Origin of the sequence: Novosphingobium sp. Chol11 (genome assembly GCF_900218065.1) — a bacterium.
GTDB lineage: Bacteria > Pseudomonadota > Alphaproteobacteria > Sphingomonadales > Sphingomonadaceae > Sphingobium > Sphingobium agri.
Genome location: NZ_OBMU01000001.1, coordinates 222,720 through 272,310 on the forward strand (window position 1 = coordinate 222,720; position 49,591 = coordinate 272,310).

59 protein-coding genes and 1 tRNA gene are annotated in these 49,591 nt (G+C 62.3%); 46 read left to right on the top strand and 14 right to left on the bottom strand.

All coding sequences use genetic code 11. The annotated features are described in order from the left end of the window. From NCHOL11_RS01050 to rpsM, 6 genes are all read right to left on the bottom strand, one after another. Positions 1 to 1,214: TCR/Tet family MFS transporter (locus tag NCHOL11_RS01050; RefSeq protein ID WP_097090685.1), on the bottom strand; the 1,214-nt coding region annotated here is incomplete at its 3' end. Positions 1,215 to 1,358: 144 nt separating this feature from the next. Further along, on the bottom strand, positions 1,359 to 1,928 hold the full coding sequence (locus NCHOL11_RS01055) for a hypothetical protein (protein ID WP_097090686.1): 570 nt from the start codon (positions 1,926 to 1,928) through the stop codon (positions 1,359 to 1,361). A 283-nt stretch (positions 1,929 to 2,211) separates the two neighbouring features. Continuing rightward, on the bottom strand, positions 2,212 to 2,637 hold the full coding sequence (gene rplQ, locus NCHOL11_RS01060) for a 50S ribosomal protein L17 (RefSeq protein ID WP_097090687.1): 426 nt from the start codon (positions 2,635 to 2,637) through the stop codon (positions 2,212 to 2,214). 197 nt (positions 2,638 to 2,834) lie between these two features. After that, positions 2,835 to 3,896, bottom strand: coding sequence for a DNA-directed RNA polymerase subunit alpha (locus NCHOL11_RS01065; protein ID WP_097090688.1), 1,062 nt, complete (start codon positions 3,894 to 3,896; stop codon positions 2,835 to 2,837). Positions 3,897 to 4,015: 119 nt separating this feature from the next. Next, entirely contained in the window at positions 4,016 to 4,405 is a 390-nt protein-coding gene (rpsK, locus tag NCHOL11_RS01070; RefSeq protein ID WP_004208752.1) for a 30S ribosomal protein S11, read from the bottom strand. A 74-nt stretch (positions 4,406 to 4,479) separates the two neighbouring features. Further along, positions 4,480 to 4,848, bottom strand: a complete 369-nt coding sequence (gene rpsM / locus NCHOL11_RS01075) for a 30S ribosomal protein S13 (RefSeq protein WP_097090689.1) — start codon at positions 4,846 to 4,848, stop codon at positions 4,480 to 4,482. A 454-nt stretch (positions 4,849 to 5,302) separates the two neighbouring features. Between rpsM and NCHOL11_RS01080 the strand changes: the two genes are divergently transcribed. Next, positions 5,303 to 5,833, top strand: a complete 531-nt coding sequence (locus NCHOL11_RS01080; protein ID WP_097090690.1) for a hypothetical protein — start codon at positions 5,303 to 5,305, stop codon at positions 5,831 to 5,833. 523 nt (positions 5,834 to 6,356) lie between these two features. On the opposite strand, the gene NCHOL11_RS01085 is transcribed toward NCHOL11_RS01080, so the two are convergent. The 3 genes from NCHOL11_RS01085 to NCHOL11_RS01095 form a co-directional block, all read right to left on the bottom strand. Continuing rightward, on the bottom strand, positions 6,357 to 6,626 hold the full coding sequence (locus NCHOL11_RS01085) for a 3TM-type holin (protein ID WP_097090691.1): 270 nt from the start codon (positions 6,624 to 6,626) through the stop codon (positions 6,357 to 6,359). Beyond that, positions 6,619 to 7,158 carry a glycoside hydrolase family 108 protein gene (locus tag NCHOL11_RS01090; protein ID WP_097090692.1) on the bottom strand — a complete coding sequence of 180 codons (540 nt, stop codon included), beginning with the start codon at positions 7,156 to 7,158 and terminating at the stop codon, positions 6,619 to 6,621. The genes NCHOL11_RS01085 and NCHOL11_RS01090 overlap by 8 nt, the downstream gene beginning before the upstream one ends. Positions 7,159 to 7,324: 166 nt before the next feature. Further along, a tRNA-Pro gene (locus tag NCHOL11_RS01095) sits at positions 7,325 to 7,401 on the bottom strand. A gap of 186 nt (positions 7,402 to 7,587) precedes the next feature. Between NCHOL11_RS01095 and yajC the strand changes: the two genes are divergently transcribed. The 7 genes from yajC to NCHOL11_RS01130 all read left to right on the top strand — a co-directional run bounded on the left by yajC (position 7,588) and on the right by NCHOL11_RS01130 (position 14,502). Further along, positions 7,588 to 7,923 (top strand): preprotein translocase subunit YajC, encoded by a 336-nt coding sequence (gene yajC, locus NCHOL11_RS01100; RefSeq protein ID WP_097090693.1) that lies wholly within the window; start codon positions 7,588 to 7,590, stop codon positions 7,921 to 7,923. A 7-nt stretch (positions 7,924 to 7,930) separates the two neighbouring features. Then, the gene (gene secD / locus NCHOL11_RS01105; protein WP_097090694.1) at positions 7,931 to 9,529 is read left to right on the top strand and encodes a protein translocase subunit SecD; all 1,599 of its coding nucleotides are present in this window, start codon (positions 7,931 to 7,933) and stop codon (positions 9,527 to 9,529) included. An 18-nt stretch (positions 9,530 to 9,547) separates the two neighbouring features. Next, a complete protein-coding gene (secF, locus tag NCHOL11_RS01110) occupies positions 9,548 to 10,534 on the top strand; it encodes a protein translocase subunit SecF (protein ID WP_097090695.1) in 987 nt (328 codons plus the stop codon). A gap of 53 nt (positions 10,535 to 10,587) precedes the next feature. Beyond that, on the top strand, positions 10,588 to 10,929 hold the full coding sequence (locus tag NCHOL11_RS01115) for an MTH938/NDUFAF3 family protein (RefSeq protein ID WP_097090696.1): 342 nt from the start codon (positions 10,588 to 10,590) through the stop codon (positions 10,927 to 10,929). Positions 10,930 to 11,061: 132 nt separating this feature from the next. Beyond that, entirely contained in the window at positions 11,062 to 12,180 is a 1,119-nt protein-coding gene (locus NCHOL11_RS01120; protein WP_097092639.1) for a Ppx/GppA phosphatase family protein, read from the top strand. Continuing rightward, positions 12,177 to 12,851, top strand: a complete 675-nt coding sequence (locus NCHOL11_RS01125) for an RlmE family RNA methyltransferase (protein WP_097090697.1) — start codon at positions 12,177 to 12,179, stop codon at positions 12,849 to 12,851. The genes NCHOL11_RS01120 and NCHOL11_RS01125 overlap by 4 nt, the downstream gene beginning before the upstream one ends. A gap of 142 nt (positions 12,852 to 12,993) precedes the next feature. Continuing rightward, on the top strand, positions 12,994 to 14,502 hold the full coding sequence (locus NCHOL11_RS01130) for a YifB family Mg chelatase-like AAA ATPase (protein ID WP_097090698.1): 1,509 nt from the start codon (positions 12,994 to 12,996) through the stop codon (positions 14,500 to 14,502). A gap of 23 nt (positions 14,503 to 14,525) precedes the next feature. Here the strand turns inward: NCHOL11_RS01130 and NCHOL11_RS01135 are convergent, their stop codons facing one another. Both NCHOL11_RS01135 and NCHOL11_RS01140 read right to left on the bottom strand, forming a co-directional pair. Beyond that, on the bottom strand, positions 14,526 to 15,659 hold the full coding sequence (locus NCHOL11_RS01135) for a M23 family metallopeptidase (RefSeq protein WP_255254673.1): 1,134 nt from the start codon (positions 15,657 to 15,659) through the stop codon (positions 14,526 to 14,528). Positions 15,660 to 15,857: 198 nt separating this feature from the next. Then, positions 15,858 to 18,140 (bottom strand): putative bifunctional diguanylate cyclase/phosphodiesterase, encoded by a 2,283-nt coding sequence (locus NCHOL11_RS01140; protein WP_097090700.1) that lies wholly within the window; start codon positions 18,138 to 18,140, stop codon positions 15,858 to 15,860. A gap of 364 nt (positions 18,141 to 18,504) precedes the next feature. On the opposite strand from NCHOL11_RS01140, the gene rpsL reads away from it, so the two are divergent. From rpsL to NCHOL11_RS01285, 29 genes are all read left to right on the top strand, one after another. Further along, entirely contained in the window at positions 18,505 to 18,876 is a 372-nt protein-coding gene (gene rpsL / locus NCHOL11_RS01145) for a 30S ribosomal protein S12 (protein WP_007686591.1), read from the top strand. A 13-nt stretch (positions 18,877 to 18,889) separates the two neighbouring features. Next, positions 18,890 to 19,360 carry a 30S ribosomal protein S7 gene (gene rpsG / locus NCHOL11_RS01150; RefSeq protein WP_013847768.1) on the top strand — a complete coding sequence of 157 codons (471 nt, stop codon included), beginning with the start codon at positions 18,890 to 18,892 and terminating at the stop codon, positions 19,358 to 19,360. 153 nt (positions 19,361 to 19,513) lie between these two features. Next, complete coding sequence (fusA, locus tag NCHOL11_RS01155; protein WP_097090701.1) at positions 19,514 to 21,607, top strand: elongation factor G; 2,094 nt, start codon at positions 19,514 to 19,516, stop codon at positions 21,605 to 21,607. A 135-nt stretch (positions 21,608 to 21,742) separates the two neighbouring features. Beyond that, a complete protein-coding gene (gene tuf, locus NCHOL11_RS01160; protein WP_097090702.1) occupies positions 21,743 to 22,933 on the top strand; it encodes an elongation factor Tu in 1,191 nt (396 codons plus the stop codon). A gap of 209 nt (positions 22,934 to 23,142) precedes the next feature. After that, positions 23,143 to 23,451: a 30S ribosomal protein S10 gene (gene rpsJ / locus NCHOL11_RS01165; RefSeq protein WP_007686587.1), complete on the top strand. Its 309-nt coding sequence runs from the start codon at positions 23,143 to 23,145 to the stop codon at positions 23,449 to 23,451. Positions 23,452 to 23,725: 274 nt separating this feature from the next. Then, positions 23,726 to 24,481, top strand: coding sequence for a 50S ribosomal protein L3 (gene rplC / locus NCHOL11_RS01170; RefSeq protein ID WP_097090703.1), 756 nt, complete (start codon positions 23,726 to 23,728; stop codon positions 24,479 to 24,481). 2 nt (positions 24,482 to 24,483) lie between these two features. After that, on the top strand, positions 24,484 to 25,107 hold the full coding sequence (gene rplD / locus NCHOL11_RS01175; RefSeq protein ID WP_097090704.1) for a 50S ribosomal protein L4: 624 nt from the start codon (positions 24,484 to 24,486) through the stop codon (positions 25,105 to 25,107). Continuing rightward, entirely contained in the window at positions 25,100 to 25,417 is a 318-nt protein-coding gene (locus tag NCHOL11_RS01180) for a 50S ribosomal protein L23 (protein ID WP_021239762.1), read from the top strand. The genes rplD and NCHOL11_RS01180 overlap by 8 nt, the downstream gene beginning before the upstream one ends. Positions 25,418 to 25,419: 2 nt before the next feature. Continuing rightward, complete coding sequence (rplB, locus tag NCHOL11_RS01185; RefSeq protein WP_013847762.1) at positions 25,420 to 26,256, top strand: 50S ribosomal protein L2; 837 nt, start codon at positions 25,420 to 25,422, stop codon at positions 26,254 to 26,256. Between the two features lie 5 nt (positions 26,257 to 26,261). Then, a complete protein-coding gene (gene rpsS, locus NCHOL11_RS01190) occupies positions 26,262 to 26,540 on the top strand; it encodes a 30S ribosomal protein S19 (protein WP_007686576.1) in 279 nt (92 codons plus the stop codon). Further along, complete coding sequence (gene rplV, locus NCHOL11_RS01195; protein ID WP_025547267.1) at positions 26,540 to 26,926, top strand: 50S ribosomal protein L22; 387 nt, start codon at positions 26,540 to 26,542, stop codon at positions 26,924 to 26,926. The genes rpsS and rplV overlap by 1 nt, the downstream gene beginning before the upstream one ends. Positions 26,927 to 26,931: 5 nt before the next feature. Beyond that, positions 26,932 to 27,627: a 30S ribosomal protein S3 gene (rpsC, locus tag NCHOL11_RS01200; RefSeq protein WP_022682110.1), complete on the top strand. Its 696-nt coding sequence runs from the start codon at positions 26,932 to 26,934 to the stop codon at positions 27,625 to 27,627. A 21-nt stretch (positions 27,628 to 27,648) separates the two neighbouring features. Continuing rightward, a complete protein-coding gene (gene rplP / locus NCHOL11_RS01205; protein ID WP_007686573.1) occupies positions 27,649 to 28,080 on the top strand; it encodes a 50S ribosomal protein L16 in 432 nt (143 codons plus the stop codon). 3 nt (positions 28,081 to 28,083) lie between these two features. Beyond that, the gene (gene rpmC / locus NCHOL11_RS01210; protein WP_097090705.1) at positions 28,084 to 28,287 is read left to right on the top strand and encodes a 50S ribosomal protein L29; all 204 of its coding nucleotides are present in this window, start codon (positions 28,084 to 28,086) and stop codon (positions 28,285 to 28,287) included. Between the two features lie 15 nt (positions 28,288 to 28,302). Beyond that, positions 28,303 to 28,566 (top strand): 30S ribosomal protein S17, encoded by a 264-nt coding sequence (rpsQ, locus tag NCHOL11_RS01215; protein WP_006960320.1) that lies wholly within the window; start codon positions 28,303 to 28,305, stop codon positions 28,564 to 28,566. A gap of 164 nt (positions 28,567 to 28,730) precedes the next feature. After that, positions 28,731 to 29,099, top strand: a complete 369-nt coding sequence (rplN, locus tag NCHOL11_RS01220) for a 50S ribosomal protein L14 (protein ID WP_007686569.1) — start codon at positions 28,731 to 28,733, stop codon at positions 29,097 to 29,099. Beyond that, on the top strand, positions 29,099 to 29,410 hold the full coding sequence (gene rplX / locus NCHOL11_RS01225; protein WP_097090706.1) for a 50S ribosomal protein L24: 312 nt from the start codon (positions 29,099 to 29,101) through the stop codon (positions 29,408 to 29,410). Before rplN ends, rplX begins: the two co-directional genes overlap by 1 nt. Further along, complete coding sequence (gene rplE / locus NCHOL11_RS01230) at positions 29,410 to 29,982, top strand: 50S ribosomal protein L5 (protein ID WP_097090707.1); 573 nt, start codon at positions 29,410 to 29,412, stop codon at positions 29,980 to 29,982. The genes rplX and rplE overlap by 1 nt, the downstream gene beginning before the upstream one ends. Before the next feature lie 49 nt (positions 29,983 to 30,031). Continuing rightward, positions 30,032 to 30,337 (top strand): 30S ribosomal protein S14, encoded by a 306-nt coding sequence (gene rpsN / locus NCHOL11_RS01235; protein WP_009820643.1) that lies wholly within the window; start codon positions 30,032 to 30,034, stop codon positions 30,335 to 30,337. 12 nt (positions 30,338 to 30,349) lie between these two features. Further along, positions 30,350 to 30,745 (top strand): 30S ribosomal protein S8, encoded by a 396-nt coding sequence (gene rpsH / locus NCHOL11_RS01240; RefSeq protein WP_021239751.1) that lies wholly within the window; start codon positions 30,350 to 30,352, stop codon positions 30,743 to 30,745. After that, positions 30,745 to 31,278: a 50S ribosomal protein L6 gene (gene rplF, locus NCHOL11_RS01245; protein ID WP_097090708.1), complete on the top strand. Its 534-nt coding sequence runs from the start codon at positions 30,745 to 30,747 to the stop codon at positions 31,276 to 31,278. The genes rpsH and rplF overlap by 1 nt, the downstream gene beginning before the upstream one ends. A 1-nt stretch (position 31,279) precedes the next feature. Then, positions 31,280 to 31,633 (top strand): 50S ribosomal protein L18, encoded by a 354-nt coding sequence (gene rplR / locus NCHOL11_RS01250; protein WP_097090709.1) that lies wholly within the window; start codon positions 31,280 to 31,282, stop codon positions 31,631 to 31,633. 2 nt (positions 31,634 to 31,635) lie between these two features. Continuing rightward, positions 31,636 to 32,355 carry a 30S ribosomal protein S5 gene (gene rpsE / locus NCHOL11_RS01255; RefSeq protein ID WP_097090710.1) on the top strand — a complete coding sequence of 240 codons (720 nt, stop codon included), beginning with the start codon at positions 31,636 to 31,638 and terminating at the stop codon, positions 32,353 to 32,355. 6 nt (positions 32,356 to 32,361) lie between these two features. Then, a complete protein-coding gene (rpmD, locus tag NCHOL11_RS01260) occupies positions 32,362 to 32,538 on the top strand; it encodes a 50S ribosomal protein L30 (protein ID WP_013847753.1) in 177 nt (58 codons plus the stop codon). A 210-nt stretch (positions 32,539 to 32,748) separates the two neighbouring features. Further along, positions 32,749 to 33,273: a 50S ribosomal protein L15 gene (gene rplO, locus NCHOL11_RS01265; protein WP_097090711.1), complete on the top strand. Its 525-nt coding sequence runs from the start codon at positions 32,749 to 32,751 to the stop codon at positions 33,271 to 33,273. Positions 33,274 to 33,490: 217 nt separating this feature from the next. Continuing rightward, complete coding sequence (gene secY, locus NCHOL11_RS01270) at positions 33,491 to 34,855, top strand: preprotein translocase subunit SecY (RefSeq protein WP_097090712.1); 1,365 nt, start codon at positions 33,491 to 33,493, stop codon at positions 34,853 to 34,855. Between the two features lie 42 nt (positions 34,856 to 34,897). Then, positions 34,898 to 35,548 carry an adenylate kinase gene (locus NCHOL11_RS01275; protein WP_097090713.1) on the top strand — a complete coding sequence of 217 codons (651 nt, stop codon included), beginning with the start codon at positions 34,898 to 34,900 and terminating at the stop codon, positions 35,546 to 35,548. Positions 35,549 to 35,591: 43 nt separating this feature from the next. Continuing rightward, complete coding sequence (locus NCHOL11_RS01280; RefSeq protein ID WP_097090714.1) at positions 35,592 to 36,131, top strand: SRPBCC family protein; 540 nt, start codon at positions 35,592 to 35,594, stop codon at positions 36,129 to 36,131. Positions 36,132 to 36,231: 100 nt separating this feature from the next. Next, positions 36,232 to 37,272: an acyltransferase family protein gene (locus tag NCHOL11_RS01285; protein WP_255254674.1), complete on the top strand. Its 1,041-nt coding sequence runs from the start codon at positions 36,232 to 36,234 to the stop codon at positions 37,270 to 37,272. Positions 37,273 to 37,363: 91 nt separating this feature from the next. Here NCHOL11_RS01285 and NCHOL11_RS01290 read toward each other — a convergent pair whose 3' ends face one another. Next, positions 37,364 to 38,176 (bottom strand): CsgG/HfaB family protein, encoded by an 813-nt coding sequence (locus tag NCHOL11_RS01290; RefSeq protein WP_176502157.1) that lies wholly within the window; start codon positions 38,174 to 38,176, stop codon positions 37,364 to 37,366. A gap of 166 nt (positions 38,177 to 38,342) precedes the next feature. On the opposite strand from NCHOL11_RS01290, the gene lepA reads away from it, so the two are divergent. The 4 genes from lepA to NCHOL11_RS01310 all read left to right on the top strand — a co-directional run bounded on the left by lepA (position 38,343) and on the right by NCHOL11_RS01310 (position 41,708). Further along, the gene (lepA, locus tag NCHOL11_RS01295) at positions 38,343 to 40,148 is read left to right on the top strand and encodes a translation elongation factor 4 (RefSeq protein ID WP_097090715.1); all 1,806 of its coding nucleotides are present in this window, start codon (positions 38,343 to 38,345) and stop codon (positions 40,146 to 40,148) included. Positions 40,149 to 40,211: 63 nt separating this feature from the next. Then, complete coding sequence (locus NCHOL11_RS01300) at positions 40,212 to 40,418, top strand: DUF2945 domain-containing protein (RefSeq protein WP_097090716.1); 207 nt, start codon at positions 40,212 to 40,214, stop codon at positions 40,416 to 40,418. A 54-nt stretch (positions 40,419 to 40,472) separates the two neighbouring features. Further along, the gene (locus tag NCHOL11_RS01305) at positions 40,473 to 40,859 is read left to right on the top strand and encodes a PH domain-containing protein (RefSeq protein ID WP_097090717.1); all 387 of its coding nucleotides are present in this window, start codon (positions 40,473 to 40,475) and stop codon (positions 40,857 to 40,859) included. Between the two features lie 150 nt (positions 40,860 to 41,009). After that, on the top strand, positions 41,010 to 41,708 hold the full coding sequence (locus NCHOL11_RS01310) for a hypothetical protein (protein ID WP_441339460.1): 699 nt from the start codon (positions 41,010 to 41,012) through the stop codon (positions 41,706 to 41,708). Positions 41,709 to 42,050: 342 nt separating this feature from the next. Here the strand turns inward: NCHOL11_RS01310 and NCHOL11_RS01315 are convergent, their stop codons facing one another. Further along, entirely contained in the window at positions 42,051 to 42,347 is a 297-nt protein-coding gene (locus NCHOL11_RS01315; protein WP_097092643.1) for an I78 family peptidase inhibitor, read from the bottom strand. Positions 42,348 to 42,358: 11 nt separating this feature from the next. Beyond that, positions 42,359 to 43,525 carry a ribonuclease D gene (gene rnd / locus NCHOL11_RS01320; protein ID WP_097092644.1) on the bottom strand — a complete coding sequence of 389 codons (1,167 nt, stop codon included), beginning with the start codon at positions 43,523 to 43,525 and terminating at the stop codon, positions 42,359 to 42,361. 127 nt (positions 43,526 to 43,652) lie between these two features. On the opposite strand from rnd, the gene aspS reads away from it, so the two are divergent. The 5 genes from aspS to NCHOL11_RS01345 all read left to right on the top strand — a co-directional run bounded on the left by aspS (position 43,653) and on the right by NCHOL11_RS01345 (position 49,487). After that, positions 43,653 to 45,437, top strand: a complete 1,785-nt coding sequence (gene aspS / locus NCHOL11_RS01325) for an aspartate--tRNA ligase (RefSeq protein ID WP_097090718.1) — start codon at positions 43,653 to 43,655, stop codon at positions 45,435 to 45,437. Between the two features lie 154 nt (positions 45,438 to 45,591). Then, complete coding sequence (locus NCHOL11_RS01330; protein WP_097092645.1) at positions 45,592 to 46,386, top strand: polyphosphate kinase 2 family protein; 795 nt, start codon at positions 45,592 to 45,594, stop codon at positions 46,384 to 46,386. A 72-nt stretch (positions 46,387 to 46,458) separates the two neighbouring features. Continuing rightward, the gene (locus NCHOL11_RS01335) at positions 46,459 to 47,778 is read left to right on the top strand and encodes a methyl-accepting chemotaxis protein (protein ID WP_097090719.1); all 1,320 of its coding nucleotides are present in this window, start codon (positions 46,459 to 46,461) and stop codon (positions 47,776 to 47,778) included. Between the two features lie 82 nt (positions 47,779 to 47,860). Then, positions 47,861 to 48,046, top strand: coding sequence for a hypothetical protein (locus NCHOL11_RS01340; protein WP_097090720.1), 186 nt, complete (start codon positions 47,861 to 47,863; stop codon positions 48,044 to 48,046). A 91-nt stretch (positions 48,047 to 48,137) separates the two neighbouring features. Continuing rightward, entirely contained in the window at positions 48,138 to 49,487 is a 1,350-nt protein-coding gene (locus NCHOL11_RS01345) for a S41 family peptidase (protein WP_097090721.1), read from the top strand. Positions 49,488 to 49,591 lie beyond the last annotated feature (104 nt).

The following is a 49,591-nucleotide window of genomic DNA, read 5'->3' on the forward strand; positions in this document are numbered from 1 at the left end:
CGCGCCCGTCCCGCCGCCCAGCCGAGCAGCGCCGCGCCGCCCAGCACCGCCGCCGCGATCAGGAAGGCGCTGCCGATGAAGGGCAGCGCCGGCCGCTCACCCACCGATATGGAATAGATCGCGCCGAAGAAGATCGGGGAAAGGACCCCAGCGATTGATCCCACACTGTTGTTCGCGCCCTGCAATTGCCCCTGTTCGGACTCGGACACGCGCTGCGTCATCAGCGACTGGATGGTGGGCATTGCCAAGCCCCAAAAAGCGCTGGGGAATACAGCCGCGATGAATAGCTCTTCGGTGGGCGCGAGGCCCATCATCGCCAGGCCCAGCGCGCCAAAAGCAAGGCCGATCACCATCGTCCGCCGATCGCCCAATCGCTTCGTCACCGGGCCGACGAGCAGCCCCTGTACGCTCATGTCCAGCGCGCCGACCAGCGCGAACAACGTGCCGACCTGCCATGGTCCCCATCCATAGCGATCGCCTGCATAGAGCACGAACACCGCCGAAAACAGGTGATGGGCGAAATGGAGCAGGAAGTTGACCGTGGCGAGGCTCGACAGTTCGGGATGCGACCGCAGCAGCCTCAACGCGCCAAACGGATTGGCCCGCTTCCACGAAAAGGCCATCCGCTTCTCAGGCGCCAGCGACTCAGGCAAGACGATCAGGCCATAGAGGAAGGCGAGGGCGGAAAATCCCGCCGCTGCCCAGAATGGCGCCCGCACCGAAATTTCGCCCAGCATGCCGCCCAGCAGGGGCCCGGCGACGAACCCGCCGCTGAACGCCGCGCCGATCAGGCCATAGCCGCGCGCCCTTCTTTCGGGCGGCATGATGTCGGCCATATAGGCGAAGGTCGATGTGAAGCTGGACGACGTTACGCCCGCCAATATGCGTCCCAGCGCCAGCCACCACAGATTGGGCGCGAGCGCCATCAGCAGGAAGTCGAGCGCCAGCCCAGCCACCGAAATCAGGATCACTGGCCGCCGCCCGAAACGATCGGAAAGCGACCCGATGATGGGCGAACACAGGAACTGCATCACCGCCCACAGCGCGACCAGCACGCCGTTCCACAAGCCGATATTATTCGTCGATCCCGTCAGCTCCTCGATCAGCTGGGGCACGACCGGGATGACGATGCCCATCGACATCACATCCAGCAGCGCCGTCAGCAGAATGAAGACGATCGCAGCAGTGCGGGGAGGGGCGGGGGTTGACGACATGATGGCCCGCCTACCCGATTCCCGCCCCGCGTGGAACCGCCGGAAGCAAAATGGGCGAAATTTCCGAATTGGACTCGAAAGTTCGTGTGAGATGCGTCGGGGCAGCAGGACCGGATCGCTTCCTGCCCCTAGCTTTTGACGCCGCTATCGCGCGGAGGCCCCACGAGGGATATTCAATTTGACGATGCGGCCATTCTCGACCGAGCAGGTGAAGTGGAGCGTCTTGCCATCGGTCGCGCGCCAGCTGGATCGGGCGTCGATGTCCCCCTCCACCTCATAACCGTCGCGGCTTTCCCGCGGCTCCTGCACTTGCCGAACCTCCGCAAAGCCGCCGTCCCGCTCTGCCTCCTCGCGCGCGGCAACCGCGCATTCGGTGGTGGCCTCTTCCCGCTCCCGATCCGCCCAGGCGTCCTGCGTTGGTGCCGAGGGATCGGCATCACGCCCGGCTCTCGCATCGGTCTGCGCCTGCTCATACGGCTCACCGGTGACGTCGGAAAAATCATCATCCGCGCGGGGCTGCGTTGACGGCCTGTTGTCCCGCTGCGCTCCTTCGGCAAGGTCGTCATCCGCGTAACCCTCATCCTGCGGCTGGCGGTCGTCGGCTTGTGGGTATCCGTAGTCCGATCCCTGCCCAGACTGGGCCATGGCCGCGCCGTTCACCAGCAATGCCGCGCCCAGCATCGCTCCCGTCATCCACCCCGCCTTGCCGTTCATGCCATCGCTCCTCTCCAGATGCGCCGCTGGTCTAGGCTTCCCCGGCTGTCACATGGCTGAACGCAGCCCACGGCTCGTCGCGGTTATCGGGATGGCAAAGGCATAGCCTCCGTCCTGTACCTTCGATCAGCTCGTCCACCGGCCTTCCCGCTCATGGCCAGCCGGAACGCGCATATTTCCTCCTTTCTCGCCCCAAAAAACAAAACAGGCCGCGGCTTCATCGAGCCGCAGCCTGTTTCTCAATCCATCAGCCCGCTTTCAGGAAGCGCGCCCTTGCCTCTGATCAGGCCGCTTCCAGCTCGTCCGCATCAGCGTTCTGAACCGGGCCCGAATCCTTGCCCTTGGCATCGACGTCGCGATCGACCAGTTCGATGATCGCGATCGGCGCAGCGTCCGAAGCGCGAATGCCGGCCTTGATCACGCGGGTGTAGCCACCGTTGCGATCCTTGTAGCGCTCGGCCAGGACCTCGAACAGCTTCGTCAGCTGCGTGTCGTCCTGCAGACGGGCATGGGCCAGACGGCGGTTCGACAGGCCACCCTTCTTGGCGAGGGTGATCAGCTTTTCGACGTAGGGACGCAGTTCCTTCGCCTTGGGCGTGGTCGTCAGGATCTGCTCATGCTTGATGAGCGAAGCGGCGAGGTTGCGGAGCAGCGCGTTGCGATGCCCGGCGCTGCGCTGCAGCTTACGATGACCAACCTTGTGACGCATAAGTCTTTCCTTCCGTTCGTTAAGGGCCCGTATGAGGTAGCCCAGACCAGGCGGTGTTAAGGGCCACCGCCCACCAGCCCATTTTCGTCATCCCAGCGGAAGCTGGAATCTCGCGCCGCTAGGTCGCCCGTAGCGGCCTGAGGCCTCGTAGGGAGGCACGTGACTCCTGCGACATCCGCTGGGGCGACGGGTCGGATTTAACCCAGCAGCTCCTGTTCGAGCTTCTTGGCCATTTCCTCGATATTTTCCGGCGGCCAGCCGGGAATGTCCATGCCCAGGCGCAGGCCCATGGACGACAGCACTTCCTTGATTTCGTTCAGCGACTTGCGGCCGAAATTGGGGGTGCGCAGCATCTCGGCTTCGGTCTTCTGAACCAGATCGCCGATATAGATGATGTTGTCGTTCTTGAGGCAGTTGGCCGAACGGACCGACAGTTCCAGTTCGTCCACCTTCTTGAGAAGATAGCGGTTGATCTGGTTGGTGTCGCTCTCGCCTTCCGCGGCAGCCGAAGCAGCAGCGCCAGCAGCCGGAGCGGCGACGGGCAGGGCGTCTTCGAAGTGGACGAACAGCTGCAACTGGTCCTGCAGGATGCGGGCGGCATAGGCCACTGCGTCTTCCGGCGTGACGGTGCCGTCGGTTTCGACGGTCAGCGACAGCTTGTCATAGTCCAGTTCCTGGCCGACGCGGGTATTGTCCACCTTGTAGGCGACCTGGCGAACTGGCGAATAGAGCGCGTCGATCGGGATCAGGCCGATCGGCGCATCGGCCGGACGGTTGGCGACGGCGGGGACATAGCCCTTGCCGACGTCGGCGGTCAGTTCCATGTTCAGCGTCGCGCCCTGGTCCAGGTGGCAGATCACCAGGTCGGGGTTCATCACTTCGATGTCGCCGACGGTGGTGATGTCGCCCGCGCGCACTTCGGCGGGGCCGGTCGCGGACAGCTGGAGACGGCGAGGGCCATCGCCTTCCATCTTCAGCGCGACCTGCTTGATGTTGAGGACGATGTCCGTCACATCTTCACGCACGCCGGCCAGCGACGAGAATTCGTGGAGCACGTTCTCGATCTTGATCGAGGTGACCGCCGCGCCCTGGAGCGAGGACAGAAGAACCCGGCGCAGCGCGTTGCCGAGCGTCAGGCCGAAACCGCGCTCCAGCGGCTCGGCAACGAAGGTCGCTTTGCGCCTGCCGTCGCCCGCCGCCTTGATCTCAAGGCTGTTGGGCTTCTTCAATTCCTGCCAGTTCTTCATGTTGACAGTCATGTATTTCCCCTGGGGATGAGGCCGGAACGTTTGAAATCCTGAACCCGACAGGACCGCCCGGCGATGTAAACGGGTAAACGGGCGGCGCGTCCGCCGCCCGGAAAACGCAAGCCCGGCGGTTAGACGCGGCGGCGCTTGGAAGGACGCACGCCATTGTGCGGGATCGGCGTCACGTCGCGGATCGATGTGATGTGGAAGCCGACGGCCTGCAGGGCGCGCAGAGCCGATTCACGGCCCGAACCCGGACCCTTCACTTCGACTTCCAGGGTGCGCACGCCATGTTCGGCGGCCTTGCGGCCCGCGTCTTCGGCGCAAACCTGCGCGGCGTACGGGGTCGACTTGCGGCTGCCCTTGAAGCCCATCATGCCGGCCGAGGACCAGCTGATCGCATTGCCCTGGGCGTCGGTGATGGTGACCATCGTGTTGTTGAAGCTGGCGTTGACGTGTGCGACGCCGGCCGAGATGTTCTTGCGCTCGCGCCGCTTAATGCGCTGGGGTTCGCGTGCCATGTTGCTCTATCCTACTGAAATCGTTGAAAGCGGAAGTGACCGGAGGACCATGCCGAAGGGCTGGCCCTCAACGATTACTTCTTCTTGCCGGCGATCGGCTTGGCCTTGCCCTTGCGGGTGCGCGCATTGGTGTGCGTGCGCTGGCCGCGAACCGGCAGGCCCTTACGGTGACGCAGACCGCGATAGCAGGCGAGGTCCATCAGGCGCTTGATGTTCATCGCGGTTTCGCGACGCAGATCGCCTTCCACCGTGTGATCGGCGTCAATGGCTTCGCGGATCTGCAGGACTTCGGCGTCCGAGAGGTCCTGAACGCGGCGGCTGTGGTCGATGCCCAGCTTGTCGGCGATCGCGACCGCGGTGTGGCGGCCGATGCCGTGGATGTAGGTGAGCGCGATGATCACGCGCTTGTTGGTCGGGATGTTGACACCCGCAATACGTGCCATGGTAATCTGTACTCCTGCTCCACAGGGCGGTTGGCGCCACCCCATCTCAAAGCGTCCGGGCCGAGCCCTAGAAGGACTGCGGCCGATTCGATAGACCCCGAGACGCAAAAAAGACGGCCAGTGCCATGCACTGCCGCTCACCAGCGTGTCCGGGATGGCTGTGCCCCTAGCGATTCGCCGGGAAACTGTCAATCGGCGAGCGCCTCATGACCGGGTGTTCTGGATGGCGCACTGCCACTCCCCTCCCGCAGGCGTTCAAACGAGGCGCGTGACTCGTTTGAAGGGTAGGGGGGGCTAGTGCAACGCTGATGCGATGAAAAGAACCTCGCTCCCGCTCTCGCCACCCTCGGCTGCGGCGGGGTGGATGTTCCTTCCCTCCCATCTCGCAACCCACCAACAGAAAAATGCTTTTCCCGGTTGAACCCGTTCCGTGCCCTCGGGCATTGAGGGACCCATGCGTACGATCCCCGCCTCCGCCGCCCTTGCATCCCTGCTCCTTCTCCCCGCTTGCGTCAGCGCCCCTGACGCGCCGCCTCCACGGCAAGCAGTCCCGCGCCCGTCGCCGCCGCCCTCGGCCAGCGCGCCTCTGCCGACACCTGCGTCGGTCGAATGGCGATATCGCCCGGCAACGCCCGGCACATGGAGCTACCGCGCCGAGGGCTCAGGTTCCGTCGCCGCTTTCTCCAGCCCCGCATCGGGCACGCTGCTGTCTGTCCGGTGCGATCCCGCTGCCGGGCGCATCAGCGTCCTGCGCACGGGGGCAGGGCAGGGGAGCCTCACGATCCGCACCAGCTATGGCGCGACCAGCTGGCCCGCCACACCGGGCGGCACCGGCACGCTGGCCGTTCGCGCCGCGAGCGACACCGTCCTTGATCAGATCGCATACAGCCGTGGCCGCTTTGCCGTGGAGGCGCAGGGGCTCGACACCTTGATCCTCCCCGCTTGGGCAGAGGTCGGCCGCGTCATCGAAGACTGCCGCCGCTAAAGAGCGGATCAGTCTCTCACCGCATCATCTTGTGGGGAAATCATCGCCAAAGCACCAGATCGGCTTTTCAGGCGGACGCGCAAGTATGATTCGAAAAAAGAAATTTACAAGTCTTGATCGTGCGTCCCGTCTGATTCACAGTCCGTTTCGTGGCCAGGTGAAAGGTCGATTTTGAGCCGGGTCGCACGGGCTTAAACAAGCGAAAGGAGGTGATCCGATGTCTCATGGTTCAGCAGTGAGGTCGGTCAAGTCCATTCGGGAAGCGCGCCGCTGAGCGACGTCATAACGTCGGTTTTTGCAGACATCGAAACAGCCTCCGCCGCGACATGTCGCGAACGGGCGTTCCTTGTCCGCCAAGATAGCGCGATCAACGTTTCCCTTGGGCCGCACTTCCGGCCACTGTGACCATGTCAATGATGGGCCGCTGGGTCGATCTGCCCAGCGGCCCCTCTCATTTATGGAATTTAGTTGCAAACGAGCGAAGCGATGGCGGGAGAGGGGGCAACGCTCAAGACGCTCCCAACTACCGCTCCACCCCCTTAACCTTCCCCCATGTCCTCGCCGCGGTATATCCAAGATAGCCCGTACCGAACAACGCATAGAGCGGCTCAGGCAATGCCTCGAAATAGCCCCGCATCGCCCGGACGATCGCCACCGCTCCGTCCGGCCAGACCCCGCCGATCAAGCCCACCGGCACCGACCAGAGCAGCAGGCCATACATGACGTAGAGGAAGGCAGGCCGCGCCCGCAACGTCCAGCGATCGGCCTGCCCGTGCACATGGCGCCTAACCAACGCGGTTCGCCAGCCAGCCGTAGAGAAAGGCTTCGTTGGCGGGCCTGCTCTCCGCCAGCGCCAGATAGCGCTCCCCCTGCAACGCCTCGATCGCCGTCAGCAGCACCTTCTCCCCAGCCTTGCCGCGCAAGGCCATGAAGGCCTTCAACGCCGTCAACGTCTTTGCGCCGATGACGCGGTCGACCTTGAGGTCCGGATAATCCTTCTGGTTCCGATTCAGCGCGTTAAGCGCCCGCTGCAGGAAGCTGGTCGCCGTCGCCGCGCCCATGTTGACCGCGCTGTCGAACAGTTCGGCGGCAATCTCCGGCACTATCTCCGCGACGAAGGCATAGCCTGGCCTCTCCCAGTAGAGCCGCCGGTAGATGCTCTCCGCCAGCGCGCGGGGCAGCCGCCGCATGTCGCCCGCATAGCCGTTGGCGCGCGCGACTGCTTCCGTGATCCCGAAATTGGTGGCCCCACCGCGATCTGCCGGATGGTGACTGAAGCCGCCCTCGCGCGCGATCACCTCGTCGATCAATGCCGCAATATCCATCAACCCGCCTCCTTCATCGAATGAGGCAGGGCATTTATCCCATCTGGTTAGCTGTAGGACAGCGCAAAATCGCTCGCCACGCTAAAAATAGGAAAAATAGGAAAGGGCACGAAGCACGGAGCCGATTTCGGAAATCGGCTTTTCTCGCTACTTCATTCATGAATTTTGGTCGGGACGAGAGGATTCGAACCTCCGACCCCCACACCCCCAGTGTGATGCGCTACCAGGCTGCGCTACGTCCCGACCGGAGCGGCGGCACATAGAAGCAGTTTTCAGAACATGCAAGCCTTTCAGCAAAGCCTTTTCGCCGCTTTCTTCCTTCCCTAATGATATTGCCTCCCTGTCCCGATCTGTGTTAGCCGCGCGCCCTTGATCCGCAGGCATTTGCCTGTCTGCGGCCGGACAAGAGAATAAGGCGATAGTCCCATCATGTTCATTACCCCAGCCTTTGCCCAGACCGCGGGCGAGCAGTCTTCCGGCGCATCCATGCTGGTGCAGATGGCGCCGCTCGTTCTCATCTTCGTCGTCTTCTACTTCCTCCTGATCCGCCCCCAGCAGAAGCGGATGAAGGAGCATAAGGCGAAGATCGACGCGGTGAAGAAGGGGGATCAGGTCGTCACCGGGGGCGGCCTGGTGGGCAAGGTGGCCCGCGTCGATGAATTTTATGTCGATGTCGAGCTCGCGCCGGGCATGAAGGTGAAGGCTGTCAAGTCGATGCTCACCGATGTCGTCGACCCGGCCACCGCCAAGCCAGCGAACGACTGACCGCCCGATGCTGAACTTTTCGCGCTGGGCTGTCGCGGCAATCCTGCTGCCCCTGGTTATCGGTATCGTCTGCGCAATCCCCAGCTTCCTGCCCGATGCGGCGGTGCAGCGGCTGCCCGGCTTCATGCAGACCCGGGTGAACCTTGGTCTTGACCTCTCCGGCGGCAGCCATCTTCTGCTCGAAGCATCGACACAGGACGTCGCGAAGCAGCGCCTCGCCAATATGGAAGAGCAGGTCCGTACCGAGCTTCGCCGTGGTACGCCGCGCATCGCGATCGGTGATATTTCCAGCCGTGACGGCAAGCTCAGCTTCATGGTGCGCGATCCGTCGCAGGTTGATGCCGCGGTCGAGCGCATCCGACCGCTGACGCAGGGCGCGGGACTGACCGGCCAGCGCGACTTCAATGTCGAGGTCGTGAACAGCTCGACCATTGTCATCACGCCAACCGACGCCGGGATCGACAATGCGGTCAAGAGCGCCATGGAAGTGGCGACCGAAGTCATCCGCAAGCGCATCGACGAAATGGGCACGCGCGAGCCGACCATTCAGCAGCAGGGTGGCAATCGCATTGTCGTGCAGGTGCCTGGGCTTCAGAACCCCAAGGCGTTGAAGGACCTGCTCGGCCAGACCGCCAAGCTGGAATTCAAGCTGGTGGATACCAGCGCCAACCCGTCGGATGTCGCGCAGGGCCGCGCACCTGTCGGCAGCGAAGTGCTGCCTTATCCCAATAATCCCTCAGGGATTCCGGCCATCGCGGTCAAGCGACAGGTCATGGTATCCGGCGAGGACCTGACCGACGCCACGCAAGGATATGACCAGAGCAACCAGGCAATCGTCAATATCCGCTTCAACGGGTCAGGTGGGCGCAAGTTCGGTCAGGTGACGTCGCAAAACGTCAACCGTCCTTTCGCGATCATCCTTGACGGCACTGTATTGTCTGCGCCGAATATCAACGAGCCCATCCTCGGCGGCTCTGCCCAGATCAGCGGCAGTTTCACCGTCGAAAGTGCGAACCAGTTGGCCATCGCCCTGCGATCGGGCAAGCTGCCTGTTGCTCTGACCGTGGTGGAAGAGCGCACGGTAGGTCCGCAATTGGGTGCCGATTCGATCCGGGCGGGTTTGCTGGCATCGGTTATCGCCGTGGCCGCGGTCGCTGGGTTCATGTTCGTCAGCTACGGTCGTTTCGGCATGTATGCGAACCTCGCCGTCGCCATCAATGTGCTCGTGATCCTTGGCGTCATGGGCATGCTGGGAGCGACATTGACCCTGCCGGGGATCGCGGGCTTCGTGCTCACCATCGGTACGGCCGTGGACGCCAACGTCCTTATCTACGAACGCATCCGGGAAGAGAGGCGTCGTGGGCGCGGCGTCGTTCAGGCGATCGAGTTCGGCTATAAGGAAGCCAGCCGCACCATCTTCGAAGCGAACGTCACCCATGCGATCGCAGGAGGCATCATGCTCGCGCTTGGGTCAGGGCCGGTCAAAGGCTTCGCGATCGTTCTGCTGATCGGCATCGCGACCAGCGTGTTCACCGCCGTGACCTTCACCCGCCTGCTCGCGTCCCGCTGGCTTCGCGCCAAGCGTCCGACCGAGATCCATATCTAAGGGGCCGGGAGAGAACCCATGAAACTTCTAAAGCTCGTCCCCGACAACACGAATATCGGCTTTGTGAAGCTGCGCCATTGGGCTTTCGCCCTGACGGCTTTGCTTACCCTTCTCGCGGTAGGCGCGACGATCCATCGCGGCCTCAACCTTGGCGTCGATTTCGTCGGCGGCCTGATGATCGAGGCCAAGTTCCAGCAGCCTGCCGAACTGGACCGGGTTCGCACGACGATCGACAGGCTTGGTGTGGGAGACGGATCGCTCCAGCAATTCGGTGATCCCAAGACGGTGCAGATCCGCCTTCCCCTTCCAGAAGAAGGTGGCGCGGGTGCGGCCAACGCGATTGTCGAGAAGGCGCGCAAGGCGCTCAGTGCGGAGTTCCCCGGCGTCGCCTTCTCCCGTTACGACACCGTGTCGGGCAAGGTTTCGGGCGAGCTGATCCAGAATGGCGTGCTGGCCGTCATGCTCGCGGTGATCGGGATCGCGATCTTCTCCTGGTTCCGCTATGAATGGCAGTTCGGCGTCTCCACCTTTGTCGCGATCATGCACGACGTGCTGATGACGCTCGGCTTCTTCGCGATCACCCAACTGGAATTCGACCTCAACATCGTTGCGGCGGTCCTCACGATCGTCGGCTATTCGATCAACGACAAGATGGTGATCGACGACCGCATCCGCGAAAATATGCGGAAATATCGCAAGATGGACATGAAGGCGTTGATCGATCTGTCGGTCAATGAAACGCTGCCTCGCACGGTGATGACATCGGTCACGATCATGTTGGCATTGGGCGCCCTGCTGCTCTTCGGTGGTCATGTGCTGCGTGGTTTCACCGCTGCCATGATGCTGGGCATCGTGGTCGGCACTTACTCTTCGGTCTATGTGTCCTCCTCGCTCCTGATCACGCTGGGCCTGTCGCCGCAGGTGGGAGAGAAGAAGGCGAGCAAGACGAATATCGCAGCGCAAGCCGAACGCATGGGTCCGCGCGACGACGGGGCGCGGCCCTGACCGACAAGCGCACCGGCATCGAACTGCGCCGCGATGACTCGGGGCAGGGGCCGATCGTTACCGGTTTTTCCGGCAAGGGCTTTCGCGTCAAGGACGATGTCTTTCCGGACGGGCTGCTGCTCACCCCGGCTCGGGCCTTGCGATGGAGCGATGCTCCTGCGCCTGAACAACTGACGCTTGCTGTCTTGGGCGATCTGCTGACGATCGATCCGCTGCCTGAATTTCTGTTGCTCGGGACTGGATCGGGCTTGCGCCAGCCACCGCGCGCCTTCGTGCGCGAACTGGAAAATATGGGCATTGGCGTCGAAGCGATGGACAGCCGCGCGGCGGCTCGCGCGTGGGGCGTGTTGCGCGCCGAGGAGCGCTGGATAGTGGCGGCTCTCCTGCCACTTTGACGGGCGGCACTCGTCCGCACCTCTATGTCATTGGATTTCTGGCCCCGTCTTGCGCTTTGCGTGGCATCCGCATAGTCTGACGTCAAGTTCCGTCACCTGTCGGTGGCGGCGAAGAAGAAAAGTGATCCGGCCATGGTGCAGCAAAGCCGCCCATCGCCGCAGAGTTCCGGTCCCGCCGGGGGCGCTTCGGGCAAGAACGCTCGTTCCGGCCAGGGTAATGGGAGCAAGGCTGCGGCCATACCTCCCCCGTCAAAGCAGCGGGGCTCATTGCCTCATCCATCGCGAGGGCGGCGTTCCTATGCGGCGATCGATCTCGGCACGAACAATTGCCGCCTGCTGATCGCCAAGCCCTCTGCAGATGGCTTCATCGTTGTCGATGCCTTTTCACGGATCGTCAGGCTGGGTGAGGGGCTGGCCGCTACGGGCCGGATCAGCGATGCTGCCATCGAACGCGCAATCGCGGCACTCTCGGTTTGTGCTGACAAGTTGCGGCGCAGGCATGTGACGCTGGCGCGATCCGTCGCGACCGAAGCATGTCGCCGCGCAGCCAACGGCGCGGAGTTCATCCAGCGCGTCTATCGGGAGACGGGGATCGCTCTCGACATCATCAGCGCGCAGGAAGAGGCGCGGCTGGCAGTCATGGGCTGTCACGCACTGCTTGAGCCCGGCGATGGCCCTGCCTTGATCTTCGATATAGGCGGCGGGTCGACCGAACTCGTTCTGGTCGACGCAAACAGGGAAGGTGCGCCGCACATCGTCGATTGGGTCAGCGCGCCTTGGGGCGTCGTTTCCCTTACCGAAAGCGAACTGTTCGATCATGCAGATCAGAGCGAGCGCTTGGCGGCATATGCGCGAATGCGGTCGCGGGTGGCGGAAGCCTTTGCGCCTCTCGCCCGCCGCTTGCCGCAAGCCGATTGTTCGATGCGCCTGCTCGGCACGTCGGGCACGGTGACGACTCTGGCGAGCGTCCATCTTAATCTGCCGCGCTATGACCGGCAGGCGATCGACGGGCTGATCGTGCCTTCGACGTCAATGCGATCGATCTCCAGCAGATTGTCCACCATGTCGCTCGCCGAACGGCAGAAGCTGCCTTGCATCGGATCGGAACGCGCCGACCTTGTGGTGGCCGGATGCGCGATCCTTGAATCGATCCTTGATATATGGCCCGCCGAGAGGTTGGGCGTCGCTGATCGCGGTATTCGCGAAGGTATATTGCGCGGCCTGATGGATCGCGATGGAGCAATGATGTGAGAGGCGGGGGAGCCGGCAAGGTTCGGGTCAAATCGGCCAAGGGACGGACGGCGCAATCGACGCGCTGGCTCGAGCGGCAGTTGAACGATCCCTATGTTCGCAAGGCGAAGGCGGAAGGCTGGAGAAGCCGGGCTGCCTTCAAGCTGATTGAACTTGATGAAAAGTTCCACTTCGTGAAGGGCTCTCGCGCGGTAGTCGATCTGGGGGTAGCGCCGGGGGGGTGGGCACAGGTGGTGCGCAAGCTGTCGCCCAAGGCCAAGGTTGTGGGGATCGACCTGTTGCCGACGGACCCGATCCCCGGCGTGACCTTGTTCGAAATGGACTTCATGGATGACAAGGCGCCTGTTGTTCTCGCCGAAGCGCTAGGCGATGCACCCGATCTTGTGATTTCAGACATGGCCGCGAATACCGTGGGTCATGCGCAGACAGATCATTTGCGCACCATGGCCCTGGTCGAAGCAGCGGCATGGTTTGCCGTGGAAAATCTCCGCAAAGGCGGCACCTTCGTCGCGAAGGTGTTCGCGGGCGGCACGGATGCCGATCTGCTGGCGGTGTTGAAGCAGCATTTTACGACGATCAAGCATGCCAAGCCGCCCGCCAGCCGCAAGGGCAGCGTGGAATGGTATGTCGTCGCACAAGGGTTCAAGGGGCGGGCCGGCGAGCAGGGTTGACGCTGCTCTAGAGTGCGCTGCGTTCAATCGGAGGCAGGCCGCGCGCGTTAGTTTTTGTTATCGCATCGTTTTAAGCTCAAAACCGGTTCCCACTTTTGCGCACGATGCTCTAGAGCGGCGTTTTCAGGATAGCGGGGGCACATTGGTTTCGACGGTATCGACGGTCGCCTATCTCGGGCTGGATGCGCGCAGCGTGGAAGTGCAATGCCAGCTTGTTCCGGGCCTCCCGAACTTCATCCTGGTTGGTTTGCCGGACAAGGCCGTGGCGGAAAGCCGCGAGCGGGTGCGCAACGCCATTGCGGCGATCGGCCTCTCCCTGCCGCCCAAACGGATCACCGTGAACCTATCGCCCGCCGACCTTCCCAAGGAAGGTTCGCATTTCGATCTGCCGATCGCACTGGCCTTGCTGGGCGCCATGGGGGTGATCGATGCCGAGACGCTGGCTGGCTATGTCGTCGTGGGTGAGCTGGGGCTGGACGGCCGCATCGCTTCGACGCCCGGCGTGCTGCTTGCAGCACTTCATGCAGGCGAAAAGGAACTCGGCCTTATTTGTCCCGTCGCTCAAGGACCGGAAGCCGCTTGGGCAGGGCAGGTGGAAGTTGTCGCAGCGCCTGATCTGCTGAGCTTGCTCAACCATCTGAAAGGAAGCGCCGCGCTGTCCCCTCCGCAGCCCGGAACAGTGGAAGTCCCTCCGCGTGCCGCTGACCTGCGTCAGGTCAAGGGGCAGGAAACGGCCAAGCGTGCATTGGAGATTGCGGCAGCTGGCGGACATAATCTCCTGATGGTCGGACCGCCAGGTGCGGGCAAGTCGCTGATGGCGAGCTGTCTGCCCGGCATTCTTCCCGAACTGACTCCGGGCGAGGCGTTGGAAACATCCATGGTGGCTAGCGTCGCCGGATCCCTTGAAGGCGGCCGCATCAGCCGGGCGCGGCCTTTCCGCAGTCCACATCACAGCGCTTCGATGGCGGCGCTGGTTGGCGGCGGGCACAAGGCCCGGCCCGGTGAGGTCAGCATGGCCCATCTGGGCGTCCTTTTTCTCGATGAACTGCCGGAGTTCCAGCGCACCGTTCTCGATTCCTTGCGTCAGCCGCTCGAGACGGGAGAGGTCACGGTGGCGCGTGCGAATGCGCATGTGACATTCCCTGCACGGGTACAGCTCGTTGCGGCGATGAACCCCTGCCGCTGCGGCCATCTGGGCGATCCCGCCCTTGCCTGCTCCCGCGCACCACGTTGCGCTGCTGACTATCAGGCCAAGGTCTCCGGCCCGCTGCTCGACCGCATCGATTTGCATGTGGAGGTGCAGGCGGTCACGGCGGCGGACCTTGTCTTGCCTCCCCCAGTAGAAGGGTCGGCAGAGATCGCCGCCCGGGTGTCGGCGGCGCGTGAGATACAGACCCAGCGTTACGCCGGAACGCGCGTCCGCACCAATGCGGAAGTGGGCGGAGAGAAGCTGGAGGATATTGCCGGACCGGATGCCGCCGGACGGGAATTGCTGGCACAAGCGGCAGCCGCGATGAAGCTTTCTGCGCGGGGCTATACCCGCGTGCTACGCGTCGCGCGAACCATAGCGGATCTCGCGGGATCGGAGCAGGTTGGCCGAGTCCATGTGGCCGAAGCGCTCAGCTACCGTCGACGCGCTCCAATCAACTGATCCTTGCGCGTGCCAGGCAGAGGTTAGCCGCGGTTACGGACTCCGGCGGCCCGCGTGGCCGCAAGTTGCTGGACCTGCCGTACGTTCCGGGACGCCTGGAGGAATGGGCGTGGATTGACGGGCTGCCCGTTTATCCGGACCTCGAAGTGAAGATGGTCACCGGTCGAGCGGCCAGTCGATCCCATGCGTGCGATTTGCTGGCCTTGCGTCACCTTCCTGCCCACGCTGGTGCTGAAGCCCGACAGATGAGCGTAGCGGGTCATGATGCCGTTGCTGTGCGCAACCTCGACCACATTGCCATAGCCGCTGCGCTGCCCGACGAAGGTGACCTTGCCCGCTGCGGCGGCGAGTATCGGCTCTCCATGCCTGCCGGGAAAGTCTATGCCGGCATGGAAAGCCGCGTGGCCGTTGAAGGGATCGCGGCGGTAGCCATAGGAGCTTGACTGCATCGGCGCCATCGTTGGACGGCCGGACGGAATGGTCTTCAAGCTGGCTTCCAAAAGCTCCATCCGCGCCAGAGCGTCGGCAAGATGTTCCATTTCCTGCGGCATCGAAGCTTGTGCTTCAGGCCACGGTACGAAGGGGCCGCCCTGCGCCCGGGCGGCGGTGCGCACCAATGCTTCCGGATTGAGGCCGAGGCTTTGGATGGCGTGCGCCGTTTGGTCCGCCCGACGCCTGACTGCATGCGTCAGAAGCGCTGCGAAGCGGCGCTGCCGCGCATCGATGGCTTGCAGGGGTTTGGCATCCACAGCCGCACCGAGGCGCAGCTTTTCCGCACGTGCGCCCGCTACCTGTTTCGATGCCTCAGCCCGCGCGCCGTCAACCCCCGCCTCGTCTTCGCCAAAGTGAGCACGATAGAGGTCGTCCATGAAGTCCTGCCGTGCCTCCAACTCGCGTGTGCGTTGTTCCACCGACTTGCGATAGCGCGCGCTTTTGCTGGCAGCGGCAGCAACGGCCCTGCTTTGTGCAGTAATCGCGGCGCGTTCCCGCGCGATATCGGCGCGGGTCGTCGCCACCGACAGGATCAGAGCCATTGCACCCAGCAGCAGCGAAAGCAGGATGGCTGCAATTCCGAATTGGGCAGCACTGGTGACGCGTATGGACCGCAGCTTCCCGCCCGTTCCGACGACAATTTCGCGCTCTGGGCAGAAATCCATGATCCTGTCCATCAAGCCCGACAGGCGCAACTTACTCCGCTGTAACAATGACGACCCCACACTCGATCCTTGGAGAATCGGGCCGCTAGCAAAAGGAGCACGGGCAAGCGAATCCGCCACGGCTGAGTCGTGACGAATCGAAATCTGCGCGGGGCGAAACGTGCCTGAGTTCCCCTGGTTCCTCCTCAGGAGAAATAATTATGCCTTCTTCGGCTGCATCTCGGGGAAGAGGTTAAGCAGCGCGGGAACAGCATCAGCCGGCACTGCCGCGCCGAAATGAAAACCCTGCGCATAATGGCAGCCTCCGGCGCGGAGATAGTCGACCTGGCGGATATTCTCGACGCCTTCCGCAACGGTGCGAATGCCCAGGCTATAGGCTAGGTTCAGCAAGGTTCTGACGATCGCGGCGTCGTCCGGGTCCGTTTCGAGGTCGCGGACAAACCGCTGGTCGATCTTTATGATGTCGATCGGGAACTGCTTGAGGTGCGAAAGCGACGCATAGCCGGTTCCGAAATCGTCCAGCGCGATGGAAATGCCTGCAGCACTCAATTGGTGAAGGCTTCGCTCCACGACCTCGGCATTACGGCCCAGAAAGACCGATTCGGTTACTTCCAGCTCGATGCCAGAAGCCGGCACGCCCATCTGCTCGAGCTTGGATAGCAATCGATCAGGGAAACTGCTGTCGTGAAGTTCGACGCCCGGCACATTGATCGCGACATGCCCGATGGCCATCCCCTGATCCTGCCATTGCCGACAGTCCAATAGAACCCTGTCCAGCATCCGGTCATTGATCGTGCGGCCCAGTTCCGAATGTTCGAACGCCGCCGCAATTTCGGCGGGCATGATCACGGAGCCATCGGGCCGCACGCATCTCAGCAGTGCCTCGAAACCGATGACGGCGCCGGTCGATAGATCGATCTTGGGCTGATACCACGGGACAGGCGGCGCATGGACCAAAGCGTCTCGGGCGCGATCCAGCATTCGCGCTTCCCGCTGCCAGCGGTCGAGCAGGCCAGGTTCGAAAAGGCATGCGCGTCCTCGTCCGCCGTTCTTCGCCTCGTAAAGAGCGATGTCGGCAAACTTCATCAATTCCGCAATGTCGCCGGCGTGTTCAGGGAACAGGGCGACGCCCATGCTGACACGGCAATCGACATCGCGGTTGCCGTAAGCAAGTGGTTGATGAAGTTGGGCTGTCATCCGTGCCAGCACCACCTCCAGATCGGACGCATTGCGCAGGCGCGTCAACAGAACAGCAAATTCGTCGCCGCCCATGCGTGCGACGAGGTCACCGGGCCGCACCGCTTTCCGCAGCCGTTCCGCCACGGCGCTGAGGAGGGCGTCGCCGACATCATGTCCGGCGCTGTCGTTGATCCGCTTGAACTCGTCGACATCGATCAACACGACTGCCATCTGGCCGCCAGCATGGCCCGTCGAACCCGCAGCCTGCGTCAGCGTCGCCATGAAATGGGAGCGGTTGGCCAAGCCGGTGAGCGCGTCAGTCATGGCAAGATGCGCAAGGTGCCGCTCGGCATCCTTGCGATCAGTGATGTCGACAATGCTGGAAAGGACGCAATCCTCGTCATCCACCCGGATCGAGCGGGTAGCGAGCAGCACGTCGTGGATCACCCCATCCTTACCGGCAATGCGGCATTCCTGATTGTCGAGAGGTTCACCGCTGGCAATCCGCTCGCGAAGGTTGGCCTGCGCCGAAGATCCTTCGTCCAGCAGGTGAACGCGGGAAATATCCTCAGAGCCAAAGGTGCGTGCTGCGGCATTGTTGAAGCGCACAACGGTCCCGTCCTGCCGCGTCACCAGCAGGGGGATGGGGACGCTCATGAACATGCGCTCCAATGTTTCGCCGTTGCGGGCCAGCGCGGCTCTGGCCGTGTTGGCGGCTTGGCTTGCCATCCATGCCAAACGCTGCAGCCGGTTGGTCCGCACGATGGTGATCCACATGCCGCAATGCAGGATCAGCACGGCCAGGATCATGCCGGGCATCGTTGCTGAAACGGGGGCAGGTGCCAGATAGCCTATGAGGAGCGCAACGCCGCATCCTAGACCACCGCCGAAATTGCCCCTGAAACTCGTAGGCACCACGAGGTAGAATATGAGCGGCAGCATGAGCAGCACAAACAACGCGATGTCACTGCGGGAGGTGACAAGGAAAGCCACGCCGACGGCGGTTACGACCTGCCAGGCGCAGCAAAGCCGCTCGACCTTCTGGAACGAATCCAGCTCGCGGCTGAGATACAGGCAGATGAGGGACCACAGCACCACCGCGAGACGTGCTGGCACCGCGATCCAGAAATGCGAGGTGCCCGCAAAGCGCCAGTCGCTCAGCAGGAACAGCGCGTTGAGGACGACCGAAAATATAAAGAGCGTGCGGGCGTGGCGGCGCGACTCAGGGAGGCGCTCTGCTTGAAACGCCGTTTCCTGCGCCCGGCTGAGAAACTCACCGGTAAAGAGAGAAAGATGGGTCACGGCCAGTCCATGTCGGCGCTCCCAGTGGCGCCACCGGAAAAACAATAGGTTGACCCGGTTATCAATTCCCTAAGAGACCGTTCACCATGTCGGAACGTTTCCGGAACAAGCCCGTGTCGCGCCGTCCTTGACCGGGCAACGCTGCGCCGTTATAGGCGCGCCTGCCCAGCGTTTCTCGGCCGGTGAAGATTCGTTTTCCCGGTGGATGCTATGTGAGGCGAAACAGAGCTGAACATTGCCGGTGCTCTTGCGGCTCCAGACGGTTCATCCGTCGGGGCTTTTGCTGTTTGGAGGCTTGTCCTTTTCAGGCTGCGAAGAACGCGGGAATGCTTGCGGTAAAGTAACTGAAAAGGTGAAGGGCTTCATGCCAACAATCAACCAGCTGGTCCGCAAGGGCCGCGAGCTGCAGAAGACCAAGTCGAAGGTCCCTGCAATGGAAGCGAACCCGCAGAAGCGCGGCGTTTGCACCCGTGTTTACACGACGACCCCGAAGAAGCCGAACTCGGCTCTCCGCAAGGTGGCGAAGGTGCGTCTGGTCAACCAGCGCGAAGTCATCACCTACATCCCGGGTGAAGGCCACAACCTTCAGGAGCACAGCGTTGTGCTGATCCGTGGCGGCCGCGTGCGCGACCTTCCCGGTGTGCGTTACCACGTGCTGCGCGGCGTTCTGGATACCCAGGGCGTCAAGGACCGTAAGCAGAGCCGTTCGAAGTACGGCGCGAAGCGTCCGAAGTAAGGGAGACTAAAGCATGTCACGTCGTCGTCGCCCCGAAAAGCGCGTTATCCTGCCCGATCCCAAGTTTGGCGATATCGTGCTGTCGAAGTTCATGAACAGCATCATGCAGGACGGTAAGAAGGCCGTCGCCGAGTCCATCGTTTACGGTGCGCTCGAAACTGTCGAAGCGAAGTCCAAGAAGGACCCGATCGGCATGTTCCATGATGCGCTCAACAATGTGAAGCCCGGCATCGAAGTCCGCAGCCGCCGCGTTGGCGGTGCGACCTACCAGGTCCCCGTCGAAGTGCGCCCCGAGCGCGCTCAGGCGCTGGCGATCCGTTGGCTGATCACGGCTTCGCGCAACCGCAGCGAAACCACCATGGCTGCTCGTCTCTCGGGTGAACTGCTGGACGCTGCCAATAACCGCGGCAATGCCGTCAAGAAGCGCGAAGACACGCACCGCATGGCGGAAGCGAACCGCGCCTTCTCGCACTACCGCTGGTAAAGAGGGGCGGGCGCTGACGTGCCCGCTTTTCATTTCTGGTTTTGAATATCGGTCCGTTCGCCGTGGGGCTACCCATGGCGGACGGATTGGTTTAGGGGCCAGCCGCAAGACTCATTCACTTGACCGCCGGCGCGCCGGCAACGGAGAAGCATCATGGCCCGCAGCCATCCGCTCGAACGCTATCGCAATTTCGGTATCATGGCGCATATCGACGCCGGCAAGACCACCACGACCGAGCGTATTCTTTACTACACCGGCAAGTCCTACAAGATCGGCGAAGTCCATGACGGTGCCGCCACCATGGACTGGATGGAGCAGGAGCAGGAGCGTGGTATCACCATCACGTCGGCTGCGACGACCTGCGTGTGGAAGGCCGAAGAGGGCAAGGGCCCCGAGCATCGCCTGAACATCATCGACACCCCTGGCCACGTCGACTTCACCATCGAAGTCGAGCGTTCGCTGCGCGTGCTTGACGGCGCGGTCGCTGCGTTCGACGGCGTTGCGGGCGTTGAGCCCCAGTCGGAAACCGTGTGGCGCCAGGCGGACAAGTACAAGGTTCCGCGGATGTGCTTCATCAACAAGCTCGACCGCACCGGTGCCAACTTCTATTATTGCGTGCAGACGATCATCGATCGCCTGGGCGCGACTCCCGCTGTCCTCTATCTGCCCATCGGCGCGGAATCGGATTTCAAAGGCCTGGTCGACCTCGTCAATGATCGCGCGATCATCTGGAAGGACGAGAATCTGGGTGCAGAGTTCACCTATGAAGCGATCCCGGACGATCTGGCCGACAAGGCCGCCGAATATCGTGAAAAGCTGATCGAACTCGCCGTCGAGCAGGACGACGAGGCGATGGAAGCCTATCTCGAAGGCAACATCCCCGACGCCGCCACGCTCAAGAAGCTGATCCGCAAGGGTACGCTCAATCAGTCGTTCGTACCGGTACTGTGTGGATCGGCGTTCAAGAACAAGGGCGTCCAGCCGCTGCTCGACGCGGTCGTCGATTATCTGCCTTCGCCGCTCGACATCGAGGACGTGCAGGGCATCAACCCGAATACCGAAGAGCCCGACAGCCGTCCGACCTCAGACGACGCGCCCTTCTCGGGTCTGGCGTTTAAGATCATGAACGACCCGTTCGTGGGCTCGCTCACCTTCCTGCGTATTTATTCCGGCACCCTGACCAAGGGCACCTATCTGAACTCGGTCAAGGACAAGAAGGAAAAGATCGGCCGCATGCTGCTGATGCATGCCAACAGCCGTGAAGACATCGAGGCGGCCTATGCAGGTGACATCGTCGCGCTGGCCGGCATGAAGGAAACCACCACCGGTGATACGTTGTGCGCCGAGCGCCAGCCGATCATTCTTGAGCGGATGGAATTCCCTGAGCCGGTTATCGAACTGTCGGTGGAACCCAAGACCAAGGCCGACCAGGAAAAGATGGGCGTCGCCCTCAACCGTCTGGCTGCCGAAGATCCGTCCTTCCGCGTCACGACCGATCACGAATCGGGTCAGACGATCATCAAGGGCATGGGTGAACTTCACCTCGAAATCCTGGTCGACCGCATGAAGCGCGAGTTCAAGGTCGAGGCGAATGTCGGCGCGCCGCAGGTGGCCTATCGCGAGTATCTGAAGAAGCCCGTCGATATTGACTACACCCACAAGAAGCAGTCGGGCGGCACTGGTCAGTTCGGCCGCATCAAGGTGAAGCTGACGCCGGGTGAGCGCGGTGCGGGCATCATCTTCAAGGATGAGATCAAGGGCGGTAACATTCCCAAGGAATATATCCCCGCGATCGAAAAGGGCATGCGCGAGACGGCGGCCACTGGCTCGCTCATCGGCTTCCCGATCATCGACTTCGAAATCCTGCTCTATGACGGCGCCTACCACGACGTCGACTCGTCTGCGCTGGCGTTCGAAATCACCGGTCGCGCAGCGATGCGCGAAGCGGCGCAAAAGTCGGGCATCACCTTGCTCGAGCCGGTCATGAAGGTCGAAGTTGTCACCCCGGAAGAATATCTGGGCGACGTCATCGGCGACATGAACAGCCGTCGTGGCCAGATCCAGGGCACCGATACGCGCGGCAACGCGCAGGTGGTCGAGGCCATGGTGCCGCTGGCCAACATGTTCGGCTATGTAAACTCGCTGCGTTCCTTCACCCAGGGCCGTGCGAACTACTCGATGATCTTCTCCCACTATGACGAAGTGCCGCAGAATGTGGCGGACGAAGTCAAGGCGAAGATGGCCTGATGATTTTCCTTGGCCGGGCCGTGCTGGCGGCTCGGTTAGGGGCTGGTAATCTGTAAATTTGCTGCTATGGACGCGCCTTCGCGAGGCGCGGCCGAGCGGTCTGACCAAGCTGATTTGATTAGAAGGTAGGAAAAAATGGCTAAGGCTAAGTTTGAGCGGAACAAGCCGCACTGCAACATCGGCACCATCGGTCACGTTGACCATGGCAAGACCTCGCTGACCGCGGCGATCACCAAGGTTCTCGCCGAAACCGGCGGCGCGACCTTCGTCGATTACGCCAACATCGACAAGGCGCCCGAAGAGCGCGAGCGCGGCATCACCATCTCGACCGCGCACGTCGAATATGAGACCGAAGCCCGTCACTACGCGCACGTCGACTGCCCGGGTCACGCTGACTACGTCAAGAACATGATCACCGGTGCGGCCCAGATGGACGGCGCGATCCTCGTCGTTTCGGCCACCGATGGCCCGATGCCGCAGACCCGCGAGCACATCCTGCTCGCCAAGCAGGTCGGCGTTCCCCAGCTGGTCGTGTTCATGAACAAGGTCGACCTGGTCGATGATCCGGAAATCCTGGAACTCGTCGAGCTGGAAATCCGCGAACTGCTGTCGTCCTACGACTTCGACGGCGACAACATCCCCGTCATCCCCGGTTCGGCCGTGAAGGCGCTGGACGGTTCGAACGACGAAATCGGCCGCGAAGCTGTTCTGAAGCTGATGGCTGCCGTCGACAGCTTCATCCCGCAGCCGGAGCGTCCGGTTGACAAGCCCTTCCTGATGCCGATCGAAGACGTGTTCTCGATTTCGGGTCGTGGTACGGTTGTGACCGGCCGCGTTGAAACCGGCATCGTCAAGGTTGGTGAGGAAGTCGAGATCGTCGGCATCCGCGACACCCGCAAGACCACCGTCACCGGCGTTGAAATGTTCCGCAAGCTGCTCGATCAGGGTGAGGCTGGCGACAACATCGGTGCCCTGGTTCGTGGCGTTGGCCGTGAAGACGTTGAGCGTGGCCAGGTTCTGGCAAAGCCCGGTTCGGTTACACCGCACACCGAGTTCGACGCTGAAGTCTACGTGCTGTCGAAGGAAGAAGGCGGCCGTCACACCCCGTTCTTCGCGAACTATCGTCCGCAGTTCTACTTCCGCACCACGGACGTCACCGGCGAAGTTATCCTGCCCGAGGGCACCGAGATGGTCATGCCCGGTGACAACGTTAAGCTCGGCGTGAAGCTCATCGCGCCGATCGCGATGGACTCGGGTCTGCGCTTCGCCATCCGCGAAGGTGGCCGCACCGTCGGCGCCGGGGTTGTCGGCACGATCTCGAAGTAATATAGGACCGCAGCAGCGCGGATCGCCTGATTCGCGCCGCTCGGATTTTCTACCGCCCCGGATCGCCTTTCTCCGGCTCTTGCTGAGCTAGAAGGGCAGAAAACGGGGCGGATATTTTTTGATGGTGCATTCTCACAAGTCATCGGCTGCTCCAGCTGATTTCTGAAAATGCTCCAGGTTTTTGGCTCTTTCGCATCGGTACAGGAACAATGGACAGCAACATCCGCATTCGCCTCAAGGCGTTCGATCATCGCGTGCTCGATCAGGCGACCGGCGACATCGCCGACACCGCCCGCCGCACCGGCGCCCTCATTCGCGGTCCGATTCCCCTTCCGACGCGCATCGAAAAGTTCACGGTCAATCGTGGCCCGCACATCGACAAGAAGTCGCGCGAGCAGTTCGAGGTCCGTACATACAAGCGCATGCTTGACATTGTGCAGCCGACGCCGCAGACGGTCGACGCGCTGATGAAGCTGGACTTGGCTGCCGGCGTGAACGTGGAAATCAAGCTGGCCTAAAGCTGGCAAGTCCCTGCCAACCCGAAAGGCTGGCAGGGTATCGGGCGTTCTGGCTTGCCAGGAGCTCAAACGACACAAGGGATACCGCACGGCCCCTCCGGTGAACCGGAATGGCTCGTGGTCCTGGTCCCCCGTCGCCTTCCCCGAGCAGGGGTCGGCATCCAACCCGGACGGGGTGATTGTTAATTGGGTTGGCCGCGAGGGAGGGATCCTGAGCGGTTTTTTCGTTGGATACGCCCGCTGCTAAGGCGGGCCTCTATGGGAGTAATCAGTGATGCGCACAGGCGTGATCGCTAAGAAAGTCGGGATGACCCGTCTGTTCCAGGAGGACGGACGTCATATTCCCGTTACGGTTCTGGCCCTTGAGGGCAATCAGGTCGTGGCTCGCAAAGAAGTCGATCGTGACGGTTATGTCGCGGTTCAGCTCGGTGCGGGTGTTGCGAAGGTCAAGAATGTCGCCAAGCCGCAGCGCGGCCATTTCGCCAAGGCGGAAGTGGAGCCGAAGGCGCGTTTGGTCGAATTCCGTGTCGCCGAGGATGCGCTCCTCGATGTCGGCGCCGAGATCGCAGCCGATCATTTCATCGCCGGCCAACTGGTCGACGTCGCTGGCCACACCCAGGGTAAGGGTTTCGCCGGTGCCATGAAGCGCTGGGGCTTCGGCGGTATGCGCGCCACGCACGGCGTGTCCATCAGCCACCGTGCCCATGGTTCGACCGGTAATCGCCAGGACCCGGGCCGCGTCTTCAAGAACAAGAAGATGGCGGGTCATATGGGTGATCGCGAGCGCACGCAGCAGAATCTCGAAATCGTTCGCACGGACGTCGAGCGTGGCCTGCTGTTCGTCAAGGGCAGCGTTCCGGGCGCAAAGGGCACCTGGTTGACCGTCAGCGATGCCGTCAAGGTGAAGCGTCCTGCCGACGCTCCTTATCCGGCGAGCCTCAAGCAGGCTGCCAACAGCAACAACGCTCCGGCCGAGACGCCCGCTGAAGAAGCGGCTGCTCCCGAAGCGACCGAAGGCCAGGAGGGCTAATCATGAAGGTCAATGTACAGACCCTCGACGCGCAGGCTGCTGGCGATGTGGAACTGAACGATGCCGTGTTCGGTGTCGAGCCCCGCATCGACATCCTGCACCGCGTCGTGCTCTGGCAGCTCGAGAAGCGCCGGGCTCCGGCGCGTGCTACCCGTGAGCGTTCGGACGTTGCCCGCACGGGCAAGAAGTTCGGCCGCCAGAAGGGTGGCGGTACGGCCCGTCACGGCGACCGCAAGGCGCCGGTGTTCATCGGCGGTGGTAAGGCGCACGGTGCCCGTGCCCGTACCTTCGGTCACGACCTCAACAAGAAGGTTCGTGCGCTCGGCCTGAAAATGGCCCTGTCGTCAAAGGCCAAGGACGGATCGCTGATCGTTCTCGACAATCTCGACGTGGCGGAAGGCAAGACCAAGGCTCTGGTCGCGCACCTCGCCAAGCTGAACCTCAACAAGGCGCTGTTCATCGACGGTGACGCAGTGAATGTCAGCTTCGCGAAGGCTTCGGCGAACATCGTCGGCGTGGACCTGCTGCCGGCCGTCGGCGCCAATGTCTACGACATCCTGAGGGCGGATTCGCTGGTGCTGACGCGCGCCGCGGTCGAAAAGCTGGAGGCGCGTTTCAATGGCTAAGAAAGAAGCCGCGAAGGTCGACAACCGTCATTACGACGTCGTCGTCGCCCCGGTCATCACCGAGAAGTCGACCCTTCTCTCCGAGAACAACGCCGTGGTCTTCAAGGTCGCCAATGACGCGACCAAGCCGGAGATCAAGGCTGCCGTCGAAGCGCTCTGGGGCGTGACCGTGAAGAGCGTGAACACGCTGGTGGCCAAGGGCAAGACCAAGAAGTGGAAGGGCAAGCCCTACACGCGGTCTGACGTGAAGAAGGCGATCGTTCGCCTGGCTGACGGCCAGTCGATCGACATCACCGAAGGAGTGCGCTGACCATGGCGCTTAAGAGCTACAACCCGACGAGCCCGGCCCAGCGCGGCCTGATCCTCGTCGATCGCAGCGGCCTGCACAAGGGCAAGCCCGTCAAGGCGCTGACCGAAGGCAAGCGCAAGACCGGTGGCCGCAACAACAAGGGCCATGTGACCTCGCGCGGGATCGCCGGTGGTCACAAGCAGCGTTACCGCATCATCGACTTCAAGCGTCGTTTGTGGGACGTCGAAGGCACGGTCGAGCGTCTGGAATATGACCCCAACCGTACCGCCTTCATCGCGCTGGTCAGCTATCCCGACGGCACCCAGGCCTATATCCTGGCGCCGCAGCGCCTGGCTCCCGGTGACAAGGTCGTCGCGGGCAAGAAGACTGACGTTAAGCCGGGCAACGCGATGGAACTCGGCCAGATGCCGGTCGGCACCATCATCCACAATATCGAGATGAAGCCCGGCAAGGGCGGTCAGCTCTGCCGCTCGGCGGGCACCTATGCCCAGCTGGTCGGTCGTGATCGTGGCATGGTGATGGTCCGTCTGTCTTCGGGCGAACAGCGCTACATTCGTTCGGATTGCATGGGCACCGTCGGTGCCGTGTCGAACCCGGACAATGCCAACACCAACCTCGCCAAGGCCGGCCGTAACCGCTGGCTCGGCAAGCGTCCGCTGACGCGCGGTGTGGCGAAGAACCCGGTCGATCACCCGCATGGCGGTGGTGAAGGCCGGACCTCGGGTGGCCGTCATCCGGTCACCCCCTGGGGTAAGCCGACCAAGGGTGCGCGCACCCGCCACAACAAGGCGACGGACAAGTTTATCATCCGTAGCCGCCACGCGAAGAAGAAGAGGTAAGCGAGATGGCTCGTTCCGTCTGGAAAGGTCCGTTCGTGGACCTCAGCCTTCTGAAGAAGGCGGAAGTCGCTCAGGATGCCGGTGGCCGTTCGGGTCCGATCAAGACCTGGTCGCGCCGCTCCACCATCCTGCCGCAGTTCGTCGGCCTGACGTTCAACGTCTATAACGGCCGCAAGCATGTGCCGGTCTCGGTGAACGAGGATATGGTGGGTCATAAGCTGGGCGAATTCGCTCCGACCCGCTACTTCCCCGGCCACGCCGCCGACAAGAAGGGCAAGCGCTAATGAGCAAGGAAAAGGCTCCCCGTCGCGTCGCCGACAATGAGGCGCTGGCCGTTGGCACGCAGATCCGTGGTTCGGCCCAGAAGCTAAACCTGGTGGCTACGCTCATCCGCGGCCGCAAGGTCGAGGACGCGTTGAACATCCTCGCCTTCTCGAAGAAGGCGATGGCGGTCGACGTGCGCAAGGTGCTGGCTTCGGCCATCGCCAATGCGGAAAACAACCACAATCTGGACGTCGACAGCCTTGTCGTCGCGGAAGCATCGGTGGGCAAGAGCTTCACCATGAAGCGCTTCCACGCTCGCGGCCGTGGTAAGTCGACCCGGATCCTGAAGCCCTTCAGCCGCGTGCGCATCGTCGTGCGTGAAGCAGCTGAAGAAGCGGAGGCGTAAGAGACATGGGTCACAAGAGCAATCCGATCGGTCTGCGCCTGCAGATCAACCGTACCTGGGACAGCCGCTGGTTCGCGGAAGGTGCCGACTATGGCCGTCTGCTGCTGGAGGATCTGAAGATCCGCCAGTATATCATGAAGAACCTGCCGCAGGCCGCGATCTCCAAGGTCGTGATCGAGCGTCCCGCCAAGCTGTGCCGCGTGTCGATCTACGCTGCCCGTCCCGGTGTCATCATCGGTAAGAAGGGCGCGGACATCGAGAAGCTGCGCAAGAAGCTGGGCAGCCTGACCTCTTCGGACGTCAGCCTGAACATCGTCGAAATCCGCAAGCCGGAAATCGACTCCAAGCTCGTTGCGCAGGGTATCGCCGACCAGCTGGAACGCCGCGTTGCTTTCCGTCGCGCCATGAAGCGTGCGGTGCAGTCGGCTCTTCGCTTGGGCGCTGAAGGCATCAAGATCACCTGCGGCGGCCGTCTGGGCGGCGCAGAGATCGCGCGTGTCGAATGGTATCGCGAAGGCCGCGTTCCGCTGCACACGCTGCGCGCGAATGTCGACTATGCCGAAGCAACCGCGCACACGGCTTATGGCGTTTGCGGCATCAAGGTGTGGATCTTCAAGGGCGAGATTCTCGGCCATGATCCGTTCGCGACCGACCGGCTGATGCTGGAGGCTCAGACCTCCGGCGTGCGCCCGGCACGCTGAGAATAAGGTAGGTATAGCGTCATGCTGCAACCGAAAAAAATGAAGTTCCGCAAGACCTTCAAGGGTCGGATCAAGGGCGACGCCAAGGGCGGTTCGGCTCTGAACTTCGGCGCCTATGGTCTGAAGGCTCTGGAACCCGAGCGCGTTACCGCACGCCAGATCGAAGCGGCCCGGCGCGCGATCCAGCGTCACCTTCGCCGTCAGGGCCGTCTGTGGATCCGCGTGTTCCCCGACGTGCCGGTGTCGAAGAAGCCCGCCGAAGTCCGTCAGGGTAAGGGTAAGGGGTCGGTCGAATATTGGGCAGCTCGCGTCAAGCCGGGCCGCATCCTGTTCGAACTGGACGGCGTGCCCGGCCCGCTCGCAGCAGAGGCTTTCTCGCGCGCCGCGATGAAGCTGCCGATCAAGACGAAGGTTGTCGCTCGCCTCGGCGACACCTCCCACCTGGAGGGTTAATCCGTGGCGAATGTAGCTGACCTCAAGACCAAGTCGGACGACGAGCTGTCGACCGAGCTCAACAACCTGAAGCGTGAGCAGTTCAATCTGCGCTTCCAGGCGGCCACCAACCAGCTGGAAAAGCCCAGCCGCGTGCGTGAAGTCCGCCGGTCGATCGCGCAGATCAAGACCCTTCAGTCCGAGCGTTCGCGCTCGGCTGCGAAGTAAGAAGGAAATCACACGATGCCCAAGCGCGTGCTGACGGGAACGGTGGTTTCCGACAAGACCGACAAGACGGTGGTGGTTCGCGTGGAGCGCAAGGTTAAGCATGCGCTCTACGGCAAGATCATTCGCCGTTCGAAGAAGTACCATGCCCATGACGAGGGCAATGTCTACAAGGAAGGCGAAACGGTCCGCATCGAAGAGACCGCTCCGATTTCCAAGCTCAAGACCTGGAAGGTTATCGAGCGCGTGGACACCCACAAGTCGCCCGAAACGGCGGCCTGAGGTTAGTCACCGGCCGTAGGGGTCGAAATTTCGGACGCGGGGCTGGCCTTTTCCTTCGGGAGAGGTTACAGGCCCGCGCTTCGTGTTTCGAATCTTCCGGTCGAAACTCGAATTCGGAACCGCCGGGATAGTCTCGGTAGGCCAGACAAGAAGGAACCGGATCCATGATCCAGATGCAATCCAATCTTGACGTCGCTGACAACAGCGGCGCCAAGCGCGTCCAGTGCATCAAGGTGCTGGGCGGCTCGAAGCGTCGCTTCGCGAGCGTGGGCGACATCATCGTCGTCTCGATCAAGGAAGCTGCGCCTCGTGGCAAGGTGAAGAAGGGTGACGTGCATCGCGCGGTCATCGTGCGCACCGCCAAGGACGTGCGTCGCGCTGACGGCAGCGTGATTCGCTTCGACGGCAACGCCGCTGTGCTGATCAACAAGAACGAGGAGCCGATCGGCACCCGTATCTTTGGCCCGGTCGTTCGCGAACTGCGCGCCAAGAAGCACATGAAGATCATCAGCCTTGCTCCTGAGGTGCTGTAATGAGCGCTGCTAGAATCAAGAAGGGCGACAAGGTCGTCATCCTGGCTGGCAAGGACAAGGGCCGCACGGGCGCTGTCCTGCAGGTCATGCCGAAGGACGATAAGGTGCTGGTGGAAGGCATCAACGTGCATGCGCGTCATCGCAAGCCTGACCAGGCGAACCCGCAGGGTGGCATCGAGCGCAAGCCCGCGCCGCTTCACATTTCGAACGTCGCTGTCGCCGACAAGGATGGCAAGCCGACCCGCGTCCGTTTCGAGGACCGCGACGGCAAGAAGGTCCGCGTCGCCGTCAAGTCCGGTGAGGTGCTGTAATGAGCGAGAAGTACACTCCGCGCTCCAAGTCGCTATATGACGCCGAGATCGCCAAGGCGATGACCGAGAAGTTCGGTTACAAGAACGTCATGGAAGTGCCCAAGATCGAGAAGATCACGCTCAACATGGGCGTTGGCGAAGCGACCCAGGACAAGAAGAAGGTCACGTCGGCCGCCGAGGAAATGGAACTGATCGCCGGTCAGAAGCCGGTCATCACCAAGGCTCGCAAGTCGATCGCGCAGTTCAAGCTGCGTGAAGGCATGCCGATCGGCGCCAAGGTCACGCTGCGTCGTGAACGCATGTACGAGTTTCTTGATCGCCTGATCAACATCGCTCTGCCCCGCGTGCGCGACTTCCGTGGTCTTAATCCGAAGAGCTTCGACGGCCGTGGCAACTACGCCTTCGGCATCAAGGAGCAGATCATCTTCCCCGAGATCAACTATGACCGCATCGACAAGGTGCGCGGCATGGACATTATCGTGACCACCACGGCGAAGACGGACGAGGAAGCGCGCGAACTGCTGCGTCTTTTCGGTTTCCCCTTCCCGATTGAAGAGAAGCAGGCGGCCTGAACGGGTCCCGCTTCTCTTTCCAGACACCCAAGGAAAGAGAACTTAAGTCATGGCGAAACTGAGTTCGATCAACAAGAATGAGCGCCGCAAGAAGCTGGTGAAGAAATATGCCGGCCGCTATGCGAAGCTCAAGGCGATCGCGAATGATACCGCGGCCGACGACAGCGATCGTCTGATCGCGCGTCTGAAGATGGCGGAGATCCCCCGCAACGGCAATCCGACCCGTATCCGGAACCGCTGCGAACTGACGGGGCGTCCCCGCGCTTATTACCGCAAATTCCGCCTCTGCCGCGTGCAGCTGCGTGATCTGGCCAACAAGGGCCTGATCCCCGGCGTCACCAAGTCGAGCTGGTAAGGATCATTTGAGATGGCATTGACCGATCCCCTGGGTGATATGCTCACCCGCATCCGCAACGGGCAGCAGGCGAAGAAGGACAGCGTTGTGTCCCCCGCTTCGAAGCTCCGCGCCCGCGTGCTCGACGTGCTCCAGCGCGAAGGCTATATCCGTGGTTATTCCGAGGAAGCCCTCGGCAAGCACCCCGGCCTGCGCATCGAGTTGAAATATTTCGAAGGCCAGCCGGCGATCAAGCACGTCGCCCGCGTCTCGAAGCCCGGCCGTCGCGTCTATTCGGGTTCCAAGGAACTGCCGGTGGTTCGCAATGGCCTGGGCATCACCATTGTCTCGACGCCCCGTGGCGTTCTGTCCGACGCCGAAGCGCGTGAGCAGAATGTCGGCGGCGAAGTGCTGGCGGAGGTGTTCTGATGAGCCGTACTGGTAAGAAGCCGGTTACCGTCCCGTCGGGCGTCACCGCCGCCATCGAAGGCGGTCAGCTGTCGGTGAAGGGCCCGAAGGGCACCCTGTCGCTGCCGCTAGCTGACGAAGTGACCTACAGCATCGAAGACGGTTCGATCGCGGTAAAGCCCGCCAATGACAGCAAGCGCGCTCGCGCGTTCTGGGGCATGCAGCGCACGCTGATCGCAAACCTGATCACCGGTGTGACCGAAGGGTACACCAAGAAGCTGCTAATCACCGGCGTCGGCTACCGTGCCAACGCTCAGGGCAAGACCCTGAAGCTTCAGCTCGGCTATAGCCACGACGTCGATTTCGCGGTGCCTGAAGGCATCGAGATCAAGACCCCGGATAACACCACGGTCGAGATCAGCGGCATCGACAAGCAGAAGGTGGGTCAGGTTGCCGCCGAGATCCGCCGCTGGCGTAAGCCCGAACCCTATAAGGGCAAGGGTATCAAGTACGCCGGCGAGTTCATCTTCCGCAAGGAAGGGAAGAAGAAGTAAGATGGCAAAGCTTTCCCTCTTCGCGCGGCGTCGCCGCCGCGTCCGCACCGCGCTCAAGGCTGTTTCAGGCACACGTCCGCGCCTTAGCGTCCACCGTTCGGGCCGTCATATCTACGCCCAGGTCATCGACGATGCGCAGGGCAAGACCCTGGCCGCCGCGTCGACCCTGGACAAGGATGTGCGCGGCAAGACCGGTGCCACTTCCGAAGCCGCTGCCGATGTCGGCAAGCGCGTCGCTGCTGCGGCGACTGCTGCTGGCGTTACCCAGGTCGTGTTCGACCGTGGTGGCTTCCTGTTCCATGGCCGCGTCAAGGCGCTGGCCGATGCGGCCCGTGAAGCCGGGCTGGAGTTCTGATCATGGCTGACGAAAACGATATCCAGGCCCAGCCGGGCGCACCTGCTGCCGTTGAAGGCGGCGAGCAGTTCGAAAATCGCGGTCCCGGCCGTGGCCGTGGCCGTGGCGGCGACCGCAACCGTGGCGAGCGCGGCGGCCGTGGCCGTCGGGACGACCGTCGGGGTGGCAACCGCGACGAGGAGCAGGGTGAAGAGCTGATCGAGAAGCTGGTTCACATCAACCGCGTCTCGAAGACCGTCAAGGGCGGTAAACGCTTCGGCTTCGCGGCTCTGGTCGTCGTCGGCGACGGCAAGGGCCGTGCGGGCTTCGGTCATGGCAAGGCGCGCGAAGTGCCGGAAGCCATCAGCAAGGCGACAGCTTCGGCCAAGAAGGCGATGGTTCGCGTTCCGCTGAAGGAAGGCCGCACGCTGCACCATGATGGCCTTGGCCATTTCGGGGCGGGCAAGGTGACGGTTCGTTCGGCTCCGGCCGGTACGGGCATCATCGCCGGTGGCCCGATGCGCGCTGTGTTCGAAAGCCTCGGCGTCGCTGACGTCGTGACGAAGTCGAACGGCACTTCGAACCCCTACAACATGATCCGGGCGACCTTCGCGGCGCTGGGTGAACAGGTCAGCCCCAAGGCTGTGGCGCAGCGTCGCGGCAAGAAGGTTGCCGACCTGCTTCGTCGCGGTGGTGCCTCGGCCGAAGTCGCTCAGGCCGACGCCGAAGCGATTGCGGAGTAAGAGAGCATGGCGAAGATCAAGATCAAGCAGATCGGTTCGCCGATCCGCCGTCCCGAAGCCCAGAAGAAGATTCTGATCGGCCTCGGCCTTGGCAAGATGCACCGCGTGGTGGAGCTGGAAGACACCGCGGAAGTCCGCGGTGCCATTGCCAAGCTCCCCCACATGGTAGCAGTGGTCGACTGACCCGTTCCTCTCCCGGAAGCGGGAGAGGATATGCAGCCTTGCCGCGCAAGCGGTTGGCGGAGTTGGAGAGGGTGGGACCAAGCGCAACGCTTCGGCAAGCCCTCACAATTGCAACTAAGGGCCGCTGCGCGTCCCTAAGTATCCTTGCCTCTCCCGCCTGCGGGAGGGGCATCATCTTTTCAGCGCGAACATAGCGAAAGCGAGTGCACAATGACGAAGCTTAACGAACTCAATGACAATGCCGGCGCCCGCAAGGGCCGGATGCGCGTCGGCCGTGGTATCGGCTCGGGCAAGGGCAAGACCGCCGGTCGCGGCCAGAAGGGTGCGAAGGCGCGTTCGGGCGTCAGCATCAACGGCTTCGAGGGTGGCCAGATGCCGCTCCACATGCGTCTGCCGAAGCGCGGCTTCAACAACATCTTCGCCAAGGATTACGCGATCGTGAACCTGGGCGCTCTGCAGAAGGCGATCGACGCGGGCAAGCTCGACGCCAATGCCACGATCGACCATGCAGCGCTCAAGGGCGCTGCTCTGGCGCGGGGCGGCAAGGACGGTGTCCGTCTGCTCGCCAAGGGCGAACTGACGGCCAAGGTCAACCTGCTCGTCGCTGGTGCGTCGAAGGGCGCTGTCGAAGCGGTCGAGAAGGCTGGCGGCAAGGTCGAAGTGATCGCCGTCGTTCCGGCTGCGGAAAAGGCCGCTGCCAAAAAGGGTAGCGCCAAGGCCGCCAAGAAGGCTTGAGCCAGGCCGCAAGGCTTGCAAGCATGGCCCCGCTGCCCGATATGGGTAGGCGGGGCCTTGTATTTGGGATCAAAAGACCCTCATTGTCGGCTCTGATGGAATTCAGAATGAATGGTGTGAATTTCCGAGTTCGACAGCGTGCGATCACCCCGCTAAGGGGTTAGCGATTCCGCTCCGGGTATCTCAATCCGGCAAGATGTTTTGAAGGGCAGCCAAGATGGCATCGAGAGCCGACCAGCTCGCATCCAATCTCAGCCTGGCGAAGTTCAGCCAGGCGACCGACCTCAAGAAGCGCTTATGGTTCACGCTGGGCGCGCTGATCGTGTTCCGCTTTCTGAGCTTCGTTCCGTTGCCAGGCGTCGATCCGACCGCGCTCTCGCAGCTTTACGCGCAGACCAATGGCGGTGTCCTGGACATCTTCAATACCTTCTCTGGCGGGTCGCTTTCGCGCATGAGCCTGATTGCGCTCGGCGTCATGCCCTACATCACCGCCTCGATCGTGGTGCAGCTCGCGGCCAGCCTCTCGCCCCAACTCGCGGCGATCAAGAAGGAAGGCGAGAGCGGGCGTAAGAAGCTCAACCAATATACCCGTTACGGCACCGTCGGTCTGACCGCCGTGCAGGGCTATTTCATCGCTGTAGGCCTCGAAAGCTTTGGGGCGCAGTCTGGCGTTCAGGCGGTGGTTGATCCTGGTTTCCTGTTCCGCATCGCTGCGGTTGTTTCGCTGATCGGCGGGACGATGTTCCTGATGTGGCTGGGTGAGCAGATCACGTCGCGCGGCATTGGCAACGGCGTTTCGCTTATCATCATGGCCGGCATCGTCGCCCAGCTTCCCGTAACGCTGAGCAATTTGTTCAAGTCGGGCAGCGAAGGGTCCATTTCCGGCCTGCTGATCGTGATAGTCATCGCTCTGGCGGTAGGCCTGATCCTGCTGATCTGCTTCATGGAGCGTGCGCAGCGCCGGGTGTTGATTCAATATCCCAAGCGCCAGACGCGCCAGGGTTTGATGCAGGCTGACCGGAGCCATCTGCCGCTCAAGGTAAATACCGCAGGCGTGATCCCGCCGATCTTTGCCAGCTCGCTGTTGCTGATGCCGCTCACCATCTCGCAGTTCGCGGGCAATACCGTTGCTGGCGAGAGCAGACTCGGCGATTTCGTGCTGACGCTGAACCAATATCTGTCGCACGGCAGCCCGGTCTACATGGCGCTGTACGGCCTCGGCATCGTGTTCTTCTGCTTCTTCTACACGGCGGTTGTGTTCAATCCGGAAGAGACTGCCGACAATCTCAAGCGCAACGGCGGGTTCATCCCCGGCATCCGGCCGGGCAAGAACACGGAAAATTATCTGGACTATGTGCTGACCCGGATCACGGTCATCGGTGCGGCTTACCTGGCTATCATCTGCCTGGTGCCGGAATTTGCCATCGCGCGGGCGGGTATCCCCTTTTATCTGGGCGGGACTAGCCTGCTGATTGTGGTGAACGTCACCGTCGATACCGTGACCCAGATCCAGAGCCACTTGCTGGCCCATCAATATGGGGATCTGATCAAGAAGGCCAAGCTGAAGGGACGGCTCCGTTAAAGGCGCATCAGCGCCAGCGCGAGAACAGGGGAGTATGCGCACATGAATATCATTCTGCTGGGCCCTCCGGGAGCAGGTAAGGGCACGCAGGCGAGCCGTTTGGTCGAAGATCGCGGCATGGTGCAGTTGTCGACGGGCGACATGCTGCGCGCAGCGGTCAAGGCTCAGACGCCGGTTGGATTGAAGGCCAAGGCGGTGATGGAAGCAGGCGAGCTCGTTTCGGACGAAATCGTCTCCGGCATTATCGGGGAAGCGTTGGATGGGCTCGCTACCGGCACGGGCGTGATCTTCGATGGTTATCCGCGTACCGAAGCGCAGGCGCATTCGCTTGACTCCATCCTTGCTGACCGCAGCCGTACGCTTGCTCATGTCATCGAACTTGATGTTGATGAGGACGCTCTGGTCGAGCGCATCACAGGCCGGTTTACCTGCGCGAGCTGTGGCGAAGGCTATCATGACAGCTTCAAGCAACCCAAAGTCGAGAATGAATGCGATAAATGCCACGGGCATGAGTTCAAGCGCCGCCCGGACGACAATGAAGAGACTGTCCGCACCCGCATGGCGGAATATCGCGCCAAGACAGCTCCTATTCTCCCGATCTATGAGGCGCGGGGCATCGTGTCTCGAGTCGACGGCATGGCCGACATGGACGATGTGACCGCGGCGATCGCGGCCATATTGGATCGGCCCTGAGCTTGCGCTAGTTTCTCCCGTCGCTCATCGACGGGGAAAGAGGATGCGAGCTTGTATCCGGGCTGTCTTCATTACGGCTATCGCTGCCGGAACGACCGCGCAAGCCGAAGTCAAATCGGTCAATGATGTCGGCTTTTCGATCGCCAGCAACGTCCGGATCGATCGGGATGCCCGGTCGGTCTACGCGCTAATCGTCAAGCCTGCGCGGTGGTGGAGCAGCGAGCACAGCTATAGCGGTGATGCCGCCAACCTCAGCATGGATCCGCGAGCAGGTGGATGCTTTTGTGAACGGCTTTCGGGAGCGAACGGCAAAGCTGGTAGTGTCGAGCATGCACGTCTGATCTTGGCCGAGCCCTACAAGCGGGTGAGATTGTCCGGGGCTCTGGGGCCTTTGCAAGCCGATGCCGTCATCGGCACGCTTGAACTCACGATCATGCCATCCGATCGCGATGTGGAGGTGACCATGAGCTATATAGCAGCAGGCTATATGCGGATGGATTCGAAGCAGATGGCGCCAGCGATAGACAAGGTCTTGACTGAGCAACTCATGCGATTGAAGCGCGTCGCGGAGCAGGGGGGCTGACGCCAGCCCAAGAACATATACCGCTTAGGCCCTATCCCCACGGTAAATTGTTCTTCCCATCTTAACCGATTGATTGCTGTTTGATTGCTAATATGTCCGGGTGACTGGTTTGCCTCCCCGCACCCGCTTGGTGGAACTGGATGCCCTGCGAGGCATCGGGGCGCTATGCGTCCTCGTTTTCCACTATTCGACCCGTTTCCACGAGTTGTTCCCCCAAGCGGCCCATGTGCCATTCAGCTTCCCGGGCGGCAATTATCGAGTCCTTCTATTCTTCACCATTTCTGGCTTCGCGATCTTCTTTACGCTCGACCGGATTCAAAGCGTCGCTGATTTCATGGTCAACCGGGTGGCGCGGCTCTATCCCGCTTATCTGGTCGCGATGCTGCTTACCTTGTCGATTGAATATCTGGCGAAGGCCACCCAGTTGCTGGTTGGGCCCGGCGCCATCGTCGCCAACATCACGATGCTGCAAGGTTTCGCCTTCCTTCCCGAAGTGGACGGCGCCTATTGGACGTTGACGGTCGAAATCGCCTTCTATTTCTGCATGATATCCATCTGGAAATGGGCCGGGTTGAAAAGGCTGGAGCCTGTACTCGCGCTGTGGCTCGCGGTCCGCGCGATCTATGGTTTTTGGCCGGACATGCCAGAGCGGATCATCATGCTCTTCGTGCTGCGCTACCTTCCCTTCTTCGTCATAGGGATGCTGTCCTATCGAGTCTGCTCCGGACAGCGGCATTGGCGCGAGCAGGCGCCCTATGCGATGATCGCCCTGCTCTCTGTCGCCATGATGGAGACGTGGGACGTCACGATCATGGCCTGCGTCTTGCTGGCAGGCTTTGCCGCGCTCATTCAAGGTCGCCTGCGATGGATTGCGGCACGTCCGCTGCTTTGGATGGGAGGCATCAGCTATTCCTTCTACCTCATTCACCAGCATGTCGGCTTTGTCGTGATGCTGAAAATGACGGAGCAAGGCTATAGCCCCTGGCTCGCCTTCTTTTCCGCTTTCCTTGTCGCGCTGATCTTAGGCGCGGGGATCAACAAGCTGGTGGAGCGTCCCGCAGGCGAGGCGATATTGTCGTGGTGGCGGCGGCGGCGTGAAAGAAGGTCGGTGCAGCCGGAAGTCTCGTCCCGGCTGACTTGATAGCGGCGCCTGTTTACAGCGGCACCGAAGGTGAGCCGAAAGAGCAGAACAGGAGCTCGGCGACGCTTCGCCAAGCCCCTGCATTGAAGCCCTACTGTGCGCGCGGAGCAGCGGCTGCCGCGTTAGCGGGCAGGCCGCCCATCTGCGTGACGAGCTTGGTATAGGCATCGAGATAGGCGAGCACGATAACCTGGCCAATTTCGGTATTCTGGTAGCCGCTGGCACCGGCGGCCGCAAAGCCGCCCCACCACCCTGCACCACCGCCGCCGCCAAAGCCGATGTCGGTCTTGCGTGCGTAGCCTTCGGTCAGCGCCTCTTCTTCCGTCGTGCGGGCGTTGACGATGGAAAGCGTGACGTTCGCTTCCTTCTTCTTGATATTGAGGCCTCCGGCAAGTGCGCCGAAGGTGCCGCCCATCAGGCCGCCAAGTGCAGCGCCGAAGCCGCCACCGCCAGAATTGCGGTTGGACGATACGATATCAGGCTCCAGATAATAATCGGCCGCCTTGACCTGGCCCCGGCCCAGGTTCGATCCGGCCTGCAATTCGCCGGAGTCCGCCATGGCGCGTTCCATCGCCCGGCTCTGCATGGCGCGGCCGCGATTGACGATGCCGAAACAGCCGGACTGCTGGATAAGGACCTTGAGCACCGCTTCCGGGCTGCCCAGGTTCAGTTCGCGCCACCACTGGTTGTCGGGCTCGACGATCGCGACGGTGCCAAGGCGGCGGGTGCAGCGGGGAATCTCCTGCTGAGCGCGTTCCTGCGCCCTGCGGCCCGAAGACGCGCCCTTGGTGGTGCCATCCTTATAGGTCTTGCCGGAAGAACTCATATTCGTCTGCGCCATCGCAGACATCGGCGTCGCAAGCATCGATGCTGCCGCGACGACCGCGGAAACCGTCTTGAACATTGCCCCAAATCCCCTTTTCGAGCGGTTAATTACGGAATTTCTTATATGGTACGACCCGCTTAAAGCTCGCGTCACTTACCATAGCTCGCGGCCTTTTCCTACTGATGGCCTGGCTGTTTCTAAGCTCTGCTGACAGGCCCGCAAATGGCTGCTATCGGCGCGGGCCATGACCGACCTTTCGCATATCCGCAACTTCTCGATCATCGCCCATATCGACCATGGCAAGTCGACCCTGGCCGATCGCCTGATCCAGCGCACCGGCGGCCTGACCGACCGCGAGATGAGCGCGCAGGTGCTCGACAATATGGATATCGAAAAGGAACGGGGCATCACCATCAAGGCACAGACGGTGCGTCTCGATTATGTCGCGAAAAATGGTGAGACCTATGAGCTCAACCTCATGGACACGCCGGGCCATGTCGACTTTGCCTATGAGGTGAGCCGGTCGCTTGCCGCCTGCGAGGGCGCGCTGCTGGTGGTCGACGCGGCGCAGGGCGTGGAAGCGCAGACACTGGCCAACGTCTACCAGTCTATCGAGCATGATCATGAGATCGTGCCGGTGCTGAACAAGATCGACCTGCCCGCCGCCGAACCGGAGAAAGTGCGCGCGGAAATCGAGGAGGTCATCGGCCTCGACGCGTCCGAAGCGGTGCTGGCGAGCGCCAAGTCCGGCATCGGCATCGACGACATCCTTGAAGCGATCGTTGCGAAAATCCCGCCGCCCAAGGGCGATCGCAACGCGCCGCTCGAGGCGATGCTGGTCGATAGCTGGTACGACCCGTATCTGGGCGTCGTCATCCTTGTGCGCGTCGTCAATGGCGTCATCAAGAAGGGGCAGCAGATCAAGTTCATGATCGGCGAGACCGAGCATCTGATCGATCGCGTCGGCTGCATGCGGCCGAAGATCGAGCAGCTGCCGGAACTCGGCCCGGGTGAGATCGGCTTCATCACCGCGCAGATCAAGGACATCAGCCAGACCCGCGTGGGCGATACCATCACTACGGTGAAGAACCCGGCTGCCAATCCGCTGCCGGGCTTCAAGGAAGTGCAGCCGGTGGTGTTCTGCGGCTTGTTCCCTGTCGACGCGAACGATTTTGAAAAGCTGCGCGACTCGATTTCCAAGCTGCGGCTCAATGATGCGTCCTTCTCCTTCGAGATGGAAACGTCTGCGGCTCTGGGCTTCGGCTTCCGCTGCGGATTCCTCGGGCTGCTGCATCTGGAGATCATCCAGGAGCGGCTGACCCGCGAATATGATCTCGACCTCATCACCACCGCGCCATCGGTGGTCTATGAGATGCACATGAAGGACGGGACGGTGCGCCATTTGCACAACCCGGCCGACATGCCCGACCCCAATCATATCGAGATGATCGAGGAGCCGTGGATCGAGGCGGTGATCTACTGCCCCGACGAATATCTGGGTTCGATCCTGAAGCTCTGCCAGGACCGGCGCGGTATCCAGAAGAACCTGACCTATGTGGGTGGGCGGGCGCAGGTGACCTATGAACTGCCGCTCAACGAAGTCGTGTTTGATTTCTACGATCGCCTGAAGTCGATCAGCCGGGGCTATGCCAGTTTCGACTATCACCAGATCGGCACGCGTGAGGGCGACCTGGTCAAGATGAGCATCCTCGTCAACAACGAGCCGGTCGATGCGCTGTCGATGATCGTTCACCGCTCGGCGGCCGAGGCGCGTGGGCGGCATATGTGCGAGCGGCTGAAGGACCTGATCCCTCGCCACCTGTTCAAGATCCCCATCCAGGCGGCGATCGGCGGCAAGGTTATTGCCCGTGAGACGATCGCGGCGATGCGCAAGGATGTCACCGCGAAATGCTATGGCGGCGACATCACCCGCAAGAAGAAGCTGCTGGAGAAGCAGAAAGAGGGCAAGAAGCGGATGCGGGAATATGGATCGGTGCAGATCCCGCAGGAGGCCTTCATCGCGGCGCTGCGGATGGGGGATGAGAGCTAGAGCGGTTCGCACGCAACCTCTATCCTCCTGCCGGGTTCTTGGGGCTTGGCAGGAGATCAGGACATGAAGCAGGAACCCAAGGCCGGCGACAAGGTCAGCTGGAAGAGCCATGGCGGCGAAGCGCATGGCAAGGTGGTGAAGAAGCAGACGAGCGCCACCCAGATCAAGGGGCACAAGGTTGCCGCTTCCAAGGACAATCCGCAGTTCATCGTCGAAACCGGGGACGGCAAGCGCGCCGCGCACAAGAAGGAGGCGCTGTCCAAGGATTGACGCGGACAGGGCATCCATGATCATGTCCGGCGGCACCTGTGGATGGGATGAGTGATGAGCGACGCGTGGCTGTATGACGAGCATCCTGCGATGTTCCGGGCGCATCCCTTTCTGTTCATCCTGTTGCTGATCTCGGTCGTCGGGCTGCTGGCGATCGGCGTCTGGTGGCTGCGGGCCAAGGGCGAACGGCTGGCCCTGTCCGACCGCGAGGTGCTGATGGAGCGCGGGCTGCTGGCGAAGCAGCGAACGGAGATCGCACTGTCGAGCATCCGCAGCGTGCGCATCACGCAGACATTCGGGCAGCGCATATTCGATGTCGGCAATGTCGAGCTTTTCAGCGCGGGGGATATCGCGGAAATCGCCATCAAGTCGATGCCGCGGCCGGGGCGCATCCGCAACATCGCGGCATCGCGCAACCTGGATTTGCTGCCGCAGCGCTGACCTGCGTTCACGCCCCCTTGACCTGAGGCCAAATTATTTCAACCATATGTCCCAAGTGAAGGGACCTTGAAGAGCCTGCATCCGGGAAAGGACGCCACTGGGTAACGCTGCTTCGCAATGACGCGAGGAGCGGTTGCAAAGGGTTGGTCCATGGCCTTGCCGGTGATGCTTTCGCTGCCTGAATTGACTGAGACGCAGCGTGAGGACGTGAGGGAGGCATGCGGCTTTGCCTGCGTCCGGTGCGGCGTGACGATCTACCGCTATCTGCGCCTGCCGGACTCCCCGCAGACGACATTGCTCTGTCCCACATGCCATGCACTGGTGGAGGAGGGGCGGCTGACCGCGGCGCAGGTGCAGGGCTTTCATACCAATCCGGTCGTCAGGCAGCGGCATTTCGCGCGGGACCGCATGCCATTTTCTTCGGAACTGCCGATGCTGATCGTGGGCGGTTCGCGATTGCTGCGCGATACGCCGATACCGCTGATGCTGGATGGTGAGCCGATCCTGATGTTCGCGCCGCCGCGCCGCAGCCGGGGCGCGACACGGATCAGCCTGCGCCTGGGTGACCTTGACGGCGATCCGGTGCAGGTGATCCAGGGCAATGAATGGCTGCCCACCGATGGCAGCTGGCGGTTCCTGCTGCGCGGCGACCGCTACAGCGTCATGGCGGCGCGCGGTGACGGGCTCGCCATCCTGCGGATCGTGGCGCGCAACCGGATCGCGGTGGAACATCTGCGCACGACGATCCGCGGCAGGCGGCTGGAGGTGACGCCTGATTGGCTGGAGATCGATGGGAAGCGCCATGTGAACCGGATCGGCAGCGGCGCTCTTGTAGGACTGGAATGTTGAGGCGGGACGTCAAAAATGGCGGATTTCCGCCGAAGTTCACAGTGTATGCGCGCGCGAGGGCGGGCGCGCGTGGGCGCGAGTGAGTGACATGGGACGTTTCAAAGATGAGCGCGGGGATAGGCCTGCTGCGGGAGAATAGGACAGGCGGAATTTTTGGTTGGTGCTCGAAATAGGATGGTTTTTGGAGGGGGTGTGGTTTTTGGGTGACGGTGAGCGTTCCCCTCCCGGAGGCGGGAGGGGTTAGGGGAGGGGGGAGCGAAGCGAGCTTTTTTGCATGGGACGGGTGTTGCGCTGGCCCACCCCCCAGCCCCCTCCCGCCTGCGGGAGGGGGAGTAGCAGCCGCTATCCGCAGCGCGCTGAGGTGATCACCATTTTCTCGTCGTAGCTGACAGTGACGCGATCGGGGCGGAAGTCCATGGTCATGGCCATGCCGGGCGCACCCCAGCGAAGGGCGCGGGCGCCGGATGCTTGCAGCAACTGGGTTCCGATGTCTTCGCTTGCGGTCTGTCCGACGAAGCGGTCGAGCCCGTCGTTGCGGCAGGGGCCTTCAGCGGTAGTAGGCATTGTGGCAGGGCCTTGCCCGTCAGCGGTGGTGCAGGCCGCAGCCAAAAGGGGGATCATCAGCGCCGCTGCCCGCATCATCGTGGTTCCTATTCCGTGCGTGTCATTTTCAGGCGGCCGCCCTTCACCGCGAAGGCCAGGCGTCCTTCGACAAGGTCAACGGCATCGCGGCCGAATTGTTCATAGCGCCAGCCTTCCAGGATCGGGAGGCCTTCGCGGACACCAGCGGCCAGCGCGTCCAGATCGTCGCTGCGCGCGAGGAGGCGAGCGGCGACGTTGATGTCGCGCGAGCGGATCTTGAGGAGGAGCTTGAGCAAGTCCGCGACCAGTGCGCCGTCCTTGCCAAGGCCGGGCCGCTTGGGATCGCGTTCGGGCATCTCATCCTTGTCGAGCGGCTTCTGGCTGCCCAGGGCCGCTATCAGACGCGCGCCGATGTCGTTGGTCTTCCAGGTGGCGGAGAGGCCGCGCACCTTGCCAAGGTCTTCCTGGGACCGCGGCGGATGGCTGGCGATATCGGCCAGCGTCTCATCCTTGACGATGCGGCCACGGGGGAGGTTCTTGTCCTGCGCTTCGATCTCGCGCCATGCGGCCAGCGCCTTCAGGCGGCCGAGCACATCGGCCTTCCGGCTGGCGATGCGAACGCGCTTCCAGGCATCCTGAGGTTCGTTCACATAGTTGGAGGGATCGCAGACGCGTTCCATTTCCTGATCCAGCCAGTCGCCCCGGCCGGTCTTGCGCAGTTCCTCCAGCATCATCGGGAAAATCTGAATGAGGTAGGTGACGTCGCCGATCGCATAGTCGATCTGCCGCTTGTCGAGCGGGCGGCGCGCCCAATCGGTGAAGCGCGCGCCCTTGTCGAGCTGAACGCCGAGCCATGCATCGACGAGGTTGCCATAGCCGATCTGTTCGCCGAGGCCGAGCGCCATGGCGGCAATCTGCGTGTCGAACAGGGGATGGGGGGTCTTGCCGGTCAGGTTGTAGATGATCTCAAGATCCTGCCCGCCCGCGTGGAAGACCTTCAGCACATCCTCATTGTCGACCAGCAGGTCGAGCAGCGGCGTGAGGTCGAGCCCCGGCGCCTTGGGGTCGATCGCGGCGGCTTCATTATCGTCCGCCACCTGCACGAGGCAGAGGTCGGGCCAATAGCTGTTTTCGCGCATGAACTCGGTATCGACCGCGATGTAGGGCGATTTGGCGATACGGGCGCAGAATTGGGCGAGTGTCTTGCTGTCGGTGATCAGCGGATGGATTTGCATATGGTCTTCGATCTTATTATGGGCTGGCCCGTCGCTCACGGGCTCGTCAATGCTTGACAAGACCGCCCATAGCGGGGCTGCGGCACTTTGTCATTTCCGTAAAACGAAGCTGAAAGATACAATCGCCATGCACGCCTATCGCACTCATACTTGCGGCGCTCTTACCTCGGCCGAAGTCGGCAATGAGGTGCGCGTGTCCGGATGGGTGCATCGCAAGCGCGATCATGGCGACCTCGTCTTCATCGACCTGCGCGATCATTATGGCATGGTGCAGATCGTCACCGAGGTCGATGGACCCGTCTTCAAGGTGATCGAATCGCTGCGCGCCGAAAGCGTCGTGACGGTGACCGGCAAGGTCGTGGCGCGTGCGCCCGAAGCGGTGAACCCGAACCTGCCGACGGGTGAGATCGAAATCCGCGCGCTGGATGCGGTGCTGCTTTCTGCTGCCGCTGATTTGCCCCTGCCGGTGGCTGGCGAGCAGGAATATCCCGAGGATATTCGCCTGCGCTACCGCTTCCTCGACCTGCGGCGCGAAACGCTGCACGGCAATATCGTCAAGCGGACGAAGATCATTTCCGACATGCGCCGCCGCATGGAAGGGGCGGGCTTCACCGAATATTCGACGCCGATCCTGACCGCGAGCAGCCCGGAAGGGGCGCGCGACTTTCTGGTGCCGAGCCGTATTCATCCGGGCAAATTCTACGCCCTGCCGCAGGCGCCGCAGCAATATAAGCAGCTGCTGATGGTGGCGGGCTTCGACCGCTATTTCCAGATCGCGCCCTGCTTCCGCGACGAAGACCCCCGCGCTGACCGCCTGCCGGGCGAGTTCTACCAGCTTGATCTGGAAATGAGCTTCGTCACGCAGGAAGATGTGTGGAACACGATGGAGCCGGTGATCGCTCAGGTGTTCGAGCAATTTGCCGAGGGCAAGCCGGTGACGCCCGCGGGCAGCTTCCCGCGCATCGCCTATGACGAAGCGATCCTGAAATATGGGTCGGACAAGCCGGACCTGCGCAACCCCATCCTGATCCAGGACGTGACCGAGCATTTCGTGGGCTCGGGCTTTGGCATTTTCGCCTCGCTGGTTGAGAGCGGCAGCGTCATTCGCGCGATCCCGGCGCCGGGCGCTGGTGCGGGCAGCCGGAAGTTCTTCGACGACATGAACAATTGGGCGCGGGGCGAAGGCTATTCGGGCCTTGGCTATATCAACATCAAGGATGGCGTCCCCGGCGGCCCCATCGCCAAGAATCATGGCGAGGAGCGGACGGCCAAGCTGATCGAAGCGCTGGGCCTTGGCCCCAATGATGGCGTGTTCTTTGCCGCGGGCAAGGAAAGCCAGGCTGCCAAGCTCGCGGGCCTTGCCCGTATTCGCGTGGGCGAGCAGCTGGACCTGATCGACAAGGACCGGTTCGAACTATGCTGGATCGTCGATTTCCCCTTCTACGAATATGACGAGGAATCGAAGTCGGTCGATTTTGCGCACAACCCCTTCTCCATGCCGCAGGGTGGGATGGACGCGCTGGAGCATCAGGACCCGCTGACGATCAAGGCCTATCAGTATGACATGGTCTGCAACGGCTATGAGATTGCATCGGGTTCGATCCGGAACCAGTCGCCCGAGCTGATGGTCAAGGCCTTCGAGAAGGTGGGCCTCAGCCAACAGGACGTTGAGGAGCGCTTCGGCGGCCTCTACCGCGCCTTCCAATATGGCGCGCCGCCGCATGGCGGCATGGCGGCCGGTGTCGATCGCATCGTCATGCTGCTGTGCGGGGCGCAGAATCTGCGCGAGGTGACGCTGTTCCCGATGAATCAGCGGGCCGAGGACCTGTTGATGGGTGCGCCGAGCGCAGCGGAGTTCAAGCAGCTGCGCGAACTGCATGTCCGGGTGGTGGAGCCGCAGGCGAAGGGCTAATCCCTACCGTCATCCCCGCGGAAGCTGGGATCTCGGTGAGATCGCACTTCACCTCCTGAAGTCCCAGCGTACGCTGGGATGACGGCGCATGGGCAGGGAGATTTGACTTTTCGCGGCCTGAGGCGTTGCTTCCTTCTGAGCGAAGGAGATGCGCATGGCGATTGACCTTGCCGACTATGAGAAGGGCAAGCCGTTCAAGGGCGACTATGAGGCCGAACTCGACAAGCTGCAGGAGCGGCTGGCGAAGATTCAGGTTGCCCATGTGATCCATGATCGGCGGTCGGTCATTTTGTTCGAAGGATGGGACGCGGCGGGGAAGGGCGGCATCATCAAGCGCATGACCGCGCAATGGGACCCCCGCTATTATCGAGTGTGGCCGATCGCGGCTCCTACAGCGGAAGAATGCGACCATCATTTCCTGTGGCGCTTCTGGACGCGGCTGCCCGCAGGCCGGAACATCGCGGTGTTCGATCGCAGCTGGTATGGCCGGGTGCTGGTGGAGCGGGTGGAAGGCCTCTGTTCCAAAGGCGAATGGAAGCGCGCCTATGACGAGATCAACGCCTTTGAAAAGCAGCAGGCGGACGCGGGCACGAACATCATCAAGCTGTTCGTGCATATCACGCAGGAGACTCAGGACGAGCAGCTGGCGCAGCGGCTCGACACGCCATGGAAGCGGTGGAAGACCGGCGCGGACGATTATCGCAACCGGGCGCGGCGTGGCGATTATCTCGATGCGATGCACGACATGTTCGAGAAGACGGACAACAAATATGGCCGCTGGCAGGTTATCGACAATAATGATCGCAAGGCGGGCCGCATCGACGCGCTCCGATATGTGGCGAAGACGCTGGAGAAGCTGGTGCCGATGGACTTTCCGGAAGCGGACCCCGAGGTGGTGCAGCTGGCAAGGCAGGCATTCGGGTATGAACCTGGACGAAAATCCCAATAAAACAGTGACTTGTCATAAAACTGTCATCAAAACCTAACTGCTCATTTACCATTGGGAGGCTACCAGCGGCGCATGTACGCGCCCATGATGCTCGAACCTTCGCCAAGCCTGCCCCAGGGGCAGGGACTGCCATTCGTCATAGCGAGCCCCTTCATCCGTCTGGGGCGGCCGCTGAGCGAGGCGGTGGAGCAGTTTCAGCAGAACCCGTCGCTGCGCATCCTGCCTGTGCTGGATGACGCGGATCGGCCAAGGGGCGCGATCTATGAGCGGGACATGCGGCGCATATTGTTCAATCCGTTCGGCCATGCACTGCTGCGCAATCCGAGTTTCGGCGGGCGGCTCGACGATCATGTGCGGCCCTGCGCATCGGTGGAACGGAGCGCGACGATCGAGGCGCTGATCGACCTTTATGCCGCGCAGGGGCAGAAGTGCGAAGGGCTGATCGTGGTGGAGGGCGGCTGCTATGCGGGCATGGTCGGCGGGCAATTGCTGCTGAAGCTTGCGGCGGAACGCGATGCGCGCGTGGCGGTGGCGCGGGCCGAGCGGCTTGAACGGGTGACGCGGGAAAGCGGCCGGTTCCGCGACGACATAGCGACGCTGATCGCGGATCTGGTGGCCATGGCTGATATGCTGTCCCGGCTGGCGAGCGATGCGGCGGAACGGGCGGCGGATAATGGGCAGGCGGCAGCGGGCATGGCGGTGGCGGCGGCACAGACCGCCGATAATCTCACCGGCATTGCTGGATCGGCCAATGACCTTGGCCTGCTGTTCCAATCGATCGAGGAGGAAGTGCGGCAGGCGGGCGCCGCGATCAGGGCTGCGGTCGAGCAGACGCGGCTGGGATCGGCGCAGACCGAGCAACTGCGGGTGCAGGCCGATGGCATTGGCGAGGTGACGGCGCTGATCGACGCCGTGGCGCGGGCGACGGCCACCCTGGCGCTGAACGCAGGCATAGAAGCCGCGCGGGCTGGGGAGGCGGGGCAGGGCTTTGCCGTGGTCGCCCGCGAGGTGAAGCTGCTCGCGGGGCAGACGCGGGAGGCGGCGGCCGAAATCGCCAGCCGGATCGAGCATATCCGCTCGACGGTGGGCCATGTCGCGCAGGGGCATGGGCTGATGGGATCAGCGATCGAGAAGGCGGACCGGCTTTCCGCATCTTTGTTCGACGCGGTCGCCCGCCATGGCGCCTTCAGCCGGGGCATTGCGGCGAGCATGGCCGAGGCGGGCGAATCCAGCGAGCATGTGCGGGTGAGCGCCAGCCAGATCAGCAACAATGCGAGCGCGGCCGTCGACGGGGCGCGCGCCATGCGGGAGGCCGCGGGTCAACTCGCCGCAGAGGCGCAGCGGCTGGATGCCCGCGCCAGCCTGTTCATCAAGGCGATCCGTCCCGGCTGACGCGTCAGGCTGAGGCGAAAATGGCTGGCGCATAGCGTAAATGCGGCTAACCTCTCCATCCAACCAGAAGGAGAGGAAAGCCATGCTCGTGATGTTCGTGGGCGCCGACCGGACCGAAACCGCCATCAACGCCGCGCAGGTCACCTTCGTATCGTCCGTCACGGAAGGCACCCGCATCCGCTTTGGCGAAGGACGCAGCGTCACCGTGGTCGAACCGATCGCGCAGGTGATGGAGGATCTCAACCAGGCGTTGCGCCCGCACGAATAGCGCCACGCCGGGCGCACGGCCTCACCGATGTTTTGCGTCTGCCTGAGAACCTCCCTATACTGATGGCTTGATGCCAGGACTCAGGACAGCAATGAAATCCAATTTCTTCCGGGGCGCCGTTGCCCTTGGCGCGCTCGCGCTCATCCCCGCCACCACGGCCGCGCTCGCGGACGGGGAAGCGAGCAGCTACAAGGCGCTCGACGAGTTCATGGATGTCTTCCAGAAAGTCCGCAGCGACTATGTCGAGAAGGTGGACGACGAAAAGCTGATCAAGGGTGCGATCGACGGCATGCTCGCCAGCCTCGACCCGCACTCAAGCTTCCTCGACGCGCGCGATTTCCAGAATCTGCGCACCCAGACCGAAGGCAGCTATGGCGGCCTTGGCCTGTCGGTCACGCAGGAGGATGGCGCGGTCAAGGTGATCGCGCCGACGCAGGATACTCCCGCCTGGCGGGCGGGGATCAAGGCGGGCGACTATATCACCCATCTGGACGGGCAGCTCATCTATGGCGGCACGCTGGACGAAGCGGTCGACAAGATGCGCGGAGCACCGGGCACGTCGATCAAGCTGACCATCGTGCGCGCAGGCCGCGACAAACCGATCGACGTGACGCTGACCCGCGAGATCATCCAGTTGAAGCCGGTGAAATGGGAAGTGAAGAACGGCATTGGCGTCATCAACATCGTCAGCTTCTCCGCCAACACCGGCGCCGATCTGCGGCAGGCGATCCGCAGCATCGACAAGAGCCTTGGCCATAAGCCGACCGGCTATATCCTCGACCTGCGCTCCAATCCCGGCGGACTGCTGGACGAAGCCGTGTCGGTGAGCGACGCATTCCTGGAACGCGGCGAGATCGTGTCGCAGCGTGGCCGCAACAAGGGCGATGTCGAGCGCTATTATGCCAAGCCCGGTGACGATGCGAAGGGATTGCCGATCATCGTCCTGGTCGATGCGGGCTCTGCTTCAGCGTCGGAGATTGTCGCTGGCGCGCTTCAGGACCAGCACCGTGCGCTGGTGATGGGCGAGCGCAGCTTCGGCAAGGGCAGCGTGCAGACGATGCTGCCGCTGACCAATACGACGGCGCTCAAGCTGACGACGGCGCGCTATTATACGCCGTCCGGGCGATCTGTGCAGGAAGGCGGGATCGAGCCTGATGTGCGCGTACCCCAGCTGTCCGACCCCGATTACAAGAACCGCCCGAAGTTCCGCGAAAGCGACCTGCGCCGTCACCTGATCAACGAGATCAAGACGGACAATGCCGCGCTGGAGGAAGACACGAAGGAAGATCCCCGCTTCGCCATGACGGCGGAGGAGCTGAAGAAGAAGGGGGTCGAAGATTTCCAGTTGGACTATGCACTGAAGACGATCGCGCGGCTGGCGGCAAAGCCAGGCGCGGTGGTCGCGCAGGCGCAGCCGGTAGCGAAGAAGGTTGTGCGGTAAGGAGGCGGGGCTGAGGACGGCTTTCGGTGACCCCCGCCTTCCGCCCTTCGTCATGCCAGCTTCAGCTGGCATCTTTCTCGATTGGGCAGAAACTCTCCTGAGAT

Coding starts and splice junctions, on each gene's coding strand:
- NCHOL11_RS01055 (WP_097090686.1), bottom strand. CDS start 1,928: ATGAACGGCAAGGCGGGGTGGATGACGGGAGCGATGCTGGGCGCGGCA.
- rplQ (WP_097090687.1), bottom strand. CDS start 2,637: ATGCGTCACAAGGTTGGTCATCGTAAGCTGCAGCGCAGCGCCGGGCAT.
- NCHOL11_RS01065 (WP_097090688.1), bottom strand. CDS start 3,896: ATGACTGTCAACATGAAGAACTGGCAGGAATTGAAGAAGCCCAACAGC.
- rpsK (WP_004208752.1), bottom strand. CDS start 4,405: ATGGCACGCGAACCCCAGCGCATTAAGCGGCGCGAGCGCAAGAACATC.
- rpsM (WP_097090689.1), bottom strand. CDS start 4,848: ATGGCACGTATTGCGGGTGTCAACATCCCGACCAACAAGCGCGTGATC.
- NCHOL11_RS01080 (WP_097090690.1), top strand. CDS start 5,303: ATGCGTACGATCCCCGCCTCCGCCGCCCTTGCATCCCTGCTCCTTCTC.
- NCHOL11_RS01090 (WP_097090692.1), bottom strand. CDS start 7,158: ATGGATATTGCGGCATTGATCGACGAGGTGATCGCGCGCGAGGGCGGC.
- yajC (WP_097090693.1), top strand. CDS start 7,588: ATGTTCATTACCCCAGCCTTTGCCCAGACCGCGGGCGAGCAGTCTTCC.
- secD (WP_097090694.1), top strand. CDS start 7,931: ATGCTGAACTTTTCGCGCTGGGCTGTCGCGGCAATCCTGCTGCCCCTG.
- secF (WP_097090695.1), top strand. CDS start 9,548: ATGAAACTTCTAAAGCTCGTCCCCGACAACACGAATATCGGCTTTGTG.
- NCHOL11_RS01120 (WP_097092639.1), top strand. CDS start 11,062: ATGGTGCAGCAAAGCCGCCCATCGCCGCAGAGTTCCGGTCCCGCCGGG.
- NCHOL11_RS01135 (WP_255254673.1), bottom strand. CDS start 15,659: ATGGATTTCTGCCCAGAGCGCGAAATTGTCGTCGGAACGGGCGGGAAG.
- rpsL (WP_007686591.1), top strand. CDS start 18,505: ATGCCAACAATCAACCAGCTGGTCCGCAAGGGCCGCGAGCTGCAGAAG.
- rpsG (WP_013847768.1), top strand. CDS start 18,890: ATGTCACGTCGTCGTCGCCCCGAAAAGCGCGTTATCCTGCCCGATCCC.
- fusA (WP_097090701.1), top strand. CDS start 19,514: ATGGCCCGCAGCCATCCGCTCGAACGCTATCGCAATTTCGGTATCATG.
- tuf (WP_097090702.1), top strand. CDS start 21,743: ATGGCTAAGGCTAAGTTTGAGCGGAACAAGCCGCACTGCAACATCGGC.
- rpsJ (WP_007686587.1), top strand. CDS start 23,143: ATGGACAGCAACATCCGCATTCGCCTCAAGGCGTTCGATCATCGCGTG.
- rplC (WP_097090703.1), top strand. CDS start 23,726: ATGCGCACAGGCGTGATCGCTAAGAAAGTCGGGATGACCCGTCTGTTC.
- rplD (WP_097090704.1), top strand. CDS start 24,484: ATGAAGGTCAATGTACAGACCCTCGACGCGCAGGCTGCTGGCGATGTG.
- NCHOL11_RS01180 (WP_021239762.1), top strand. CDS start 25,100: ATGGCTAAGAAAGAAGCCGCGAAGGTCGACAACCGTCATTACGACGTC.
- rplB (WP_013847762.1), top strand. CDS start 25,420: ATGGCGCTTAAGAGCTACAACCCGACGAGCCCGGCCCAGCGCGGCCTG.
- rpsS (WP_007686576.1), top strand. CDS start 26,262: ATGGCTCGTTCCGTCTGGAAAGGTCCGTTCGTGGACCTCAGCCTTCTG.
- rplV (WP_025547267.1), top strand. CDS start 26,540: ATGAGCAAGGAAAAGGCTCCCCGTCGCGTCGCCGACAATGAGGCGCTG.
- rpsC (WP_022682110.1), top strand. CDS start 26,932: ATGGGTCACAAGAGCAATCCGATCGGTCTGCGCCTGCAGATCAACCGT.
- rplP (WP_007686573.1), top strand. CDS start 27,649: ATGCTGCAACCGAAAAAAATGAAGTTCCGCAAGACCTTCAAGGGTCGG.
- rpsQ (WP_006960320.1), top strand. CDS start 28,303: ATGCCCAAGCGCGTGCTGACGGGAACGGTGGTTTCCGACAAGACCGAC.
- rplN (WP_007686569.1), top strand. CDS start 28,731: ATGATCCAGATGCAATCCAATCTTGACGTCGCTGACAACAGCGGCGCC.
- rplX (WP_097090706.1), top strand. CDS start 29,099: ATGAGCGCTGCTAGAATCAAGAAGGGCGACAAGGTCGTCATCCTGGCT.
- rplE (WP_097090707.1), top strand. CDS start 29,410: ATGAGCGAGAAGTACACTCCGCGCTCCAAGTCGCTATATGACGCCGAG.
- rpsN (WP_009820643.1), top strand. CDS start 30,032: ATGGCGAAACTGAGTTCGATCAACAAGAATGAGCGCCGCAAGAAGCTG.
- rpsH (WP_021239751.1), top strand. CDS start 30,350: ATGGCATTGACCGATCCCCTGGGTGATATGCTCACCCGCATCCGCAAC.
- rplF (WP_097090708.1), top strand. CDS start 30,745: ATGAGCCGTACTGGTAAGAAGCCGGTTACCGTCCCGTCGGGCGTCACC.
- rplR (WP_097090709.1), top strand. CDS start 31,280: ATGGCAAAGCTTTCCCTCTTCGCGCGGCGTCGCCGCCGCGTCCGCACC.
- rpsE (WP_097090710.1), top strand. CDS start 31,636: ATGGCTGACGAAAACGATATCCAGGCCCAGCCGGGCGCACCTGCTGCC.
- rpmD (WP_013847753.1), top strand. CDS start 32,362: ATGGCGAAGATCAAGATCAAGCAGATCGGTTCGCCGATCCGCCGTCCC.
- rplO (WP_097090711.1), top strand. CDS start 32,749: ATGACGAAGCTTAACGAACTCAATGACAATGCCGGCGCCCGCAAGGGC.
- secY (WP_097090712.1), top strand. CDS start 33,491: ATGGCATCGAGAGCCGACCAGCTCGCATCCAATCTCAGCCTGGCGAAG.
- NCHOL11_RS01275 (WP_097090713.1), top strand. CDS start 34,898: ATGAATATCATTCTGCTGGGCCCTCCGGGAGCAGGTAAGGGCACGCAG.
- NCHOL11_RS01280 (WP_097090714.1), top strand. CDS start 35,592: ATGCGAGCTTGTATCCGGGCTGTCTTCATTACGGCTATCGCTGCCGGA.
- NCHOL11_RS01290 (WP_176502157.1), bottom strand. CDS start 38,176: ATGTTCAAGACGGTTTCCGCGGTCGTCGCGGCAGCATCGATGCTTGCG.
- lepA (WP_097090715.1), top strand. CDS start 38,343: ATGACCGACCTTTCGCATATCCGCAACTTCTCGATCATCGCCCATATC.
- NCHOL11_RS01300 (WP_097090716.1), top strand. CDS start 40,212: ATGAAGCAGGAACCCAAGGCCGGCGACAAGGTCAGCTGGAAGAGCCAT.
- NCHOL11_RS01305 (WP_097090717.1), top strand. CDS start 40,473: ATGAGCGACGCGTGGCTGTATGACGAGCATCCTGCGATGTTCCGGGCG.
- NCHOL11_RS01310 (WP_441339460.1), top strand. CDS start 41,010: ATGGCCTTGCCGGTGATGCTTTCGCTGCCTGAATTGACTGAGACGCAG.
- NCHOL11_RS01315 (WP_097092643.1), bottom strand. CDS start 42,347: ATGCGGGCAGCGGCGCTGATGATCCCCCTTTTGGCTGCGGCCTGCACC.
- rnd (WP_097092644.1), bottom strand. CDS start 43,525: ATGCAAATCCATCCGCTGATCACCGACAGCAAGACACTCGCCCAATTC.
- aspS (WP_097090718.1), top strand. CDS start 43,653: ATGCACGCCTATCGCACTCATACTTGCGGCGCTCTTACCTCGGCCGAA.
- NCHOL11_RS01330 (WP_097092645.1), top strand. CDS start 45,592: ATGGCGATTGACCTTGCCGACTATGAGAAGGGCAAGCCGTTCAAGGGC.
- NCHOL11_RS01335 (WP_097090719.1), top strand. CDS start 46,459: ATGTACGCGCCCATGATGCTCGAACCTTCGCCAAGCCTGCCCCAGGGG.
- NCHOL11_RS01340 (WP_097090720.1), top strand. CDS start 47,861: ATGCTCGTGATGTTCGTGGGCGCCGACCGGACCGAAACCGCCATCAAC.
- NCHOL11_RS01345 (WP_097090721.1), top strand. CDS start 48,138: ATGAAATCCAATTTCTTCCGGGGCGCCGTTGCCCTTGGCGCGCTCGCG.